The organism is Methylobacterium sp. 275MFSha3.1, from assembly GCF_900108435.1.
Taxonomy (GTDB): domain Bacteria; phylum Pseudomonadota; class Alphaproteobacteria; order Rhizobiales; family Beijerinckiaceae; genus Methylobacterium.
Genome location: NZ_FNWP01000008.1, coordinates 168914 through 224854 on the forward strand (window position 1 = coordinate 168914; position 55941 = coordinate 224854).

The following is a 55941-nucleotide window of genomic DNA, read 5'->3' on the forward strand; positions in this document are numbered from 1 at the left end:
GAAGGCCTGGACGTCCTCGCCGATCATGCCGGTGAGCACGACCCGCAGGCCCTCGGACTTGGCCAGGACCTCCTTCAGCTCGGCCTCGACCTCGACGTACTTCTTCTTGCCGATGGTGAGGTTGCAGACCATCGACACCAGGGCCGCGCCCATGGCGCCGGAGATCGCCGCCGCGCCGCCCCCCCCGGGGGTGGGGGCAGCGCTCGCCAGCTCCGTCAGGAATTTCTCGATGCTGTCGGTCTCGGGGCGATGCGTCTCGGTCACCGGCGCCTCCTCAGGCCATCGTCTTGGCGAGGGCGTAGATCTCCTCGGCGTCGAGCACCTTGTCGGTGCTCTCGAAGAGCTGGCCGACGCAGGCCCGGTGCAGCTTGAGCTTCAGGCCGCCGATGCCCAGCGCCCCGAAGGCCTGCTTGCCGTTGCGCTCCTTGCCCTTGTCCATCACGTCGATGCCGCCGATGCCCGTCGGGGGCTGGGCGTTGTAGTCGGCGACGAACTCGATCGACGATTCCTGCGCCCAGGCGGCTTCCGGCAGCAGCTCGACGCCGATGGCGCCGGCCGTGAACACGAGGTTCGTGCCCTTCACCAGGGCGACGCGGGAGGCCTCGTCGGGGGTGGCGGCGGCCTTCACGTTGACCTTGAAGCGCGTGTTGATCTGGTCCGCGGCGGCCTGGGTCTTGTCGAGGGCGCGGCCCGCGATGGTGACCTCGGCGCCCTCGCCGGCGAGCAGAGCGGCCGAGCGCATGCCGACCGGGCCGGTGCCCGCCAGCACGACGGCCTTCTTGCCCTGGAGCGAGCCCGCGGCCTTGGCCACCAGCGCGACGCCCGCGGCGGCCGTGGTGTTGGAGCCGTTGGAATCGAGCATCACCGAGACCCGGAACGGGCCGAAGAACCGCTTCTTGACGGCGGTGAACAGCGCCTCGCCCGCCGCCATGCTGCCGCCGCCGACGAAGATCGCCGTCGACTTCTTCTCGGAGCCGCCGCGGGTGTAGATCGTGCCGTCGACCAGGGCGCCGACATTGTCGGGATTCACGCCGCCGTAGCCGGTGATGTGGTCGGCGCCGCCGTCGTAGCCGACGACCGTGTCGAACACGTTCGGCACGGCATCGGTGTCGAACAGGAACAGCAGCTTCTTCGTCACGTTTCGGACCTTTCTGTCGCGCCCTGCGGCGCTATCGTCTTGCTTTCATAGGGCGGTCGCACCGAGCGACCCATTCGCGTCGTCGTCCGCCCGAGCTGTCAGTTCGCTTATTCGGCGCGGCGCGCCCTCTCTCCCGTGCGGGAGAAGAGGCCTGTCGCGCCTACTCGACCACGTTCTGCGGCTTGCCCGCCACGAAGGCCTCGACGTTGTCGACGAGCTGGTCGGCCAGGATCTGCATCGCCTCCTTGCTCGCCCAGGCGACGTGCGGCGTGACGATCAGGTTCGGCAGGTCGGCCTCGCACAGGATGTTGCCGTCCTTGGGCGGTTCCTGCGCCACCACGTCGAAGCCGGCGCCCGCGATGGTGCCGTCCTTGAGCGCTTCGAGAAGGGCCGCCTCGTCCACGAGGCCGCCGCGGGCCGTGTTGATGAGGATGGCACTCTTCTTCATCTTCTTGAGCTCGGCGGCGCCGATCATCCCCTTGGTGTCGGGGGTCAGCGGCACGTGCAGCGTGATCACGTCGGACTGCGTCAGGATCGTCTCGAAATCGACCAGCCCGTCCTGCGGGAACACGTCGTAGGCGATGACCTTCATGCCCAGCGCCTCGGCGCGCTTGGCGATCGACTTGCCCAGCGCCCCGTAGCCGACGATGCCGAGCGTCGAGCCGGCGATGTCGTAGATCGGGTAGTCGAAGTAGCAGAACTGCTTGGACTTCGCCCAGTCGCCGCGCCGCACCGAGTTGGCGTAGGGCACGATCGCCCGGCGCAGGGCGAACATCAGCCCGACCACGTGCTCCGGCACGGTGTTGAACGCGTAGTTGCGGATGTTGACGACCGTGACCCCCTGGGCCTTGGCCTGGGCCTTGTCGACCACGTCGGTGCCGGTGGCGGCGACCGCGATCAGCTTCAGGTCGGGGAGCTGCTTCAGCGTCTCGGCCCGCATCGGGACCTTGTTGATCAGCGCGATCTCCGCGCCCTGGAGGCGGGAGACGATCTCCTCCGGCGTCCAGGTCGACTCGTGCTCGACGTATTCGTGGGGGAAATTGAACGGTCGGACCCTGGCATCGAGGGATTCACGATCCAGGAACACGATCTTCTTGGTCATAGGACCCCTCTCGTACGACGGGCGGTTTCCTCGATAGTCTTGTTCTTACTTGCGCGTCGGGGCGGGCCCGGCAACCCGGTCCCGCCCCGATCGCGGGCGCAGATCACGCCTTATGCAGCGGATTCTCGCGCAGGTAGCTGGAGGCGGCGGCGACGCCCGAGCCCGGCGTGACCTTGATGCCGCAATCGAGCATGGCCATCTCGGCGCCCGCGATGGCACCCAGCAGCGACAGCTCGTTCAGGTCGCCCAGGTGGCCGATGCGGAACACCTTGCCGGCGACTTTCGACAGGCCGGCGCCGAGCGAGAGGTTGTAGCGCTCGTAGGCGTGGGTGATCACCTTGGCGGCGTCGGCGCCCTCCGGCACCACGATCGCCGTGACCGTGTCGGAGTTCCACTTCGGCTCCTTGGCGCAGGGCTTGAGGCCCCAGGCCGCGACCGCCTGGCGGGTCGCCTCACCGAGCACGTGATGGCGGTGGTAGACGTTCTCCAGCCCCTCCTCCTTCACGATCTCCAGGGCCTCGCGGAGGCCGTAGAGCAGCGGCAGGACGGGGGTGTAGGGGAAGTAGCCGGTGGCGTTGGCGGCCAGCTGGTCCTTCCAGGCGAAGTAGGCGTGGCCGAGCCGGTCGTTGCGGCCGGTGCCGCCCTCGGCGATCTTGAGCGCCTTCGGGCTGATGCAGATCAGGCCGAGGCCGGCCGGCAGCATGAAGCCCTTCTGGGAGCCCGCGATGGCGCAGTCGACCTTCCAGTCGTCCATGTAGAACGGCAGCGAGCCGATCGACGAGATGCCGTCCACGAACAGCAGGGCCGGGTGGCCGGCGGCGTCGATCGCCTTGCGCACCGCGCCGATGTCGCTGGTGACGCCCGTGGCGGTCTCGTTGTGGACGACCATCACGGCCTTGATCTTATGGTCCTTGTCGGCGCGCAGGGCCTCCTCGATCTTCTGCGGATCGGCGCCGGTGCCCCACTCCTCCTCCTGGACGACCACGTCGAGGCCGAGGCGCTGGGCCATGTCGACCCAGAGGTGGCTGAACTGGCCGTAGCGCGAGGTCAGCACCGTGTCGCCGCGGCAGAGGGTGTTGGACAGGGCCGATTCCCAGATGCCGGTGCCCGAGGACGGGAACAGGATGACCGTCCCGGCGGTCGAGCCGAACACCATCTTGGAGTCCTGCAGGAGCGGCTTCACCAGCTCGGGGAAGCTCGGCGAGCGGTGATCCTCCGACGGCACGTGCATGGCGCGCAGGACGCGCTCCGGGATGTTGGTGGGGCCCGGGATGAAGAGGTGGTTGCGACCGGGGCGCCGGGTTGCGGCCATGATGTTTCCTCCGAAAAGTCCATTGCGCGCGGGCGTGAACCCGCGCCGGGTTGTCCAAGCGTCCTCAGGGAGTCGGTCCGGCGCCGTCGAGAGCGGCTCGCGCCGCACCCCCTCGAACGCCATCCTCTGCCGTGATCGGGGGGTCTCCGCGGAGCGGCAGGCGGCCTCACGCCGCTCGCGTCGCGGCGCGCCCCCGCGCGCCGGTCGCCTCCGAATTGCCGTCCCGTCCAACGGCTCCAGGGCCGTCCTCGCCGCCTTCCTGTCAAGGTCCGGCCGTGCTCGTGCCGAGCGGCCGGTTCTTGGTATTATGAGGCGGTGAAGCTCGAAAGGAAAACCGGAAAAACTTCCGGAACTTGCCAAAAAAATTTTTTGTGCGCCGCAACGAAGTCGTGCTCCGGTTGAGAGGCTTCGCGGCACCGCACACCGAAGTCTTTCCGCCCCGGCGGAACCCGCGTCATCAAACTGAGATCGGATCGCGCTCTGGATCCCGGCACCGTTCAGCCGCCGGGAGAGGATGCCGTGGCCGAGGTTGAGGAGATGCCGGTCCGCGTGCGGACGCTGTTCCTGTCCGACCTGCATCTCGGCACGCGCGGCTGCCAGGCCGGCCTGCTGCTGTCGTTCCTGAAGGACTACGACGCCGACACGATCTACCTCGTCGGCGACATCGTGGACGGCTGGCAGCTCCGCTCGGGCTGGTACTGGCCGCAGGAGCACAACGACGTGGTGCAGAAGCTCCTGCGCAAGGTCCGCAAGGGCGCGCGGATCGTCTACCTGCCCGGCAACCACGACGAGTTCCTGCGCGACTACGTGGGCACGAGCTTCGGCGGCATCGAGCTGGCCGAGACCGCGATCCACGAGGCGGCGGACGGCAAGCGCTACCTCGTCATCCACGGCGACCAGTTCGACATGGTCGTGCGCCACTCGCCGTGGCTCGCCCATCTGGGCGACGGCGCCTACACGCTGGCGCTCTCCCTCAACACGCTGATCAACAAGGTGCGGCGGCGTCTGGGCCTGTCCTACTGGTCGCTGTCGGCCTGGGCGAAGCTGCGCGTGAAGAACGCCGTGAGCTTCATCGGCCGCTTCGAGACGATCCTGGCCGAGGAGGCCCGCCGCCAGGGCGCCGACGGGGTGATCTGCGGCCACATCCACCACGCCGCGGACCGGCCGATCGGTGACCTGCGCTACCTCAACACCGGCGACTGGGTGGAATCCTGCACCGGGCTCGTGGAGCACTACGACGGCCGCATCGAGGTGCTGCACTACCCGAGCCTCCTGCGGGCGCGGGAGGCCGAGGTCGTGCCGCAGCCCCTGCCGGGCCGGCGCGCGGTGGCTTGAGGGCGCCGCCGTGAAGCTCCTGATCGCCAGCGACGCGTGGCACCCCCAGGTGAACGGCGTCGTGCGCTCCCTCGAGCAGATGGTCCGGCGCGCGCCGGAGCACGGCTTCGCCACGACGCTGCTGTCCGTGGCGGATTTCCGCTCGCTGCCGCTGCCGGGCTACCCGGAGATCCGCCTCGCCTATGCCGGGCGCGAGCGGGTGGCGGCGCGCTGGCGGGCCGAGCGGCCGAGCCACGTGCACATCGCCACGGAGGGGCCGGTCGGCCTCGCGGCGCGCCGGCACTGCCTCGCCCACGACCTGCCCTTCACGACGAGCTACCACACGCGCTTCCCGGAATACCTCGCCGCCCGCGCGCCGGTGCCGGAGGCGTGGTCCTACGCGTACCTGCGCCGGTTCCACGGCGCCGCCCGCGGGACGATGGTCAGCACCGCCTCGCTCCAGGGCGAGCTCGCGGCGCGGGGCTTCGGCCGGCTGATGCGCTGGACCCGGGGCGTGGACACGGAACGATTCCGGCCGGCCGAGCCCGGGACGCCCCGGCCGGCGGAACTCGCCGGCCTGCCGGGGCCGCTGTTCCTCTACGTCGGGCGACTGGCGGTGGAGAAGAACGTCGCGGCCTTCCTCGCCCTCGACCTGCCCGGCACCAAGGTGGTGGTCGGCGACGGTCCGGACCGCGCGCGGCTGCAGGCCCTCGCGCCGGCGGCGCACTTCCTCGGCACCCGCACCGGCGCGGACCTCTCGGCGGTCTACGCGGCCTGCGACGTCTTCGTCTTCCCGAGCCTCACCGACACGTTCGGCATCGTGCTCCTGGAGGCGCTGGCCAGCGGGCTCCCGGTGGCGGCCTTCCCGGTGCCGGGTCCGAACGACGTCGTCGGCGGCACGCGGGTCGGCGTGCTCGACCCGGATCTGCGGGTCGCCGCGCTGGCGGCCCTGCGCCTGTCGCGCGCCGAGTGCCGGGCCGAGGCCCTGCGCCGCGGCTGGGACGTGAGCGCTCGGCAGTTCTTCGGCAACATCGTCGAGGCGCATGGCGGCGCCCGGAGCACCCGCGACGCCGCCTGACGCGTGACGGCGTCCGCGCGGAATGGCAGGAGGGCGCGATGCCGCCCGCCAAGCCGCCAGTCAGATCGCCAGTCAGATCGCCCGCCGGACCGGCCGGGTCCGCCAGAGCCCGCCCCCCAGTCGCCGGACCGTTCGACCCCGCCCGGGCCGCCGCGTATCCGGCGGCGATCGGCTGCGACGAGGTCGGGCGCGGCGCGCTCTGCGGACCCGTGGTGGTGGCCGCGGTCTGGTTCGATCCGGCGGTGATCCCGGCCGACCTGCTCGCGGCCCTCGACGACAGCAAGCGCGTCCCCGAGCCCGTGCGCGACCGGCTGGCCCCCCTGATCCGCGCCCACGCGCGGGTCGCGGTGGCGGCGGGGTCGCGCGCCCTGATCGACCGGATCAACATCCGCGGCGCGACCCTCGACGCCATGGCGCGGGCGGTGGCGCGGCTCGGCCTCGCCGCGCCCGTGCTGGTCGACGGGCGCGACGCCCTGCCGGGCTTGCCCGGCCGCGCCGTCGTCGGCGGCGACCACTTGGTGCCCCAGATCGCCGCCGCGTCGATCGTCGCCAAGGTGCTCCGGGACCAGCTGATGCGGCGGCTCGCCCGGCGCCATCCCGGCTACGGCTGGGAGCGCAATGTCGGCTACGGGACGGCCGTCCACCGCGCCGGCCTGACGCAGCTCGGGCGCAGCCCCCACCACCGGCTCAGCTTCACCCGCGGCTTCGACTGAGCCGGGCGACGGGTCACGCGGCCCGGACGCCGGTGAGGAAGCGCTCGACCTCCGCGGCGAGCTCCTCCGACTGACGCGTGAGCGCGGTGGCGGCCGTCAGCACGTGGTCGGCCGCGTGGCCAGTCCGGTCGGCCGCCTGCGCCACGCCGGCGATGTTGCCGGTGACCTCCTGCGTGCCGGCATTGGCCTGGGCGACGTTGCGGACGATCTCCTGCGTCGCCGCCCCCTGCTGCTCCACCGCGGCCGCGATGGCGGCGGCCACGGCGTCGATCTCCCCGATCCGGCCGGTGATCGTCCCGATCGCCCGCACCGCCTGACCGGTCACGGTCCGGATCTCGCCGATCTGCCGGCCGACCTCGTCGGTGGCCCGACCGGTCTGGGCGGCCAGTTCCTTGACCTCGGTTGCGACGACCGCGAAGCCGCGCCCGGCCTCGCCGGCCCGCGCCGCCTCGATCGTGGCGTTGAGCGCCAGCAGGTTCGTCTGCGCGGCGATGCGGGCGATCAGCTCGACGACGGCGTCGACCCGGGCGACGGACGCGTTCAGCGCCGCCACCAGGGCGGCCGTCTGGTCGGCCTCGCCGACCGCGCTCCGGGCCAGCTCGGACGAGCCCTGGACCTGCCGCCCGATCTCCTGGACGGAGGTGCCGAGTTCCTCCACCGCGGCGGCCACCGTCCTGACGCCGGCGGACGCCTCCTCGGCGGCCGCGGCCACGGTATCGGACTGGCTGGCCGTCTCCTGGGCTGTGGTGGTCATCTCCCAGGCCGTGGTCTGCAGTTCGGCCGCGGCGGCGGAGACCTGCCCGACGATGCCGGCCACCGCCGCCTCGAAGGTCTGCGCCATCGTGTGCGTCATGGTCCGGCGCTGCGCCTCCGCGGCGCGCGCCGCCTCGTCCGCCTCTGCCTCCAGGGCGCGGGTGCGGACGAGGTTGTCCCGGAAGACCTCCACGGCCGCCGCCATCGCGCCGATCTCGTCCCGCCGCCCGCGGGCCGGGATCTCCACGGCGACGTCGCCGGAGGCGAGCGCCCGCATCGCCTGGATCATGGCCCGGAGCGGCCCGAGCACGCGGCGGACGACGACGACGGCGCCGGCACCGGCGAGCAGCACCGATGCGGCCAGGAACAGGCCGGTGTGCAGCAGCGTCGCCCCCGCCTCAGCGAAGAGTGCCTGCGCGCGGGCGACCATCGCGTTCAGCGCCGCCTCGGCGAGGTCGGCGATGGTGTTGACCTCCCGCGTGTTGCGGTCGCGCAGGTCCTGGATCGCGACGCCCGGCGGCTGACCCCGGCTCAGGGCCGCCCGCAAGGCCTGCCGCCGCGCCGCGACCTCGCCCTCGAAGTTGCTGCTGCCCGCCCTGACGAAGGCGTCCTGGACCGCCCGCGGCAGCGTGTCGTCCATGTGATCGACGAGATTCGCCCAGCTCGCCGCGACGCGGCCGCGCTCCTCGGCCTCGGCGAGGCGCTCCTCCTCGGACCAGCCCGTGCCCCGCGTCACGGCCGTCTCGGCCCGCGCCACGTTGCCGCCGATCGCGACCCGCGTGATCCAGGCGGCGCGCTTGATGTCCAGGGCGCGGGCCAGCGCCGCGTCCCGGCGCGGGATCGTGACGTCGACGGCCCCGCTGGTCGCCGTGAGCGCGTCGAGCAGATCCCGGAAGGCGGTCGCGGCGACCCCCTCGGTCGCGGCCTCGCGCTCCGCGACCGGGACCGCGAGGGCCGCGTCGATCCGCGACGTCAGGCCGATGACGGCCTCGTGCGCCCGTCGGAGCGGATCGACCGTCTTCGCCACCGCGGCGGTGTCGACCGCGCGCACCAGGCTCAGGAGCGCTTCCAGACGATCGATCCGGGTCGCGCGCTGTCGGGCGATCAGGGCCGCGTCGGCGGGCGGGATCCTGTCCGCGGCGATCAGCGCCTGCAGGGTCCGTCCCCGCTCGAGGCGCACGGCGAGCAGGATCTCGAGGAGGATACGACTGCCTTCCGTGAGCGCGACGACGCGGCGGCTCTCCCGCTCCTGCGCCCCGGCCTCCAGCGCCGTCCGGGCACCCGCGGCCAGCAGCATGGCGCTGAGTGAGAACAGGATCGCGCACAGGATCGTGCCGATGGACGGACGCGGAAGGCGCAGCATGAGGGTCGGGATCTCTCTTCGCGGTGCGTCGAGGCGTGCGGCCCGCCGCCGGGCTGCCCGGTTCGAGCAGGGCGGCCGGTCGGCCTCGGTCGACGGAAAGGCTGAGCGACGCGACAGGCACCCCGACGCGGCGGCGGCCCGGTTCGCTCGAAGGGCGCGGCGAGGGCGCGGCGAGTCCGGGGGCTCACCGGCGAACTCCCGGTCCGGTCATCGGACCGGGAGTTCGCCCGGTCGGCATCGGAGGTCGAAACCCCGACACTCTACCGTCTCAAGGAAGGCCGGCAGTCGCGACCGGCAGAACCGAGCAGGGCCGCGGCGCGCGGCTCGCCCGCGACCGGATCACGGCGCACAGCGTCCATTGGCGGGATCTGCGGACACGGACACCGGACAAAATCGCGCTCTTACGCACAGAACGACCCTCAATATAGAAATGAAATTCGATAACTCAATCAAACTTGGTCAAAATCTCGCAGTAAAACTCGCGATCTCAGGCATTTGAACCACAATGACACAGATGTCAATCTTACGTTCTGCGATCTTCCTCACAACTTAGACATCAGATAATCGACTTTGGGGGCAACATTTGAGCCGCTTTCAATCTTTGGAATTATCTTCTTACGCCGTTTCCGGCCAAAATGACTGGAATTTTCGCTGAACCGTACTGTGGGACAGGTCCGCCGCCTCGCGCGCGCCGCCGCGTCGGTCGCGTGTCAGAACAGCGCCAGCTGCGCGCCGGGCTTCCGGAAGGCGTCGCGATTCAGCGCGATGCGCCCGAAGGCGAAACCGAGACGCGTGCCGGCGAGCCGGACCCGCTGGCCGATCATCGTCGCGTAGGCGCCCTCCCCGCGGAAGCGGTGGCCGAAGCGCGGGTCGTTCTCGCGCCCGCCCCGGGCTTCCCGCAGGAGTGCGAAGGCCCGCGCCCTGCGTTCGGGATAGTGCTCGGTGAACCAGTCCGCCACGAGGTCGGCGACTTCGCCCGGGAGGCGCAGCAGCGCGTGGCCGATCCGGCTCGCCCCGTGCGCGCGCGCCTCGGCCAGGATCGATTCGATCTCGTGGTCCGTCAGGCCGGGGATGATCGGCGAGACGTTGACCATGACGGGCACGCCCGCCGCGCTCAGGCCCCGCATCGCCGCGAGCCGCTTGCCCGGCCGCGGCGCCCGCGGGTCGAGGCGGCGGGCGAGGTCCGGATCCAGCGTCGGCAGCGAGATCGCCGCCAGCACGAGGTTCTCCGCCGCCATCTCGGTCAGGAGATCGAGGTCGCGCAGCACGAGGTCCGACTTGGTGGTGATGCTGACGGGGTGGCGGGCCTCCCGCAGCACCTCCAGAACCGCGCGGGTCAGCCGGTGCTCCCGCTCGACCGGCTGGTAGGGATCCGTGGCGGTGCCGAGGGCGATCGTGTCGGGCCGGTAGCCCGGCGCGGCGATCTCGCGGGCGAGGAGCCGGGCGGCGTCCGGCTTGGTGAAGATCCGCGACTCGAAGTCGAGCCCCGGCGACAGGCCGAGCCAGGCATGGGTCGGGCGCGCGTAGCAGTAGATGCAGCCGTGCTCGCAGCCCCGGTACGGGTTGATCGACCGGTCGAACGGGATGTCGGGCGAGCTGTTGCGCGCGATGATCCGGGCGGACCGCTCCGGCGTGACCTCCGTGCGCAGGGGTGCCGGAGCGTCCGCCGTCCAAGTCTCGTCGTGGAACGCCTCGCGCCGGGCGGATTCGTATCGGCCCGTCGGGTTGGCCGTCGCGCCGCGCCCGCGCCGGGCGGCCGGTTCCGCGACGCTCGGCCCGAGTCGCGGCGCGGCCCCGTTTGCGGTCCCGGATGCGGTCCCGTCGCGCGTGTCCCCCATGACGACTCGCCTCCCTCACGGATCCACATAAGAACATAGAGCGAACACGACGGTGAAGGGCGCCTTTTTTTCAGGCAAATGCGGCTCTGCAGCCCGTCCGGGCGACGGCGCGTCACCGCGCGGGCCGCGGGGCAGTTTACGGCGCCGCAGAATCGTCTATGCGCGCGCTCATGCTCTCCGCCGTGACCTATCTGGCCGAACCGGCCGATCCGGACGCGATCGATCGCCTGGCCGACACGCTCAGCGTGCTCGTCTCCGGCGTGGCCGGCGGCCTCGTCGGCGACGCGGTGATCGTCGCGGGCCGCGAGAGCGAGGCCGTGGCGGCCGTCGCGGAGGCCACGGGCGCGACCCTCGTGCTGCACCGGGGCGGCAATCCCTACGCGGCCGGCGCCGCCGCGGCCCGGCGGGACTGGATCCTGTGCCTGGAGGCCGGCGACGTCCCGGCCGAGGGCTGGATCCGCACCCTCGACCGCTTCGTCGGGACCGCGCGGCCGGAGACGGCGCTCGGCCGCCTGCACCGCCCGGCCGGGCGCTGGCTCGGCCGGCTCGTCAGACGGGCGGAGACCGTCGTCGGCGCCCGGCAGGCCCGGGCCGGCGACGTCGTCCGGCGCGAGGCCCTGCGTGCCGAGGGCGCGTTCACGGGTCGCCTCAAGGTCAGGCCGCTGATCGCTCGGATCGAGCGCGCCTGACCGGAAAGATCTTGCTCGGGAGAATCTTGCTCGGAAGAATCTTGCGCCCGCTCACGTTGTTGTCGGTCGATCCGCCTCTACAACTCTGAAAGCGCGGCAGGATCGTCGCCGTCTCCGGACATGATGACGCGCGCTGAGCCACCCCGATCTGGAAGGATGGTGCAATGGATTCGTCGGGCCTGATGGGGCGCAAGTCGGTCGAGGACATCGTCGAGAGCGGCGAGGGCGAGCAGCAGCTCTCGAAGTCGCTGGGCGCCCTCTCGATCACCGCGATGGGCATCGGGGCGATCATCGGCGCCGGCATCTTCGTCCTGACCGGCACGGCCGCGGCCCAGTATGCCGGGCCGGGGATCATGCTGTCCTTCGTGCTCGGCGGCATCGCCTGCGCCTTCGTCGGCCTCTGTTACTCGGAGATGGCCGCGCTGATCCCGGTCGCCGGATCGAGCTACACCTACACCTACGCGACGCTCGGCGAGTTCTTCGCGTGGCTGATCGGCTGGGACCTGATCCTCGAATACGCCATGGGCGCCGCCACCGTGGCGGTCGGCTGGTCGGGCTACGTGACCAGCATCCTGAAGAGCGTCGGCATCGTGATCCCGGCGCAGTTCGCCAACGCGCCGGGCACGCCGATCGAGGGCGGCGGGACCGCGCTGCTGAACCTGCCGGCGGTCCTGATCGTGGCGCTGATCACGATCCTGCTGATGCGGGGCACGAAGGAATCGGCGCTCTTCAACAACATCATGGTCGCGGTGAAGCTCACCGTCGTGGTCGCCTTCATCGCCCTGGGCTGGGGCCACGTGAATGCCGCGAACTGGAGCCCGCTCATCCCGGACAACGACGGGACCTTCGGCCATTTCGGCTACAGCGGCGTCCTGCGCGGCGCGGGCGTGGTGTTCTTCGCCTTCATCGGCTTCGACGCGGTCTCGACCGCCGCCCAGGAGGCGCGCAGACCCCAGAAGGACATGCCCATCGGCATCCTGGGCTCGCTCGCGGTCTGCACGATCCTGTACGTGCTCGTCGCCGCCGTGCTGACCGGGCTCGTGCCCTACAAGGACCTGAACGTCCCGGACCCAATCGCCAAGGGCGTCGACGTGATCGGCATCGGCTGGTTCGCGCTCCTGATCAAGCTCGGGGCGCTGACCGGGCTGACGACGGTGATCCTCGTCCTGCTCTACGGCCAGAGCCGGATCTTCTTCACCATGGCGCAGGACGGCCTGCTGCCGAAGATGTTCTCCCACGTCCACCCGACCTACCAGACGCCGTATCGCAGCCAGGCGATGATCGGCGCCGCGGTCGCCGTGGTGGCGGCCCTGGTGCCGATCCACATCCTCGGCGAGATGGTGAGCATCGGCACGCTGGCCGCCTTCATCCTCGTCTGCGGCTCGGTGCTCTACCTCCGGCGGGCCGAGCGCACCATGAAGCGGCCGTTCCGGGCGCCCGCCGTGCCGGTCGTGCCGATCCTCGGCATCCTGTCCTGCCTGCTCCTGATGATCGGCCTGCCCCTCGACACGTGGCTCCGGCTGGTGATCTGGATGGCGATCGGCCTCGTCGTGTACTTCTTCTACGGCCGCAAGCACTCGGTCCTGCGCCGCAAGGAGGGGAACCTCGCGTAGCGCGCGGCCTCACACCGTGAGGCTCGCGCCGCGCCGCAGGTGCTCGTCGAGGCGCGGCATGATCTCCACGAAGTTGCAGGGCCGGTGCCGGTAGTCGAGCTGCTGGGCCAGGATCCCGTCCCAGGCGTCGCGGCAAGCGCCGGGCGAGCCCGGCAGCACGAACACGTAGGTCGCCCGCGCGACCCCCGCGGTGGCGCGGGACTGCAGGGTCGAGGTCCCGATCTTGTCGTACGAGATCCGGTGGAACACGGCCGAGAAGCCGTCCATGCGCTTCTCGAACAGCGGCTCCAGCGCCTCGGGGGTGACGTCGCGGCCGGTGAAGCCGGTCCCGCCGGTGGTGATCACCACGTCGACGCCGGGGTCGCGCAGCCACGCCTCCACCCGCGCGCGGATCGCCGGGACCTCGTCCGGGACGATCGACCGGGCCGCCAGGATGTGCCCCGCCGCGGTGAGGCGCTGGGTCAGGGTGTCGCCCGACCGGTCGTCCTCCGGGCGGCGGGTGTCGGAGACGGTCAGGACCGCGATGTTCAGGGGGATGAAGCGGCGGGCGTCGGTCTGATCGGCCATCGTGCGGGCTCTCCGGGGCGGGAGACCGATATGGGCCCGACGGGACCGCTTGTCGCCCCCGGGCCGCCGCGCGCGCAGCCCCCTTGCGGGCCGCAGCGAAGTCGGCTGTGCTCGCTCGACCCCGTCGGAGATCGCTGACCCATGCACATGTACGGCAACTGGCGCTCGGCCGCGGCCTTCCGGGTGCGGATCGCCCTGAAGCTGAAGGGCATCGCCTACGAGGAGACCTTCATCGATCTCGACGCCGGCGACCAGCACGAGCCGGCGTTCCGGAAGATCAACCCGCAGGGCGCGGTGCCGGCGCTGTTCGACGGCGACGGGCCGCCGCTCACCCAGTCGCTGGCGATCCTCGACTACCTGGAGGAGACCCGGGGCGGCGTCCGCCTCCTGCCCGAGGAGCCCCGGGCGCGGGCCAGGGCCCGCTCGCTGGCGCAGGTGGTCGCGTGCGACACCCACCCGCTCTACGTGCCCCGGGTGCGCACCTTCCTGATGGAGCATTACGGCCTGCCCCGGGAGCGCATGCTGGATTTCCTGCGCAACGCCTTCGAGACCGGCCTCCGGACCCTGGAGACGCGCCTCGCCACCGAGCCGGGGACGGGCCGGTTCTGCCAGGGCGATTCGGTGAGCCACGCCGACCTCTGCCTCGTCAGCCTCTGGGTCGGGACGGGCATCTTCGGCATCGACACGGCGGCCTACCCGACGGTCGCGCGAATCGCCGAGGCCTGCCTCGCCCTGCCGGCGGTCGCGGAGGCACACCCGCTGCGCCAGCCAGGCGCCCCGCCGGCGTGACCGGGCTCCGCGCGCCGCCCGTCCGGTGCGCGACGTCGCACTCGTGACCGGGGGTCGCGGCCGGCGATGTGGTATTCGGCAACCCAGGCCGTGTAAGGAGGCCGGCGACTGATCCCGGTCCGGGAGGAGAAAGAGTGTCGATGGCATCCGTCGAGAACGAGTCGGGCCTTCATCGCGTCGTGGTGGTCGGCGGCGGCGCCGCCGGACTGCAGCTGGTCACGAAGCTCGGCGACAAGCTCGGGCGCGGCAAGCGCGCGCACGTCACCCTCGTGGACCGCGCCCGGACGCATATCTGGAAGCCGCTGCTCCACGAGGTGGCGGCCGGCAGCCTCGACGTCGGCCACCACGCGGTGGATTACCTGCACCACGCCCACATGCACGGCTTCCGCTACCGGATCGGGCGGATGACCGGGCTCGACCGGGAGGCGCGCACGATCCAGCTCGCCGCGAGCTACGACGCGGAAGGGCGCGAGGTCACGCCCGAGCGCGCCGTCCCCTACGACACGCTGGTGATGGCGGTGGGCTCCACCACCAACGATTTCGGCACGCCGGGCGTCGCCGAGCACGCCATCGCTCTCGACACCCAGGACCAGGCGGTGCGCTTCCACCAGCGCCTCGTGAACGCCTCGCTGCGGGCGCACACGCAGGCCGGCCCGGTCCGGCCCGGCCAGCTCCACGTCACGGTGATCGGCGCGGGCGCGACCGGGACGGAACTCGCCGCCGAGCTCCACCGGACCCTGCGCCACGTCGTCTCGACCGGGCTCGACAAGATCGACCCGGGCAAGGACATCCGCATCACCCTGGTCGAGGCCGCCGACCGGATCCTGCCGGCGGTGCCGCAGCGCCTCTCGGCCGAGGTGATGCAGCTCCTCAGCAAGATCGGCGTCGACGTGCGCGTGAAGGCGCGGGTCACCGAGGTGCGCGCCGACGGCGTGCAGCTCGCCGACGGCACCTTCATCCCGTCCGAGCTGGTCGTCTGGGCGGCGGGCGTGAAGGCGCCGCCCTTCCTGCAGGGCATCGGCGGCCTGGAGACGACGCGGACCAACCAGCTGGTGGTGACGCCGACGCTGCAGACCACCCGCGACCCCGACATCTTCGCCATCGGCGACTGCGCCTACCTGGTCGAGGCCGGCTCCGACACGCCGGTGCCGCCGCGCGCGCAGGCGGCCCACCAGCAGGCGAGCCACCTGATCGCCCAGATCCCGGCCAAGATCGACGGCAAGCCGCTGAAGCCGTTCCGGTACAAGGATTTCGGCTCGCTGGTCTCGCTGGGCGAGTACTCGACCGTGGGCAGCCTGATGGGGTTCGTGCGCGGCAAGAACATGCTCATCGCCGGTCTGTTCGCCCGGATGATGTACCGCTCGCTCTACAAGATGCACGAGCGGGCGCTGCACGGCACGGCCAAGACCGCCCTCGACACCCTGGCCCGCGCGCTGACCCGGCGCACCGAGCCGCGGGTGAAGCTGCACTGACCGTCGCCGTACGACCCGAGGACGGGCGCCCGGATCGACCGGGCGCGACACAGGAAGGAACCGCCATGATCCTGGTAAGCGTGATGTACCCGGCCGGCCCGAGCTTCGACATGGGCTACTACCTCGGCCACCACATGCCGCTGGTGCGCGAGCGCTGGTCGTCCCTCGGCCTCCACGACGCGAAGGTCGTCAAGGGCGCCGGCACGCCGGACGGCGGCGCCGCCCCGTTCCAGGTGATGGCCCTCCTGACCTTCGAGTCGGTCGACGCCTTCAAGAAGGCCGTCGCCGCCCACGGCGAGGAGATCTTCGCCGACATCCCGAACTTCACCGCGGCGCAGGCCCAGGTGCAGATCAACGACTTCGCAGAAAACCCGTGATCGACATCGTCAAGGCGGTGCAGGAGGCCGATCCGAGCCTCGGCACCTACGTGGTCGTGCTGCGGACCGACGCCCGGGCCCTCGACGGCCCGGAGCGGTTCACGCCGGAGGCGCAGGCCTGGATCGCCGAGAAGGCGCCGAGCGGCCGGCTCGCCCGGGTGCGCGTCCTGCTCGCCCCCTATCCGGGGGCGGAGCCGGCCGCGCGCGAGGTCACCGTGGCGGCCTTCGCCGACGCGCGGGAGCTCGCCGCCTTCGCGACGACCTGGACCGGCGACCCGCTGCCGGAGGAGCCGGGGGACTCTCTTCCCGACTGACGGCTCCGGAGCCGCCGTCTCTGCGAGCGGAGTAGGCGATCCAGGGCAGCGCGGCGCTCACCGGCGGCGCGCCGACCCTGGGTCACTTCGCTCCGCCCGCGACGACGGAAAGGGTCCTCGATACCGCGCGCGGACTCACGCCGCGCGCAGCTGCCGGATGGCTCGCAGCGCGGTCGCCCGCTGGATCTCCAGGCGCCGGATCAGCGGCATCAGGTCGGCGCCCGCGTGGGCGGCGGCCTCGACCTCCCGGCACAGGCTCGACAGGCCGACGAAGCCCAGCAGCCCGGCCGCTGCCACCAGGGCGTGCGCGTCGTGGGCGATCTGCAGGCGGTCGGTCTCGCTCGGCCGGAACCGCTCGGACAGCTCGTTCGCCAGGAGATCGAGCAGCGCCCCGACGCGATCGGTGCCGAAGCTCGCCTCCATCTCGGTCAGGACCGCCGCGTCGAGCACGGCCGAATCGACCTGCGGCAGGCGGCGCGGCACCTCGGCCCGCGCCGGCCGCCGCGCCCCCGGCGCCGTCCAGCGGCTGATCGTGGCGAAGAGGTCGGCCCGCCGGAACGGCTTGCCCACATGGTCGTCCATCCCGGCCTCGCGCAGCTCCTCGATCTGCGACGGCAGGACGTTGGCGGTCATGGCGACGATCGGGATGTCGCAGGCGGGCGGCGCGAGGGCGCGGATGCGGCGCGTGGCCGTGAGCCCGTCGACGCGGGGCATCTGGACGTCCATCAGCACGAGATCGTAGGCCCGGCCGGCCGCGACGGACGACCCGACCGCCGTGATCGCCTCGGCGCCGTCCCCGGCCACGTCCACCGCGTAGCCCTGGGATTCGAGCACCGCGCAGGCGAGTTCCTGGTTGAGCGGCACGTCCTCGACGAGGAGCAGCCGCAGCGGCGCGCCCGGGACCTCGCCGGCCGCCGGAGCCGCGGCCGGGGGCGGCCGCGACGGCCCACCCGCGTCGGCCGCGGCGCCCGGGGCCGCGGTGTCCCGCTCGCCGCGGGGCAGCACCAGCCGGAACCAGAAGGTCGAGCCCGCCCCCTCGCGGCTCTCGACCCCGATCTCGCCGCCCATCAGCGACACGAGGTGCCGGGAGATCGCCAGCCCGAGGCCGGTGCCGCCGAAGCGCCGGCTGATCGAGCCGTCGACCTGGCTGAACCGCTTGAACAGCCGGTCCTGCTGCGCCGGCGCGATGCCGATGCCGGTATCGACCACGGAGAACCGGACCGCGTCGCCGGGGCGCCCGTCGGGGGCGACGCCGTCGCCCTCCCGCTCCGCGGTCACCGTGACCGAGCCCTCGGGCGTGAACTTCACGGCGTTGTTCAGCAGGTTGAGCAGCACCTGTCGCAGGCGCCCGGCATCGCCGACCACGAAGGTCGGCAGGGCCGGGTCGATCCGGGCCTCGATGGCGAGTCCGCTGCGGAGCGCGCTGCCCCGCACGATCGACACCGTGCTGTCGACGGTCGAGGCCAGCGGGAAGGTGACCGGATCGAGGGTCAGCTCGCCGGCCTCGATCTTCGAGAAGTCGAGGATGTCGTTGACGACCGTGAGCAGGGCCGCGCCGGAACTCTGGATCAGCTCGAGGCGCCGCCGGTCCTCGTTCTGGATCGCGTCGCCGTCGAGGAGCAGCTCGGCGTAGCCCAGGATGCCGTTCAGCGGGGTGCGGATCTCGTGGCTCATGGCGGCCAGGAACTCGCTCTTGGCCGCGCTCGCCCGCTCCGCCTCGGTGCGGGCCGCCTCGGCGTCGCGCGTGGCGGTGCGCAGGGCCGCCTCGACCGCCTTGCGCTCGGTGATGTCGAGGTGGAGGCCGACCATCCGCTGGGGCTGCCCGTCGGTGCCGCCGAGCGTCCGGCCCCGGGCGTAGAGCCAGCGCGCGCCGACCCGGAACTCGGCCGCGTAGGGGGTGCCGGACTCGACCGCCCGCCGGATCTCGTTCCAGACATCGGAGACGTCGTCCGGATCGATCAGCGCCGTCCACGCGGAGGCCGAGATCGTGTGGGCGCCGCCGGTCTCCGGCAGGCCGTGCATCCGCGCGCTCTCCGGGCTGAGGACGGCGAGCCCCGTGCGCATGTCCCAGTCCCAGGTGCCGGCCTCCGCAGCGTCGAGGGCGATGTCGAGCAGGCCGCTCGCCTCCTCGACGGCGAGCCGCGCCGTGACGATGTCGTCGACGTCGAGGGCGGTCCCGAGCCACTCCGCCACCGCGCCGTCCGCCGGGTCGAGGCGGATCGGGATCAGCGAGAGCTTGTGCCACCGGTAGACGCCGTCCTGGCGCCGGATCCGCCACTGGCCGCTGTAGCCCGTGCCGGTCTCGACCGCCCGGATCCAGGCCGCCTCCATGGCGGCGGCATCCTCGGGGTGGTTCCGGACGAGGCGCTCCGCGCGCTCGGGCCCGATCGGCCCGTAATAGGACTGGAACTGCGCGTTGGCGTAGGTCGCCTGACCGTCCCCGACCCGCATGGTCCAGACCAGGAGCGGCAGCGCCTCGGCGAGGCCCCGGTAGCGCAGCTCGCTGCGGCGAACCTCGTCCTCGGCGCGCCGGCGCTCGGTCACGTCGATCAGGACGCCGAACAGGCCGGCGCCCGCCCCCTCCCCCCGGGCCATGCCGCGCACGACCACGTCGCGCAGCGCGCCGTCCGGCCGCAGCAGCCGGGCCTCGAAATCGAACCGGCCCCCGCGGGCGATCGCGTCGGCGACGATCGCCTCGAGCCGGGCGCGGTCGTCGGGATGGTAGATCTGCGCGAAGGCGTCGAGATGCGGCGGCGGGGTCGCGGGGTCCCGGCCCGCGATCGCGTAGAGGCTCGCCGACCAGACCGGCTGCCCGTCCGCGAGCTCCACGCGCCAGTTCCCGACGCTGGCGAGCTGCTCGGCCATGGTGAGCTGGTGGTTCGCCGCCTCCTGGGCGCGGGCCCGGGCGTTGATCTCCCGGTGCTGCTCGCGGATCAGCGCCTCGCGGATCGCCGCCTGCGCGATCTCCCGGTCGCGCCGCGCGTTGGCCTCCGTGAGGCGCAGATGCGCCACGACGATTTCGGCGAGGTCGCGGAAGGCGGCCGCATCCTCGGGCGAGAAGTCGGAGCGGGGCTCGGGATCGGCGAGGCAGAGTGTTCCGACCGGCAGGCCTGGCTGGAGGCTCAGGGCGATGCCCGCGTAGAACCGGATCCCGTCCGGCGCGGCGGCCACGGGCAGGTCGCGGAAGCGCGCGTCGAGCCGCGCGTCGGGGACGACCACGAGGGCGTCGCTGCGGATCGTGTGCTGGCAGAAGCTCTCGTCCCGCCGCATCGTGGTCGGCACCCCGGCACAGGGCGTCTTCAGCCACTGGTGCGTGTCGCCCAGGAAGGCCACGAACGCGCTGCGCACGCCGAACAGGCGCCGGGCGGTCCGGCAGACGGCCTCGAAATGCGGTTCCGGCGGTGTCCCGAGGATCGCCAGGGCCTCGAGGGCCGCGAGCCGGTCGCGCTCGTTCTCCGGCTGTGTGCTCACGTACCGTCTCCGGGTGCCGATCGGCCGCGACCGAGCGATGCCGCGCCTAGCGCGGCGTTTCAAGCGCGCCCGCCTGCGGCCGCGTGCCCATGCGCAACCGCGCGGCCTCCAGCGCCCAGACCATGCCCAGCATCATGTAGACGTGGCGCCACTTCTCGATGTCGATCTGGACGGCCTGCAGGAAGAACATCAGCAGCGCCGGCCAGACGATCTGGGCGTGCGCCCGGACCGGCGACGGCCGCGCCAGGAGCCGGAAGCCGACGAGGCCGGTCGCCACCACGAGGCCGATGAACACGGCCCCGCCGAGCCAGCCGCCGTTGGCGAAGGAGCCGATGTAGGAATTGTGCGGTTCGAGCCCGAAGATCAGCCGCCAGTGCATCGGCCCCATCCCGAACGGCCGCTCCAGCAGCATGGCGAAGCCGCGGATCTGGTTGCCGAAGCGGCCGGTCTCGCCCTGGTCGTAGTCCTGGGTTAGGGCCGCCCGGGTCTCGAACATCTTGTGGACGTGGTCGACCGAGAGCAGCCCGATCACCGCGACGGTGCCGAGAACGATGGTCGCCAGGGTCAGGAGCACGATGCGGCGGCGCAGGCGCGGGGAGTCGCTGCCGGCGTAGACCGATCCCACCATCAGCAGCACCGCGACGGCGCTCCCGCCCCAGGACCCGCGCGAGAACGACAGGAAGATGCCGGCCACGATGATCAGCAGGCCGGCGAGGGACACGAGCGGCCGGCGCGTGGAGCCGGTGAGCAGGCCGTGCATCAGGTAGAGCGCGCCGAGCGTCAGGAACGAGCCGAAGACGTTCGGGTCCTGGAACGTGCCCGAGGCCCGGTCGTACTTGTAGAACAGGTCCTCGATCCCGAGCCATTGCAGGTAGCCGACGATGCCCAGAGCCGCCGAGAACACGCAGCTCGCCGTGTAGGCCTTGAGCGCCAGCTCCATCCGGGCGTGGGTGTCGTCCGCGAAGAACATCGCGAAGAAGATGCAGGTGATCGAGAGATAGACCAGCTGCACCGTCCAGGTGACCGGGAACTCCTCGTTCAGGTAGGGCAGCAGCGCGGTGACGATGCCCGCGAGGTAGAGGAGCAGGAGCGCCACCAGGGGCACCGCCCCGCGGTGCAGCCGGACGCCGAGGCAGAGCCAGAGCAGGATCGTGGGGATCGCGACCGCGTCGTAGGGCGAGGTCTCCGAGAAGGCGAAGCAGGCGAAGAAGACGAACGCCGCGAACAGCGCCTTGCCCAGCCCCTCGACGGCCGCGATGAGCGGGATTCCGCCCGCCGACCCGGACGGGACCGGGCCTGCGGGCGCTGCGGTGTGGGCCATGGATACGCGGGCTCCGCGGGTCGGTTACGCGGGCCCGCGCCGTCCGTGATGCCACGGAAACGTTGAGAATCGCCTTCCCGGCGCGGGGCGCCGGGGAGGCGGCGCCCGTTCAGGCGCGGCAGGCCTCGAAGCCCTCCTTGATCGCCGCCGGATCGAGGTTGCGGCCGATGAACACCACCCGCGAGACCCGCTCCTCGTCCTGGCCCCAGTCGCCCTGCACGTCGCCGTCGAGGATCATGTGCACGCCCTGGAAGACGAAGCGCTTCGGCTCGTCGGGGAAGGCCACGATCCCCTTGCACCGCAGGATATCCGGACCCTGCGACTGGGTCAGGTTCGAGATCCACGGCATGAACTTGTCCGGGTCGACCGCGCCCTCGATCTTGGCCGAGATCGAGCGGATGTCGGAATCGTGATGGTGGTGGTGCCCTGCCTCGAGGAAGTCGGGCTCGACGTCGAGGATGCGGTCGAGGTCGAAGGCGTTGCGCTCGAGGACCGCGTCGAGGGGCACGGCGCAGTTCTGCGTGCGGTGGAGCTTGGCCAGCGGGTTGATCGTGCGGATCTCGGCCTCGACGCGGTCGAGGTCGGCCGGGGAGACGAGGTCGCTCTTGTTGAGCAGGATCACGTCCGCGAAGGCGATCTGGTTCTTCGCCTCCGGCGCGTCCTTCAGGCGGTCGGACAGCCACTTGGCGTCGGCCACCGTCACCACGGCGTCGAGGCGGGCGGCCTCGCCGACATCCTGGTCGACGAAGAAGGTCTGCGCCACAGGGGCCGGGTCGGCGAGGCCGGTCGTCTCGACGATGATCGCGTCGAACTTGCCCCGGCGCTTCACCAGCCCGTCCATGATCCGGATCAGGTCGCCGCGCACCGTGCAGCAGACGCAGCCGTTGTTCATCTCGAACACCTCCTCGTCCGCGCCGACGACGAGGTCGTTGTCGATGCCGATCTCGCCGAACTCGTTGACGATCACGGCGTAGCGCTTGCCGTGGTTCTCGGTGAGGATCCGGTTGAGGAGCGTGGTCTTGCCCGCGCCGAGGTAGCCGGTGAGCACGGTGACCGGGATCTTGCCGGCGGCGGAACCGGGAGCGGCCGGGGCGGAAGCGTTGCTCGTATCGGACATGACGGCTTCTTCGGTGACGGGTGCGGGATCGCGCGGGCCTGGACCCGCGAGCGTTGTCATATTGTAACAAATCCCGTCAAAGGAAGACGGGGCCACACGGTTTCGCGACCGGGGCGCCGGATCGATTGCCTGTCGGACAAGCTTTGCTCTAGGCACGCCGTACCGCCCGAATCTTTCCGCGGCGCGCCATAGAAAAGCACCAGCGACCGCATTGATGTAGGCGTCGTCCGGGCACGTATCGTACTCTCGTCACCCAGCCCGGACTCTCGGTCCGGACCTAGAAGATCATCCGCATGGACGCCCGAAATCCGCTGGACCAGGACGAGGCCGTCGCCGTCCCCGCGCGCGGGCGCCGGTGGCCCGGCCTGCTGATCGCCGCCGTCCTGCTCGCGGCCGCCCTGGGCGCCGCCATCGCGTTTCCCGACCGGACCCGCGAGGCCGCCGCGCACCTCGTCGCGGCCGTGACCGGGCTGTTCGCCCCGGGCAACCCCGACCCGGGCATCGACGTGGAGAAGGCCGGCCCGGTGGAGCGGGTGTTCCGGCCCTCCAAGGAGCAGCGCGCCGCCTTCGAGATCCTGCCGGTCGCCAACCTCGTGTTCCGGCCCGAGGGCTCGGCCGAGGGACGGATCGCCCTCAACGAGGACGACAACGTCCCGGTGGTCTCGCCCTATGCCGGCCGGGTGACGAAGGTCCTGGTCCGCGCCGGCGACGACGTGAAGGCCGGCGACGTGCTGCTGACGCTCGAGGCCACCGACATGGTCCAGGCGCAGAACGACTATCAGGCGGCCGTGAACAACCTCCAGAAGCAGCAGGCGCTCCTGAAGCTCGACCAGACCATCGCGCAGCGCCAGCAGGAGCTGTTCCAGGCCCGCGCGACGGCGCTGAAGGACTACCAGTCGGCCCAGAACGACGTCATCGCCGCCCAGAGCGACCTGAAGACCGCCGAGGGCGCCCTCGACGCGGTGCGAAGCCGCCTGCGCCTGCTGGGCAAGACCGACGCCGAGATCGCCGCCTTCGAGAAGAACGGCACGATGAGCGCCGAGACGCAGATCCGGGCGCCGATCGCCGGCACGATCGTCCAGCGCAAGGTCGGCATCGGGCAGTACCTCTCGGCCTCCAGCGACCCGGTCTTCGTGATCGGCGACCTGTCGACGGTCTGGCTCGTGGCCAACGTCCGCGAGAGCGAGATCCCCAAGATCCGCATCGGCCAGGAGGTCGAGGCGAAGGTGGCGGGCTTCGGCGCGCGGGTGTTCAAGGCCCGGGTGAACTACATGGCCTCCAGCCTCGACCCGGCGACGCGGCGCCTCGCGGTGCGCAGCGAGGTCGACAACCCGGACCGGGTGCTGCGCCCGGAGATGTTCGCCACCTACACGATCATCACCGGCAAGGGTGAGCCGAGCCCGAGCGTGCCGGTGGCCGCCATCGTGTACGAGGGCGACCGCACCCACGTCTGGGTGGCGCGGCCCGACGGCGCCGTGGAGGCGCGCGACATCAAGCTCGGCCTGATCAACGGCGACAACGCCCAGGTCGTCCAAGGCCTGAGCGCGGGCGAGCAGGTCGTCACCCGCGGGGCCCTGTTCATCGACCGGGCGGCCACCGGCGACAAGGCGTCCTGAGCGGGGATCCGATGAACGCCCTGATCGCCTTCTCGCTGCGCCAGCGCGTGCTGGTGGTGCTGCTGTTCGTCGTGATGCTCGGCGTCGGCTACGGCGCCTACACGCAGCTCAACATCGAGGCCTACCCGGATCCGGTCCCGCCGCTCGTCGACGTGATCACCCAGAATCCAGGCCAGTCGGCCGACGAGATCGAGCGCTACATCACCATCCCCCTGGAGGTGGCGCTCGCCGGCATCCCGAACGCCCAGGTGGTGCGGACGATCTCGCTGTTCGGCCTCTCGGACGTGAAGGTCCAGTTCAACTACGAGTACACGTACGAGCAGGCGCTGCAGCGGGTCCTCAACCGCCTTTCGCAGGCCCCGACCCTGCCCAACGGCGCCACACCGCAGATCTCGCCGACGAGCCCGGTGGGCGAGATCATGCGCTACAAGCTCGTCGGCCCGGCGGGCTACTCGCCCATGGACATGAAGACCCTGCAGGACTGGGTGCTGCAGCGCCGGTTCAAGGCGATCCCCGGCGTCGTCGACGTCACGGCCTTCGGCGGCAAGGCCAAGGAGTACGAGGTCGCGGTCGACCTGAACCGCCTCCAGGCCCAGGGCCTGACCCTGGTGCAGCTGACCAACGCGCTGAACAACGCCTCGATCAACGTCGGCGGCCAGACGCTGAACGTCGGGCAGCAATCGGCGGTGGTGCGCGGCATCGGCCTGATCCGCGACATGGACGACATTCGCGACACGATGATCAGCCTCGTCAACGGCACCCCGGTGCTGGTGCGGGACGTGGCGGAGGTGCGCGTGTCGAATGCCCCGCGCCTCGGCATCGTCGGCCACGACAACCAGCCCGACATCGTCGAGGGCATCGTGCTCATGACCCGCGGCGGCAAGAGCCTGCCGACGCTGGAGCGGGTCGAGGCCGAGATCGACAAGATCAACAGCTCCACGATCCTGCCGCCCGACGTGAAGATCGAGCGGATCTACGACCGCTCGGGCCTGATCCACACCACCACCCACACGGTGATGCACAACCTCGTTTTCGGCGTGGTGCTGGTCTTCGTGGTGCAGTGGCTGTTCCTCGGCTCGCTCACCAGCGCGATCATCGTGGCGGCCACGATCCCGTTCGCGCTCGGCTTCGCGATCCTGATCCTGGTGGTGCGCGGCGACTCGGCCAACCTGCTGTCGCTCGGCGCGATCGATTTCGGCCTGATCGTCGACGCGACCGTGATCATGGTGGAGAACGTCTTCCGCCACATCGCCGAGCCCGATCACGTGAAGGGCGAGGATCCGCCCGACGGCCTCACCGGGCGGCTCGGCACCATCGCGATCGCCGGCCGCGAGGTGAACCGGGCGATCTTCTTCTCGGCGACGATCATCATCGTCGGCTTCCTGCCGCTGTTCACGATGACCGGCGTCGAGGGCCACATCTTCGGCCCGATGGCCAAGACCTACGCGTACGCGCTGCTCGGCGGCCTGCTCGCGACCTTCACGGTCTCGCCCGCGCTCTCGGCCCTGATGCTGCCGAAGAAGCTCGAGGAGCGCGACACCCTGATCGTGCGGGTGCTGCGCGTCGGCCACGAGGCGGCTCTGCGCTTCGGCCTGCGCAACCGGGTCCTGGCGATCGCCGTGATGCTGGCGGTGCTGCTGGTCTCGGGCCTCACGGCCCGCAATCTCGGCCTCGAGTTCCTGCCGCGTCTCGAGGAGGGCAACCTCTACGTGCGCGGGACGATGCCGTCCTCGATCTCGCTGGAGGCCGGCAACGGCTACGTCCAGCGCATGCGCAAGATCTTCCAGGAGGTTCCGGAGGTCACCACCGTCCTGTCGCACCAGGGCCGCCCGAACGACGGCACCGACGCCACCGGCTTCTTCAACGTCGAGATCCTGGCGCCGCTCAAGCCGATCGACCAGTGGCGCAAGGGCCTCGACAAGGAGACCCTGATCCAGGACCTCAGCAAGAAGCTGGAGGCAGAATTCCCCGGTATCGAGTTCAACTTCTCACAGTATATCGAGGACAACGTCCAGGAGGCCGCCTCGGGCGTGAAGGGCGAGAACTCGGTCAAGATCTACGGCAACGACCTCGCGCAGCTCACCAAGACCGCCAACGCCGTCAAGGCCGCGCTCGCCACCGTCCCCGGCGTCACCGACCTGTCGGTGTTCGAATCCCTCGGCCAGCCGACGGTGCGGATCGACGTCGACCGCCACAAGGCCGCCCGCTACGGCCTCTCGATCGGCGACGTGAACACCACGATCCAGGCGGCGATCGGCGGCCAGACCGCGGGCGACCTCTACGAGTACGGCTCCGACCGCCACTTCCCGATGCGGGTGCGGCTCGCCAAGGAGTACCGCTCCTCGCTCGCCGGCATCCGCAACATCGCGGTCGGCGCCCAGAACCCCAACGGCGGCGTGATCCAGGTGCCGCTCTCCGAGATCGCCGACGTCGACCTCGTCTCCGGCGCCTCGTTCATCTACCGCGAGGACCAGCAGCGCTACATCCCGGTGAAGTTCTCGGTGCGCGGCCGCGACCTCGGCAGCGCCGTGCTCGAGGCCCAGCGAAAGGTCGCCGACGCGGTCGACCTCCCGCCAGGCTACCGGCTGGAATGGGTCGGCCAGTTCACCAACCTGAAGGAGGCGGCCGCCCGCCTCAGCCTCGTGGTGCCGATCACGCTGCTGCTGATCGCGCTGCTCCTCTACATCAACTTCTCATCGGTGGCCGACATGCTGCTGACCCTGTCGGTCATCCCGATGGCGATGATCGGCGGCATCTTCGCCCTGGCGCTGACCGGCACGCCGTTCTCGATCTCGGCGGCGATCGGCTTCATCGCGCTGTTCGGGATCTCGACCATGGAGGGCGTGATCCTGCTCGCCTACTACAACCAGCTGCTCGACGAGGGCTGGAAGCGGCAGGAGGCGGTCTGGCACGCCGCCGTGGTCCGCATGCGCCCGGTGATGATGACCTGCGTGGCGGCCTGCGTCGGCCTGCTGCCGGCCGCGGTCTCCACCGGCATCGGCTCGCAGGTGCAGAAGCCGCTGGCGCTCGTGGTGGTGGGCGGCATCATCCTGGCGCCGAACCTGATCCTCGTGATCGTCCCGGTGCTGATCTCGCTGTTCTCCCGCCGCCGCCCGAACCCGGACGCCCGGGCGCGGCCCGCGCACCGGGCCGCCGCGTGAGCCGGCTCACGACCCCGCGGGCCGGCGCGCGGCCCGTTGCAGGGGGGCCACAACGGCCACACCGCGCGTGCCGCCCGGGGATGGTCGGATTGACTTGGCAGCGGGTCGCGCCGCTCTACCGAGGTGAGGTTTTCGGGGGCGGGATGGTGAGCTTTGCGCCGAGACGGTGCGGACGGGCGACCGCGTGGCTGGCGGCCTCCCTGGGCCTGTCGGCCTGCGCGGTCGGCCCGAACTTCGTGGCGCCCGAGGCTCCGCCGGTCGGCCGCTACACCAGGGAGCCGCTGCAGAACCCCTCCGCGGCCGACAACATCCGGACCCGGCAGGGCGGCTCGGCCGACCAGAGCTTCGTGTCCGGCGCCGACATCCCGGGCGAGTGGTGGAGGTTGTTCCACTCGAAGGCCCTGAACCGCGTCGTCGAGCAGGCGCTCGCCAACAACCCGACGCTGGAGGCCGCGCAGGCCTCCCTGCGGGTGGCGCAGCAGAACGTGCTGGCCCAGAAGGGCACCCTCTACCCGAGCCTGACGGCGACGCCGCAGGTCCAAGGGGCGCTGGCGCCCGGCCTCGACCTGCAATCGCCCCTCAACAACCAGAGCCGGTACCTCTACAGCCTGTCCACGCCGCAGGCGGTGGTCTCGTACAATCCCGACGTGTTCGGCGGGAATCGCCGGCAGATCGAGTCCCTCGAGGCCACCACCGAGAACCAGCGCTTCCAGCTGGAGGCGGCCTACCTGAGCCTGACCGCCAACGTCGTCGCCGCCGCGATCCAGGAAGCGTCCCTGCGGGCGCAGATCGACGCGACCCGCAAGGTGATCCAGGCGCAGACCGAGGTGCTGCAGCTCTACAACAAGCAGCTCTCGCTGGGTCAGATCGCCGGGGCCGACGTGGTGCAGCAGCAGGCCGCGCTGGCGCTGTCACAGCAGCTCCTGCCGCCGCTGGAGAAGGCGCTCGCCCAGCAGCGCAACCTGCTGACCGCCCTGGCGGGGCGCCTGCCCTCCGACGAAGTTTCCGAGACCTTCGACCTCGCCGCCCTCCGCCTGCCGACCCGGCTCCCGGTGAGCCTGCCCTCGCGGCTCGTGCAGCAGCGCCCCGACGTGAAGGCGGCGGAGGCCCTGGTGCAGCAGGCGAGTGCCAATGTCGGCGTCGCGGTGGCGAACCGCCTGCCGCAGTTCAGCCTGACCGCCACGGGCGGCTCCAGCGCCACGCGGATCGCCCAGATCGCCAACCCGGGCGCGGCGTTCTTCACGATCGTCGGGCAGGCGACGGCGCCGATCTTCGATGCCGGCACCCTGTTCCGGCGCCAGCGGGCCGCCGAGGAATCGCTGACGGAGGCGCAGGCGCAGTACAAGGCGACGGTGATCACCGCCTTCCAGAACGTCGCGGACGCGCTGCGCGCGCTCCAGGCCGACGCGAAGGCCGTGGCCGCCGCCGACGCAGCGGTGAGTGCCACGAACCAGAGCCTCGCGCTGATCCGCAAGCAGTACACGGCCGGGGCGATCACCTCCTCGCAGGTGCTGATCGCCCAGCAGGGCTACCTCTCGGCGCTGGTGACCTCGGCGGCGGCGCGCGCCACCCAGTACGCCGACACCGCCGCGCTGTTCGTGGCCCTCGGCGGCGGCTGGTGGAACCGCGCCGACGTGGCGCCGCCGCCACCCGAGAAGGACCCGCTGAAGTTCCTCTGACGGGGCCGCCTCAGGTGTACATCGCGATGGCGTCCTGCAGCATCTGGTCGGTGGTGCTCATGACCTTGGTGTTGGCCGTGTAGGCCTGCTGGGTCTCGATCATCTTCGAGAACTGATCCGAGATCCCGGCATTGGACTGCTCCACCGAGCCGGCCGTGATGGTCGCGCCGTTGAGGCCGTAGCTCGGCGTCCCGGACTGGCCGGTGGCCACGTAGGTGCCGCCATCGAGCGAGGCGAGGTTGTCCTGCATGCCGAACTGCGCCAGCTGCAGCGTGCCGAGGGCCAGGGTGCTGCCGTCCGCGGCCGTGCCCGTGAGGGTGCCGGCGGGCGAGACCGCGAGACTCGCCAGGGTGCTCGCCCCGGTCGGAACCTGGACGGGGGTCGTCGCCGAGGGGCCGGCGAACAGGTAGTAGCCCGCGCCATTGGAGAGGTAGCCGCTGGCGTCCGGCGCGAAGTCGCCGCGCCGCGTGTAGCCGGTGTCGCCGGCGAAGGCCGGGCTGTCCGGCGTCCCGGTGTTCTTCTTGACGACGAAGTAGCCGTTGCCCGAGATCGCGAGGTTGGTCGCCACACCGGTCGACTGCATCGTGCCCTGGATGTTGAGGCTGTTGCGCGTGCTCGGCAGCACGCCGCCGGTCAGCTGCGTGCCGTCCCGGGTCTCGGCCAGCATGTCGGCGAACCGCGTCTCGGTGGACTTGAAGCCCACCGTCTGGGTGTTGGCGATGTTCCCCGAGATGTTGTTCAGGGCCAGCGACTGCGCCGAGGCGCCGGAAATCGAGTTCGAGAGCGCGGTGTAAAGGCCCATCGGGGTCTCCGTTCGCCGGAGCGGCACGGCCCCCGATCCGACGGAAGCCGATAAGGACCCACTATGGTTAACCGACGGTGTGTGACCGCGTGTTGCTGAGCCGGCCCGCGCCGCCCGCGCGACGCCGGCGGACGCGTCACGCCCCGAGGACGCTCAGCACGATCTCCCGCCGGTGCGGCCGGTCGCGGTGCTCGATCAGGTAGATCCCCTGCCACGTGCCGAGCGCCAGCGCCCCGCCGACCAGCGGGATCGTCAGGGCCGAATCGGTGACCAGGGTGCGGATATGGGCCGGCATGTCGTCCGGCCCCTCGGCGCCGTGGACGTAGCTGGCATTCCGGGGGGCGAACCCGTCCAGCGCGGTCATCAGGTCGGTCTGGACGTCGGGATCGGCATTCTCCTGGATGGTCAGCGAGGCCGAGGTGTGCCGGCAGAACACCGTGACGAGCCCGTCCCGGACGCCGCTGTCGCGCACGAACGCGGCCACCGCGGCGGTGAAGTCCGTGAAGCCCGGTCCCGGGGTCGCGACGGTCAGGCGCGCGCTGGCGTGGCGCTCCACCGGACCGGAGGCCAGCGCCTCGACCGGCCCGATCCTGCCCTCCCGCCCGTGTCCCTGTCTCATGTGATCGTCTCCGATAAGGTCGTGCCCGGCGCGATCTCGCGCTCGCCGCGGGCGAGGATCCGTTCCAGCACGTCGATCCGGTCGGCCTCCGCGGGCGGCTTGTCCCAGCGGATGCGGCTGACCCGGGGGAAGCGCATGGCCACGCCCGACTTGTGCCGGGTCGAGCGCTGCACGCCCTCGAAGGCGATCTCGAGGACGAGCCCGGCCTCGCGGCCGTGGGCGACCTCGCGCACCGGGCCGAAGCGCTTGGTGGTGTTGTTGCGGACGTAGCGGTCGAGCTTGGCGAGCTCGGCGTCGGTGAAGCCGTGATAGGCCTTGCCCACCGGCACCAGCTCGTCGCCGCCCTCGGGGGCCTCCCGCCAGACGCCGAACGTGTAGTCCGAGTAGAAGGACGAGCGCTTCCCGTGCCCGCGCTGGGCGTACATCATCACGGCGTCGACGATGTGCGGCTCACGCTTCCACTTCCACCAGGGTCCCTTGGGGCGTCCCGGCAGGTAGGGGCTGTTGAGGCGCTTGAGCATCACGCCCTCGATGGCGTCGGCATCCGCGCCGGCGCCCACCGAGGCCGGGTCCGCCCGGGCGGCCGCCAGGGCCTCCCAGTCCGCGAAGCGCACGAGCGGCGAGATGTCGATCCGCGCGTGGTCGAGGCGCGTGACCAGCGCCTCCAGCTTCTGCCGCCGCTCCGCGAAGGGCTCTGCCCGCAGGTCGTCGCCCTCCAGGGCGAGGAGGTCGTAGGCCCGCACGTGGGCCGGGAACTCCTCCAGGAGCTTGCCCGTCACGGCCTTCCGGTTCAGGCGCTGCTGCAGCACGTTGAAGCTCTGCACCCGCCGCTCGCGGAGGATCAGCAGCTCGCCGTCGAGGGCGCCCGCGAAGGTGATGGCCTCGGCGAGGTCCGGGAACGCCCCGGTGATGTCCTCGCCGGTGCGCGAATAGACCTTCCCGACCTGCTGGCCGGCCCGGTCGAGACCGCCGACGAGCTGGACGCGGATGCCGTCCCACTTCCACTCGGCCGAGAACGCCCCGGCCTCCAGCTTCTCGAGGTCGGCCTCCTCCTCAATCGGGTGCGACAGCATCGGCGGCCGGAACGGCGCGGGGTTCAGCGTCTCGGGCCGCTCGGCCCGGCCCTCGACCCAGGCGAACAGGGTCTCGAAGGGTGGGGTCAGCCCGTGCCAGACCTCCTCGACGGCGTCGGCGTCGTGGTTGCCCAGCGCGCCCACCGCCGTCTTGGCGAGCCGCGCCGAGACGCCGACCCGCAGGTTGCCGGTGACCAGCTTCAGGAGCGCCCAGCGCCCGGTCTCGTCGAGGGCGTCGAGCCAGTCGGCGAGATGGCGGGGCAGATCGCGCTTGGGGATGGTCGCGAGGGTTTCCACGACCTCGGCCAGGGTCGGGACATGCGGCGGCGGGTTGTTGTGGCCGGGGCCCGGTTCCCGCGGCGCCTCCGCCGGTCCCGGCCAGATCAGCGCCGTCGTCTCCGCGAGGTCGCCCACGTAATTGTGCGACAGCCGGAACAGCACCGGGTCGATCCGCTCCTCGACCAGTCCCCGGATCAGGGCCGGCTTGGCCTCGCGGAAGCTCAGCGTGCCGGTCATGGCGCCGAGCGCGTAGCCGCGCTCGGGATCGAGCGTGCGCGCGAAGTAGTCCTGGAGCATGCGCAGCTTGGCGTTGCGGCGCGGCTCGTAGGCGAGGCGGTCGAGCAGGTGGGCGAAGTCGTTCACGCCGCCGCCTCCGCCTCGGAGCCCGCCTCCGAGGTCCCCTCGACCTCGCCGTCATCGCCGTAGCCGAGCAGGTGGAGCGGCTTCGCCCGGATCCCCTGCGTCCCGCACCAGTGGACCAGCGCGTCCTCCTGGCCGTGGGTCACCCAGACCTCGCCGGCTCCGGTGTCGCGGATGGTGCGGCACAGGTCCGGCCAGTCGGAATGGTCGGAGATCACCAGCGGCAGCTCGACGCCCTTCTGGCGGGCGCGGGCGCGCACCCGCATCCAGCCCGAGGCGAAGCAGGTCACCGGGTCGGGGAACTTGCGGGACCACAGGTCCTGGATCGACGAGGGCGGGCAGAGCACGATCGCCCCGTGCAGGTCCTTCCGCTCGGCGGCCACGACCTTGGGCGTGTCGCCGAGCGGCACGCCCTCCTCCTTGTAGAGCGTCGTCAGCTTCTCCATGGCGCCGTGCAGGTGGATCGGGCGGTCCCAGCCCTCCTCGCGCAGGAGCGCCATCACCCGCTGCGCCTTGCCGAGCGCGTAGGCGCCCACGATGTGGGCGCGCTCCGGGAACAGCTTCACCGATTCGAGGAGCTTGCGGACCTCGCCCCGCGTATCGGGATGGGTGAAGACCGGCAGTCCGAAGGTCGCCTCGGTGATGAACACGTCGCAGGGCACCACCTCGAAGGGCAGGCAGGTCGGGTCCGGCGCGCGCTTGTAGTCGCCCGACACCACGACCCGGACGCCGTCCCGCTCGATGGCGATCTGCGCCGACCCGAGGACGTGGCCGGCCGGGGCGAAGCGCACGGTCACGTCGCCGACGCGGAGCGCCGCGCCGAGCTGCGCCTCCTGCCGCTGGCGGCAGAAATCCGCGCCGTAGCGCACCGCCATGATCCGCAGGGTCTCGGGCGTCGCCAGCACCTGGCCGTGGCCCGCGCGGGCGTGGTCGGCGTGCCCGTGCGTGATCAGCGCGCGCTTCACGGGCCAGGTCGGATCGACGTGGAAGCGCCCGAGGGGGCAGTAGAGACCCTCGCGGGTCAGGGTGAGGAGATCGCTGGCGCGTATCGGCATCGGGTCCGTGCTGCCGGTGGAGTCCGCCGGTGGCCCCGGTATATAGGCGCCCCCGACCCGGCAGACGCATGGCCTCGCAGCTCAGTTCCGGCGACCTTCTCGCCGATCGCCGCTACCGCTACGCCGAGGCCTGCCTCGCCGACGGCGACCACGCGGGCGCCGCCGACCTCGCCGAGCAGGTCTTGGAACGCGCCCCGCGCTACGCGCCGGCCTGGCTCCTGCTGGGCCGGGCGCGCGCGGGTCTGGCCGCCGCCGGCACCGATCCGGCCCTGCGCGACGCGGCGGCGCAGGCCTTTTCCCGCGCCCTCGACATCGATCCCGAGGACCGGCTGGGCGTGCGCGCGCATCTCGTCCGCCTGGGCGGCGGCGACACCCTCCCGGTCCTGTCGCCGGCCTATGTCCGCGCCCTGTTCGACGGCTACGCGCCGCGGTTCGAGCGCCACCTCGTGGACAGCCTCGGCTATGTCGGCCCGCAGCTCGTCCGCGACGCCCTGCCGTGCGTTCCGGAGCGCTTCGCGGTCGGTCTCGATCTCGGCTGCGGCACGGGGCTGATGGGCGAGGTCGTGCGCGACCGGGTCGACCATCTCACCGGAATCGACCTCTCCCCCGGGATGCTGGCGGTGGCGCGGGCCAAGACGGCGCAGGGTCGGCCGCTCTACGAGCGCCTCGTCGAGGGCGACATCGGCGCCGCCCTGGCCGACCTGCCGGAGGCGTCGGCCGACCTCTGCCTCGCCGCGGATGTCCTGATCTACGTCGCGGATCTCGCGACGTTCCTGGCGCGGGTGGGGCGGGTCCTGCGGACGGGCGGGCTCGGCGCCGTCACGGTGCAATCCCACGACGGCCCCGGTTCCGTCCTGGGCGAGGACGGCCGCTACGCCCACGCGGAGGCCCACATCGCGGCGACGGCAGCCGCGTCCAGATTGGAGCTGCTGACGACGAGACCGGCGGAAGTCCGTCGCGAGGGCGGACGGCCGGTGCCGGGGCGCGTCGTTGTGTTGCGGCGCACATCGGCATGAAACCGCTCCGCTATTCGTCCATTGTCAGTCGACCGCGACTAGGCGCGGCGGCTCGATCGGGGGATCAGCATGGCGGAATACGGAAGTCGGACAGGTGGTGCAGCACCGGAGCGGAAACCTGAGCCACCGGCCGACAAGTCGTTTCCCGCCGATCCGCGAACCCGGATTCCCTTCGCGATCGCCCTCGCGGCGCTCGCGGGCTGCGCCGACTCCATCGGCTTCCTGGAATTCTCGCAGCTCTTCATGTCGTTCATGTCGGGCAACACCACCCGCTTCGGCGTGGCGGTGGCCAACGCCGACTGGGAGAACGTCAGCCGCGTCGCCAGCACGATCTGCATGTTCTGCTTCGGCGCCTTCCTGGGAACGCTGATCGCCGCCTGGGTCGGGCGCTGGCGCCTCGCCGTGCTGCTGACGCTCCAGGCCCTGCTGCTCGCCGGCGGCCTGCTGATGCCCTGGGGCACCTTCGCTTACCCGCTCCACGCCTACCCGATCGTGCTGGCGCTGGGCCTCCAGAACGCGACGCTGCAGGACGAGGGCGGCCGCTCCCTGGCGCTCACCTACGTCACGGGCGCCGTGGTGCGTTTCGGCACGGGCTGCGCCAACCTGCTGCTCGGCACGGTGGCGCCATCCTTCTGGATCCAGGCACCGCTCTGGGCCGGGCTCAGCACCGGCGCCGTCGTCGGCGGCCTGCTCGACATGCGCTACGGCGAATCGGCCTTCCTCTTCCCGGCGGCCCTGGCCGCCATCCTGGCGATGATCGCGATCGTCCTGACCATCGCCAAGCCGGGCAGCACCCTGGTGGCGGGTTCCTCCCCGGCGCCCGACGCCAGCCCGAAGGCCGAGGTCATCGACGCGATCCACTGAGACCCGGCCGCGGCGGCGGGATCGGGGTCAGCCGTCCGAATCGCGGACGCTGCCCCGGCCCTGCTTGATCGCGGCGCGGCTCTTCTTCGCGCCGATGCGCCGCTCCTGCGAGCCCCGGGTCGGCTTCGTGGGCCGGCGGATCGGCGGCGGCGGCTTGGCCGCCTCCGCCACCAGATCGACGAGCCGCTGCAGCACGTCGGCCCGGTTGCGCTCCTGCGTCCGGTGCCGCTGCCCGGCGAGGACGAGAACGCCGTCCTTGGTCATCCGCCGTCCGGCGAGCCGCACCAGATTGGCCCGCACCCGCTCGTCGAGGGCGGGCGAGGCCAGCGCCGCCCAGCGCAGCTGGACCGCGGTCTCGACCTTGTTGACGTTCTGTCCGCCGGCGCCCGAGGCGCGCATGAAGGACAGCTCGATCTCGTCCTCGTTGATGGCGATGCGCGGCGTTACCCGCAGGGGCATGGCACCCTCCCCGGCCACGCGCCCGCGTCTGGTGCGCAGCCCACGGGCGGACGGATGCGGATCGGCGGCCCCGTCACCATATCTGTCTCGTGCCTCCCGTCCCGTACACCGCGCCCCGTCGGAGCGATCCCGCCCTCGTCCCGCGCGGAGCCCCGATTCAGGCCGCCTCGGCCGGCGTGCGGGCGCGGAGCGCGAGGGCGTGCAGCCCCCGCTTGAACGCGTCGTCGAGCAGCGCGTTCACCAAGCGGTGCCGCTCGACGCGGCTCTTGCCCTCGAACGCCGACGCGACGATGTCGAGCCGGTAATGGGTCTCGCCCCCCGGCCGCGCTCCGGCGTGGCCGGCATGCAGATGCGACTCGTCGATCACGTCGAGCCGCGCCGGCGCGAGTTGCTCCCGCAGCCGCGCCTCCATCCAGTCCCGCAGGGTGCCGCCCGCGCCCGCACCGTCCGTCATCGTGCCCTCGCGTCGTGTCCGTGGGCGCCGTCAAGCCCGATCCCGCGCATGCGTCATCAGGCCCGGTGCCCTTGTGTCTCAGGTCCGCCCCCTCATAATCGGCCCGTCATGGATCTCAACTCGCGCCTGTTCGACAGCATCCGGATCAAGCCGACCTGCGACGAGCCGAAGCCCGCCGCGGAAGCCGGCTGCGAGAGCCCCGGCTGCACCCATCCGGGCCTGTACCGGGCGCCGAAGGGGCGGAAGGCGGAGGGCCAGTACTGGCGCTTCTGCATCGACCATGTCCGCGCCTACAACGCCACCTACAATTACTTCGATGGCATGAACGACGCCGCCGTTCAGGCCTACCAGAAGGACGCGATCATCGGTCATCGCCCGACCTGGGCGATGGGCGTGAACCGGACCGGCGAGGCCAAGCCGGCGGACGAGCCGGTTCGGGACTGGGCCTACGTCGATCCCCTCGGCATCCTGCGCGGCGAGGGCGTCGGCGACGCGCGCCGGCGCGCCCGCCAGCCCGAGGAGCCGCGCAAGCCCAAGCACTCGGCGACGGTGCGCCGCGCCCTCGACGTGATGGGCCTTGAGGAGGGCGCGGACGCGGCCGCCATCAAGGCGCAGTACAAGGTGCTGGTGAAGCGCTTCCACCCGGACGCCAACGGCGGCGACCGCTCCTTCGAGGAGCGCCTGCGCGACATCATCCGCGCCCACGACGTGCTCCGCGCGGCCGGTCTCTGCTGAGCGGCACGAACGATGCACGCCGGTTCGCACCCAGGATAGGGCAAACCGCGCGGGGCGGCCCTATATGGGATCCATGCCGGTCGGTGGCGCGCGAGCGCGCCGCCGTCTAAGGATGGCTCCGCCCCGCCGCGGAGGCCCGGCTCGACGTCCTTCCGCGCGGATGCTTCACTGTTTGGGAGTGGAGCGCCCGCGCCTCACGAGGTTCCGAATGCTCTCTGACGCTACGCCCGCCGCGCTGCCCGACCGCACCGTCTCCGTCCGCGATGTCTTCGGCATCGACCTCGACCTCAAGGTGCCGGCCTTCGCCGAGCCCGAGGAGCACGTGCCGGATGTCGACCCGGACTACATCTTCGACCGGGAGACGACGCTCGCGATCCTGGCCGGCTTCGCCCGCAACCGCCGCGTGATGGTCACCGGCTATCACGGCACCGGCAAGTCGACCCATATCGAGCAGGTCGCCGCCCGGCTGAACTGGCCGTGCATCCGGATCAACCTCGACAGCCACGTCTCGCGCATCGACCTCGTCGGCAAGGACGCCATCGTCCTGCAGGACGGCAAGCAGGTCACCGCCTTCCAGGACGGGATCCTGCCCTGGGCGCTGCAGAACAACGTCGCGCTCGTGTTCGACGAGTACGACGCCGGCCGCCCGGACGTGATGTTCGTGATCCAGCGCGTGCTGGAGCTCTCGGGCCGGCTGACGCTCCTCGACCAGAAGCGCGTGATCCGCCCGCACCCGGCCTTCCGGCTGTTCGCCACCGCCAACACGGTGGGCCTCGGCGACACGTCGGGCCTCTATCACGGCACGCAGCAGATCAATCAGGGTCAGATGGACCGCTGGTCGATCGTCACCACGCTGAACTACCTGCCGCACGACCGCGAGGTCGACATCGTGCTCTCGAAGGCGACGCATTACCGGGGCGACCAGGGCCGCGACATCGTCAACCGGATGGTGCGCGTGGCGGATCTCACCCGCAACGCCTTCATGAACGGCGACCTCTCCACCGTCATGAGCCCGCGCACGGTGATCACCTGGGCCGAGAACGCCGACATCTTCAAGGATATCGGCTTCGCCTTCCGGGTGACGTTCCTCAACAAGTGCGACGAGCTGGAGCGGACGCTGGTGGCCGAGTTCTACCAGCGCGCCTTCGGCAAGGAGCTGCCCGAGAGCGCGGTGAACGTCGCGCTGAGCTGACCCGCATGGAGGACGCGATGGCGCATCCGGCCCCGACGCGCGAGGACGCCCCGGCGACTGCGCACGCGCGGGGACGGACCCGCCACGCGGACGATCTCTACACCTGGGTTCAGGAGCAGGTGGCACTGCTCCGCGCCGGCCGGGTGGACGCGCTCGACCTCGACAACATCGCCGAGGAGCTGAGCGACGTGGGTTCGGAGCAGTACGATAAGCTCGAGAGCGCGATCGAGGTGCTTCTCGCCCACGCCCTCAAATGGGATCACCAGCCCGAGCGGCGCAGCCGAAGCTGGTCGCTGACGATTGCGGAACAGCGCGTGCGGATCGACAGGCAGGTGCGCAAAAATCCAGGTCTCAAGCCGCGCATCGCCGAAGCCGCCAGCGAAGGCTACCGGGTCGGTCGGATCCGAGCCGCTCGCGAGATGAAGCGATCGCCCGAAACCCTGCCCGCGGACTGTCCCTACAGCTGGGACGAGATCCTGAACCGCCCCTTCGCGTTCGAGGACGACCGGTAGCGCTGATGTCCATCTCCAACCGCAAGCCCGGTGAGCGCCGCGAACCTGTGGCCGAGCCCCTGAAGCGCTCGGTGGCCGGGTGCCTGCGCGCCATCGCCCGGCGCACCGAGGTCGAGGTCACCTACGCGACCGACCGGCCGGCGCTCACCGGCGACAAGGCCCGCCTCCCCGAACCCCCGCGCAAGCTCTCGGCGCAGGACGTCGCGGTGCTGCGCGGCAACGCCGACGCCATGGCGCTGCGGCTGGGCTGCCACGACGTGGCCGTCCACCGCCGTCTCGCCCCCGAGAACGCACCCGCGCGCGCCGTGTACGACGCGGTCGAGCAGGCCCGGGTGGAGGCGATCGGGTCGCGCCGGATGGCGGGCGTGGCCAGCAACATCTCGGCGATGCTGGAGGACCGCTACCATCGCGGCGGCAAGTACGAGTCCATCACCGACCGGGCCGACGCTCCGATGGAGGATGCCGTCGCCCTGATGGTGCGCGAGCGCCTGACCGGCCAGAAGCCGCCCGAGGCCGCCACCAAGATCGTCGAGCTGTGGCGCGAGCATATCGAGGCCAAGGCCGGCCCGAACCTCGACGGGCTGCTCGGCTCGATCGAGGATCAGCGCAAGTTCGCCCGCTCGGTGCGCGACCTCCTCACCTCCCTCGACATGTCGGACGAGACGCCGTTCGACGCTGAGGACGACGAGAACGACGACGAGAACGACGCCCAGGACGACGAGCAGAACCCCAGCGAGGGCGATTCGGAGGAGAAGAGCCAGGGCGAGCGCGCCGAGATCGAGACCTCCGAGGAGGCCTCCGACGAGATCGAGGAGGGCGCCCAGGAATCCGCCGACGCACCGTCCGGTGAGTTGCCCGAGGAGGCCGAGGACGCGGAGTCGGAGGAGGCCTCGGAGGCCTCTCGCCCGCCGCAGCGGCAGGGCAACGAGGCGCGCGGGCCCGAGTACAAGGTGTTCAATCCGCGGTTCGACGAGGTCATCCACGCCGAGGAGCTGTGCGACGCCGACGAGCTGTCGCGCCTGCGCTCCTACCTCGACAAGCAGCTCTCGCACCTGCAGGGCGTGGTCGGCCGCCTCGCCAACCGGCTCCAACGCCGCCTTCTCGCCCAGCAGAACCGCGCCTGGGAGTTCGACCTGGAGGAGGGTCAGCTCGACCCGGCGCGGCTCGTGCGCGTGGTCATCGACCCGTACCAGCCGCTCTCCTTCAAGCAGGAGAAGGACACCAATTTCCGCGACACGGTGGTCACGCTGCTCCTCGACAATTCGGGCTCGATGCGCGGCCGGCCGATCACCGTGGCGGCGACCTGCGCCGACATCCTGGCGCGGACGCTGGAGCGCTGCGGCGTGAAGGTGGAGATCCTGGGCTTCACCACCCGGGCCTGGAAGGGCGGCCAGAGCCGCGAGGCGTGGCTCGCCGCCGGCAAGCCGCCGAATCCCGGTCGCCTGAACGACCTGCGCCACATCGTCTACAAGTCGGCCGACGCGCCCTGGCGGCGCGCGCGGAAGAACCTCGGGCTGATGATGCGCGAGGGGCTGCTCAAGGAGAACATCGACGGCGAGGCCCTGGACTGGGCGCACAAGCGCCTGCTCGGACGGCCGGAGCAGCGCAAGATCCTGATGGTAATCTCCGACGGTGCGCCGGTGGACGATTCGACCCTGTCGGTGAATGCCGGCAACTACCTGGAGCGGCACCTGCGCTGGATGATCGAGGAGATCGAGACGCGCTCGCCGGTGGAACTGCTGGCCATCGGCATCGGCCACGACGTGACCCGGTACTATCGCCGCGCCGTGACGATCATCGACGCCGAGGAGCTCGGCGGGGCGATGACCGAGAAGCTCGCCGAGCTGTTCGAGGAGGACGGCGCGGCGCCGACGGGGCGGATGCTGCGCGCAGCGGGCGGGCGGCGGTAATCACGCCCCGCGCTGCCGCGCGCAACAGACGATCCGCGTCGAGGAAGCTGGCAGATCCGGACCGAACCTCGACACGGTTCATGTTCGCAACTTGGACGGCGAAGCCCCCTCCGTCATCACGAGCGCAGCGAAGTGACCTAGGGCGACGCGGGGCTTGTCCACGTGGCGTCGCCTGGATTGCTTCGCTCCGCTCGCAAAGACGGCGCAGGGGCATCGGCCGGACATTGACGGCAGCCTGCGGCCGAGCTCTGGCTTGTGTGGAGTGGCATGTCAGCCGCAAACAAGCGGAAACCGCCGCGGCCTCGACGGCCACGGCGGTTCAAACCGTCCGATAGGGGCGTGAAGCCCGACGACTCAGGCCGCGGCGGCCGGGGTCTCGGCGAGCTTCTTATGGATCTCGCGCTTCAGGAGGCGGGCAGTCTGCGACAGGTCACCCTCGCCGGCCTTGATCAGGAAGGCGTCGAGGCCGCCGCGGTGCTCCACCGAGCGCAGGGCGTGCGCCGTGACCCGCAGGCGGACGCGCTTGCCCAGCGCGTCGGACTGGAGGGTGACGTTGCACAAGTTCGGCAGGAACCGGCACTTGGTCTTGCGGTTCGAGTGGCTCACGAGGTGGCCGACCTGAACGGCCTTGCCGGTGAGTTCGCAGCGGCGCGCCATGATAAAAAACGATCCCGTCTCGTTCCGCCCGGTGAAGACCCGATCGCGGCCGGCGCGATCATCGTCGCAGCGGGCGGCGCCCATTGCGTGTTCCAGGTCCGGCGGAGTCCTGTTGAAGGCGCGAGCCTATAGGCGACGAAGGCGCGGTGCGTCAAGGTGCCGGCGGGGGCAGGCGGGGTTCAGCGTCGCGCCGGACGACCAACGGTCTGTTAACCACGATGCCGGGATATAGCCTTCTTCCACCTGCAGGAAGGCGCCTCTCCCCGCTCCGTGCGTCGCAGAGGACGTCGGCGAGCGGGTGTGTTCGAGAGGGTGCGTTCGAGCGAGTGTCTTGGCCCGCCCGCCCTGGGATACGATCCGGATCATGAGCGCCACGCCAATCCGTCGAATGATCAAGCCGTCGAAGAAGCACGCTGCCGGGCGCCTCGCGGGCAGCCTCCTCGCGGTCGCGGTCCTCGCGGCTCCGACCGATGCCGGCGCGCGGACGTCGCGGGCCAAGCGAGCCGCGCCCGCCGCCGCGACCGTGGCGGTCGATTACGGTATCAACCTCGCCGGTCTCCCGATCGGCACGGCGCGCCTCGCCGGCTCCTTCGACCGCGACCGCTACATGATGGACGTGTCGGCCGTGCTCACCGGCCTCGTCGGCGCGATCACCGGCGGCAAGGGCTCCGCCCGGGCCTCGGGAAGCTTCTCGGCCGCGCCGCAGCCCGGCGCCTTCGCCATCGCCACCCAGACGGCGAGTTCCGGCATCGCGGTGCGCATGGCCCTGGCGCGCGGCAACGTCGTCCAGGCCGAGATCACGCCGCCGCTCGTCGACATGCAGGACCGCGTGCCGGTCACCCCGGCCAACAAGCGCGGCATCATCGACCCGGTGAGCGCGCTGCTGATGCCGACCCAGGGGCGCGGCGAGCCGCTCGACCCGGAGAACTGCAACCGGACCCTGCCGGTCTTCGACGGCGCCACCCGCTTCAACGTGGTGCTGAGCTACGCCGAGACCCGCCCGGTGCAGAAGCCCGGCTATGCGGGGCAAGTCCTCGTATGCAACGCCCGCTACCAAGCGGTCGCCGGCCACCGGCCGGACCGGCCGGGCGTCAAGTTCATGGAGGAGAACCGCGAGATGTCGGTCTGGCTCGCCCCCGTCGAGGGGACGCGCGTCCTGATTCCGCTGCGCATCTCGGTGCTCACCACGATCGGCACCAACATCATCGAGGCCACCCGCTGGAGCCAGAGCGGCACGCCGACGACCACCGGCACGGCCGGCGCCGCCGGCAACAGTGTCGCGCAGGCGAGCCTGCCCGGGCAGTAGCGGCTGCGCGGGCAGCTGCCGCAGGGAGCGTTTGACCGGCGGCCGGTTTCCCGGCACCTCGGCGCGGCGCGGCAGCCGCGCGGGGAGGTCAGCAGTGCCCAAGGGCTACATCATCGTCCGGATGACGGTCACCGACCCAGACACCTACAAGGACTACGCCGCCATGGCCTCCGAGGCGATGCGCAAGTACGGCTGCAAGCCGCTGGTGCGCGGCGGCCGCTGCGAGGCGCTGGAGGGCGAGGGCCGTCCGCGCAACGTCGTGCTGGAATTCGAATCCTACGAGGCGGCGCGCACCTACTACTTCTCGCCCGAGTACCAGGCTGCCGTAGCCAAGCGCCGGCCCGCGGGCATCGGCGAGGTGGTGCTCGTCGAGGGTGTCGACTGATCGCCGGCCCGGTCACAACCGGACCTGACGCGGCCCGCGCCTTCCGCGCCCAAGCCGCGAAATGACCCGGCAAGGGCGCGGGGACGGACAGAGTCGCGCGCCCGCGGTGCCCCGCATTCCGTGCCGGCGGACGCGATCGCGGCGTGGTCCGCGGTTGCGCGGGTGGAGGGAATCTTCACGTTCCCGGCGATAATGCCCGGATGTGCTCGCCTGCCCTCCGAATCGCCCTCGCCCTGGCCGCGCTCGCGGGGCCGGCCGCGGCGCAGTCCCTCAGTGCCGGATCCGCCGATCCGGGGTGCGGCGGTGACGCCTTCTCGTCGGCCGAGGTCGTCGAGAACAGGCCGCCCCGCCGCGGTCCCCTCGTCGCGACCCCCGACACGCTCTGCGCCGACCTCGCGCCGCAGCCGGGCACGCCGACGACGCAGATCGACGTCTACCCGATGATCACGCCGCAGATTGGACCTGGCGGCGGCGGCATCCCATATGGGGGAGGACGGTACCGGCCCTAGCGTCCCTGACGCGGTCGGCCGGTCGAACCCGCCTCCCCGCCCGCGCCGCGACGGCGCCGCGACGGCCTTCCCGCTCGAAGGAACCGCCGACCATCGACGCGCTGCTCCGCCCCACGCCCAGCCGCTCGCTGTCCCGCGAGGCCCGCGCCCGCGGCGTCACCGCGGTCCTCGGGCCGACCAACACCGGCAAGACGCATCTCGCCATCGAGCGGATGCTCGCCCACCCGACCGGCATGATCGGGCTGCCCCTGCGGCTGCTCGCCCGCGAGGTCTATCTGCGCGTCGTCGCGAAGGTCGGCCCCGAGAAGGTCGCCCTCGTCACCGGCGAGGAGAAGATCAAGCCGGACCGGCCGCGCTACTGGATCTGCACCATCGAGGCGATGCCCAGGGACCTCGACGTGGCGTACGTCGCCATCGACGAGATCCAACTCGCCGCCGACATGGATCGCGGCCACGTCTTCACCGACCGCCTGCTCTACGTGCGCGGTCGGGAGGAGACCCTGCTGATCGGCTCCTCGACCATGCTGCCGCTGGTCCAGGACCTCATTCCCAACGTCCACACGACGACCCGGCCGCGGCTCTCGCAACTCACCTTCGCGGGGGAGAAGCGGCTGTCGCGCCTGCCGCGGCGCACCGCCATCGTCGCCTTCTCGGCCGAGGAGGTCTACGCGATCGCCGAGCTGATCCGCCGCCAGCGCGGCGGCGCCGCGGTGGTGCTGGGCGCGCTCTCGCCGCGGACCCGCAACGCCCAGGTAGAGATGTACCAAGCGGGCGACGTCGACTACCTCGTGGCCACCGACGCGGTCGGGATGGGCCTCAACCTCGACGTCGATCACGTCGCGTTCGCGGCCAACTGGAAGTACGACGGCACCCGCTTCCGCAAGCTCACCCCCGCCGAGATGGGCCAGATCGCGGGGCGCGCCGGCCGCCACCTCTCGGACGGCACCTTCGGCTCAACCGGGCGCTGCCCGCCCTTCGAGGCCGAGCTGGTGGAGCGGCTGGAGAGCCACGACTTCGATCCCCTGCGCATCCTGCAGTGGCGCAATCCGGATCTCAGCTTCGGCAGCCTCGAAGGCCTGCAGGCGAGCCTCGACGAGCACCCGCGCGAATCGGGCCTGACCCGCGCCCCGATGGGCGAGGACCAGCAGGCCCTCGAGATCCTCATGAAGGAGGACGACATCCGCGACATGGCGCGCAGCGCCGCCGCGGTGCGCCGCCTCTGGGACACCTGCGGCGTCCCGGATTACCGCAAGGTCCACCCGCAGGTGCACGCCGACTTGGTCGCGCAGCTCTACCGGTTCCTGATGAAGGGCATGGCGGGCCGGATCCCCGACACGTGGTTCGCCGAGCAGGTCGCGATGATCGACCGGACCGACGGCGACATCGACACGCTGTCCCGCCGGATTGCCCAGGGACGCACCTGGACCTTCGTGGCGAACCGTCCCGACTGGCTGCGCGACCCAGAACATTGGCAGGGCGAGACGCGTCGGGTAGAGGACAGGCTGTCCGACGCCCTGCACGAACGCCTCGCGAGCCGCTTCGTCGACCGGCGCACAAGCGTCCTGATGCGGCGCCTGAGAGAGAACACGATGCTCGAAGCCCAGATCACCGCCGACGGTGACGTCACCGTCGAGGGTCAGCATGTCGGCCACCTTCACGGATTCCTGTTCGTTCCCGATGCCAGCGCCGAGGGGCACGAGGCCAAAACCCTGAGGAGCGCCGCCGAGAAGGCGCTCGCCGGGGAGATCGAGTCCCGGGCCGAGCGGTTCTCGGCAACGGCCGATTCGACCCTCGTGCTCTCGCACGACGGCACGATCCGCTGGACCGGCGCGCCCGTCGCCAAGCTCACCCCCGGCGAGAAGCTGTTCGCCCCGCAGATCCGTCTGCTGGCGGACGACAGCCTGACCGGCGCGCATCGCGAGAAGGTCGAGGCGCGCCTCGACGCGTGGTTGAAGGCCTACATCGTGCGGCTGCTCGGGCCGTTGATGGAGATCGAGACCGCGGCCGACCTCACCGGCCTCGCCAAGGGGATCGGCTATCAGGTCGTCGAGGCGCTCGGCGTGCTGGAGCGCTCGAAGGTGGCGCACGAGATGCGCAGCCTCGACCAGGAGGGCCGCGGCGCCCTGCGCCGCCACGGCGTCCGGTTCGGCGCCTACCACATCTTCCTGCCGGCGCTGCTGAAGCCGGCGCCCCGCACGCTCGCGGCCCAGCTCTGGGCCCTGCGCAACGGTGGCCTCGACCAGCGCGGCCTCGACGAGATCGCGCATCTCGCCGGCTCCGGCCGCACCTCGATCAAGGTCGACCGCGAGATCGCCAAGGGCCTCTACCGCGCGGCCGGCTTCCGGGTCAGCGGCGAGCGGGCGGTGCGGGTCGACATCCTGGAGCGGCTCGCCGACCTGATCCGCCCGGCGATCGCCTACCGGCCCGGCACCACTCCGGGCGCTCCGCCGGACGGCACCGCCGACGGCGACGGCTTCGTGGCCACCGTCGGCATGACCTCGCTGGTCGGATGCTCGGGCGAGGATTTCGCCTCGATCCTGAAGTCGCTCGGCTACAATTCCGAGGCGCGCCCCGGCCCGGCCATCACGGTGCCGCTCGTCCCCGCTGCCGCCACCGCACCGGCGGCGCCGACCGCCGCCGAGGCGTCCTCCGAGGAGGCTGTCGCCGCGCAGGCTGATGCCGCCGAGCCGGTGGGCGACGAGGCCCCGGCCGCCGAGGGTGTCGAGACCACCGCCGATCACGCTGACGCGGCCGAGGAAGCCCCGGCCGCCCCCGAGGCGGAGCCCGCCGAGGGCGAGACTGCGGACGAGTCGGCCGGCACGCCGGTCGACGCGGCCACCGAGGCGCCCGCGACAGAGGCGCTCGCGACCGAGACATCTGCGACCGAGTCGCCCCACGCCGAGGCGGAGCAGCCGGCCGAGGCGGACGCCGCGCCGGCGGCCGAACCCATCGCCGAGGAGACCGCGCCCGACGCGGCCGAGACGGCCGAGGCCGTTGGTGCCGAAGGCGAGGGCGCAGCCGAGATCCCGCAGATCGAGGTCTGGCGCCTGCAGCGCCACCAGCGCCCGGCCCACCAGCGCCCGCAGAACCGTCCCCGCGGGGCTGGTCGGGGGCGCGACGGCGGCCAGCAGGGCCAGCATTCGGGACAGGGGCGTCCCGACGGTGGCCGGCCGGAGCAGCGCCGGGCCGAGGGCGACGGTGGCCCGCGCCCCGGCCGGGACCGCGGCCCGCGCCGCGACCGCTTCGAGGGCGGCCGTCCGGAACGCCGCGACGACCAGCGCGGCGCCGAGCAGCGCCATTCCGGCCCGCGGCCCGACCAGCGGCCGCCGCGGCGCGAGCGGGCGCCCGATCCGGACTCGCCCTTCGCCAAGCTCGCGGCCCTGAAGGCGCAACTTGAGGCCGGCGACGGCGGGAAGCGCTGACCCGCGGCGGATGCGCGAGGACCGGCAGCGCCTCGACAAGTGGCTGTGGTTTGCGCGCTTCGCGCGGACCCGGTCGCTCGCGGCGCGGCTGGCCTCCGACGGCTTCGTGCGGGTGAACGGCAGCCGGGCCGAGAACCCCGCGAAGGCCATCGGCATCGGTGACGTGGTCACGGTGGCGGCGCCCCACGCGACCCTGGCCGTGCGGGTCCTCGGTCTCGGCCTGCGCCGCGGCCCGGCGTCGGAGGCGCGGCTCCTCTACGACGACCTGTCGGGCGGCACCCTGTCGGTCGAGGACGGTCCGGACGGGCCGTCCGAGTGATGAGGTCGCGCCACAGCGGCCGTGCGAGCGACCCGACGCGAACCCTTGCGGCGCCCGCACGCTTGTCAGTCCGGGAGGCAGCGTCTAGAGCCGTGGGCCTCCGAGATCCGTCCCCGTGTCGGGTCTCACCGGCGTTCCCCTCGCAGCACCCTCCGGGCGCGCGGGCCGTCTCCAGGCTCCGCCCGGGCCAAGTCGAGTTTTAGGACGAAGACATCCGATGACCTACGTCGTCACCGACAATTGCATCAAGTGCAAGTACACGGACTGCGTCGAGGTCTGTCCGGTGGACTGCTTCTACGAAGGCGAGAACATGCTCGTCATCCATCCGGACGAGTGCATCGATTGCGGCGTCTGCGAGCCGGAATGCCCCGCCGAGGCGATCAAGCCCGACACCGAGTCGAATCTCGACACGTGGCTGAAGCTGAACGCCGACTACGCCAAGTCCTGGCCCAACATCACGCAGAAGAAGGAAGCCCCGGCCGACGCCAAGGATTGGGACGGCAAGAGCGGGAAGCTCGAGGCGCATTTCTCGCCCAACCCCGGCTCGGGCGACTGACCCCGCGCCGGCCCCGCAGGTTCTGACGCCGGCCCGCGGCCCGCTTCCCAGATTGCGGGAAGATCTGTCGGGCCCGTGCCGCCGCTGAACCCCGCGGCGGGGCTGCGTCATACGAGGGCCTGATACGCGGCCAGGTCATTCCTGTCCCGCCGCACCAGTGTAAAACTCTTTGGCGCCGCGCTTGGTCCGCGCGTGCGTCTTCAGGGATGCTTTGATCTGCGCGCCGGATTGTGGTAGACAATCCGCCTGCCGTCGCTCGCGCCTGACGTGCTCCCTCCGGCTGAAACGCCTTCGCTTTTCGTGGGTTAGGAGTAGTACGCGCTCGACCGCTGGAGGCGACTTCGGCGGGCGGGCCAGGCGTTCGCACGGCCGCGCCGGGGAACGCCCGGATTCGTGCGCTCGGCGCCGGGTCCGGGAGCGGCGAGGCAGACCGGGTGTCCCGCCCGGAAGAACACGGTTTCGCGCGGCGCCGAACGCTGCGCGCCAGTGGAGGCCCTTCTCGCATGACCACAGCCAAGAAGACGACGACCGCAGGCCGGCAGGGCTTCAAGACCGGCGAGGCTGTCGTGTATCCGGCCCACGGCGTCGGTCGCATCACCGCGATCGAGGAGCAGGAGATCGCCGGCTACAAGCTTGAGCTGTTCGTCGTATCGTTCGAGAAGGACAAGATGGTCCTGCGCGTCCCCACCGCGAAGGCCAACAGCGTGGGCATGCGCAAGCTGGCCGAGCCGGAGCTGGTCAAGAAGGCGCTCGACCTGCTGACCGGTCGTGCCCGGATCAAGCGCACCATGTGGTCGCGCCGCGCGCAGGAATACGAGGCGAAGATCAACTCGGGCGACCTGCTCGCCGTCACCGAGGTCGTGCGCGACCTCTTCCGGTCCGAGGCCCAGCCGGAGCAGTCCTACTCCGAGCGCCAGCTCTACGAGGCCGCCCTGGACCGGATCGTGCGCGAGATCTCGTCGGTGAACCGCATCACCGAGACCGAGGCCCTGAAGCTGATCGAGCAGAGCCTCGCCAAGTCGCCCCGCCGGGCGAAGAGCGAGGCGGAGCCCGAGGCCGAGGCCGATGGTGACAGCGAGGGCGACGACATCCAGGAGGAGGCCGCCTGAGGCGCGCCTACCTCCGCGGACGACATCGAACCCGGCCCCTGAGGCCGGGTTTTTTGTGGCCGGACCGGTCCGGACCCGCGCGCCGCCACGGTCGTTTCGGGACATCCGGGCTGGACGGCGCGCGGTCGGATCCCATCTGATCGGGACGGAACACGATTTCGTGGCCGCCCGGTTGTCGCATTGTGGGGCATCGGGACGGAACTTTCGCGTTTTGCCTTCCGTTGTCGGTTGCCTGGCGTCGCCTCCCGGTGGCGCCTGCGCGTCGGGCTATCGGTTCGACGCCGCAACAGCACTCGACAACAAGAGGCAGGCGGATGGCTGAGATCGCGGGAATTCGACGGCAGTTCATACGGACTGCCATGGAGGCACCCTTCCTGGCCCGGGAAGAAGAGCGCGGCCTCGCCGTCCGCTGGAAGGACGAGCGTGACGAGCGGGCCCTCCACCGACTGATCTCCGCCCATATGCGCCTCGTCATCGCCCTGGCGGGGCGTTTTCGTCACTATGGCCTGCCCATGGCCGATCTCGTCCAGGAGGGGCACGTCGGCCTGATGGAGGCCGCGGCCCGGTTCGAACCCGAGCGGGACGTCCGCTTCTCGACCTACGCGACGTGGTGGATCCGCGCGTCGATTCAGGACTACATCCTGCGCAACTGGTCGATCGTGCGCGGCGGCACCTCCTCCGCGCAGAAGGCCCTGTTCTTCAACCTGCGGCGGCTGCGCGCCCGGCTGATGCAATCCACCGAGGAGCATGTCGGCGACGAGATCCACCGCCGCATCGCCAGCGCCATCGGCGTGTCGCGGGACGACGTCGCTCTGATGGACGCGCGCCTGTCCGGTCCCGACATGTCGCTCAACGCCCCGGTGGGCGAGGACAGCGACGCCTCCTCGGAGCGGATGGACTTCCTCGTCGACGGCGCCGACCTGCCGGACGAGACCGTGAGCGCCACGGTCGACGGCGAGCGTCGCTTGAGCTGGCTCCAGCAGGCCCTGACCGTGCTGTCGGAGCGCGAGCTGCGCATCCTGCGCGAGCGCCGCCTCGCCGAGGATCAGGCAACCCTGGAGGCCCTGGGCCAGCGGCTCGGCATCTCCAAGGAGCGCGTCCGCCAGATCGAGAACCGGGCCCTGGAGAAGCTGCGCCGCGCCCTGGCCGACCGCTTCCCCGCCGCGACCGGCAGCCCGCATATCGGCTGAGCCCACACGGTAGCGACACCGACGCGAAGCCCGGCCCCGAGGCCGGGTTTTCGCGTTTCAGAGGGCCCCGCGTCCGGCGGCACCGCAACGCGCGGGGGCGGCCCCGATCGGGTCCTATAGCGGGTCGACGCGGGCTTCAGTCGCGCGGCCGGTTCAGGCTCCCTGAGCGGCGGTGCTCCGCCGCTCCCGCCGGCGACTGCGCCGGCCGGGCTCCGGCGTCGCGTCGAGCCAGATCACCAGCGCGAGGGCGATGAGCGCCGGCAGGCCGAGGGCCAGGAAGGCGCCGGTCCAGCCGAACATCCCGTAGGACAGACCGCCGTACCAGCCCGACAGGGCGCCGCCGACGCCCTGCACGGCGTTGACGCTGCCGATGGCCGTCTGGGTCCGGCCGGATCCCCAGGTCAGGTCGGCGACGATGACCGGCACCGCCACCCCGACGATGCCAGAGGCGACGCCGTCCAGCACCTCGGCGGCGATCAGCCAGACCGGATCGTCGATGAGGCCGGACAGGAGCGCCCGCACCGGCAGGACCGCGAAAGCGACCATCAGGAGTTGGCGGCGGCCGCGCTTGTCGGCGAGCGATCCGGCGAACAGCGCCACCGGGACCATCACCAGCTGGGCCACCATGACGTAGCGGGCCGTCCAGGTCGTGGCGTCGGCCGCGGTCGCGACCAGCTTCTGGCCGAGCAGCGAGAGCATGCCGCCGTTCCCGAGATTGAACAGGGTCAGCGCCACGGTCAGCACCAGCAGGCGACGGTTCCCCAGGACCTGGCGGAGGCCGCTGCGCTCCGGCTCGTCCGAGTCGTCCTCCTTCCAGCCGACGGCGCGGCGGCGGCTCCACGCCTTGGCCGGCATCGTCGCCGTCGCGACGATCGCCGCCAGCGCCATGCCGCCCAACACCCAGAAGGCGATCGCCGGGCCGAAATAACCGGTGCCGAGGCTGATGGCGCCCGCGGCGATCAGGATGCCAACGTGATTGAAGGCCTGGTTGCGCCCCTGCTGCGCGGGGAACCGGTCCTTGCCGACGATACCCAGGGTCAGCGCCGCGACGGCCGGCAGCAGCAGGGTGCCGCCGGCCGCCGCGAACAGCTGCGCGCACAGCACCGCCGGGAAGCTGCGGGCCGGCAGGAGCAGCAGCGTTCCCACCAGGATCGCCCCGCAGGCTAGCGCGATCAGCAGGCGCGGGCGCGGGAACCGATCGACCAGGGCACCGAACGGTCCGCTCAGGAACAGCGTGCCGATGCCGACCAGCGTGATGACGAACCCGACCCGCGCGGGGCTCCACGAGGCCGATTCTGCCAGCCAAGTCCCGAGAAAGGGTCCGAGGCCGCCCTGGATGTCCCCGATGAACAGGTTGATCAGGGCGAGGTTTGCGGTGGGGGCCATGCGATCCTGGAGCCGTTTCGGGACCCGGACCTGTACTCAGCCCCCGGAACGGTCAAGCCCGGATCGCCGCCATCATCGCCGCACCGCGCCCGCCGCGGCCTCGCGGCCCCGGCCTCACGGCTCCGACGGCCCGTACTGCATCAGTCCCTCCCCGAACGACCAGTTCTCCGGGTTGACCTCGACGAGGTTGATGAAGACGTCCCCCGGCGCCACGCCGGGATCGCGGCCGAGGTTGCGGGTCACGGCGGCGTAGAGGGCGCGCTTCTGCGCGGTGCCGCGCGTCGCGTTGGCGGTGATCTGGACGATCACGAGGCGGTCGCTGCGCCGGATCCCGAGATAGTCGGGACCGTAGACGAAGTCCGACGCGTCGTGCTGGTGCACCAGGGCGAACAGGTCGCCCTCCGGCACCGCGAAGGTCTCGCGCATGGCGTCGTAGACACCCGCGACGAGGGCGGCCCGGTAGGTCTCGGTCGTCCCGGCACGCAGGGAGATGCGGGTCAGAGGCATGATCTGGCTCCTCGATGGGTGGGAAATCAGCGGCCGCGCGCCGCGGCGAGGCCGGGCGCGGCGAGATGGGCGATCGCGGTTCCGGACAGTCCGGCGGCCGCCTCGGCGCGGAGGGTGAAGCGGGTGAGGCGCCATCCGTCGGGATCGAGCCCGGCCACGGTGGCGAGGACGTCGCGCCCGGCAGCAATGTCGCGCCCGCGTCCCCGCTCGTCGTCGCACAGGGCGGCGAGATCCTCCGCGGGCCCGACGAGACGCGTCTCCTCCGAGAGGGCGCCCGCCGCGTCCCCCGGCCCGAACGCGGCGGCGACCGCCAGCCACGTCTCGATGCGCGGCCGGCCGAAGCTCGCGATCACGGCGCCGAACCCGGCCCCGGCCAGGAACGCGGCGGCGGCGCCGGCATCCTGCCACAGATAGAGAGAGCTGTAGGCGTTGGCGGCGGCCCCGCGAGCCCGGTCCTCGACCGTGAAGGCCTTGAAGACGAGGCCTGGCACCGCGTCCCAGGCCGGTGCGCGGGTGGCGACGCGCGCGCGGATCCTGTCCATGGCGTAGTCGGCCGGCAGACGATGCCGGTAGCGGGTGATCAGCATGGGGCACTCCCGAAGAGGCCCACAGGCTTGCACGCCGCCTCGATAACGGCGACATATCCACACCGATATCTACGATAAGAGTGCGTTATGGTCGCCGATCGTCCCCTCGACCTCGAAGGCGTCCTGGCCTTCGTGCGTGTGGTCGATCTCGGCAGCTTCACCCGTGCCGCGGAAGCGCTCGCCACGTCGCAGGCGGCGATCAGCTTGCGGCTGAAGCGGCTCGAGGACCGGCTCGGCACGCGCCTCCTGGACCGGACCCCGCGGCACGTGGACCTGACGCGCCAGGGCGCCCTGTTCCTGCCGGCCGCTCGGCGCCTCCTGGACGCCCATGACAGCGCCGTGGCCGACGCGGCGACGGCGCAGCCCGCCCGGCTCAGCCTCGGGATCAGCGACCACGTCGCCGGCCCCGACCTGCCGGTGCTGCTGCGGCGCCTGGGCCTGGATCGGGCCGGGCTGATCACGGAGGTGCGGATCGTCCCGTCGCGCGACCTCGCGGCCGCGTTCGGATCCTCCGGCGAGGGCGGCTACGACGCGGTGATCTTCCGGACGGAGGACGAGGCCGGCCACGGCGGCGCGGTCCTGGCGGAGGAGCGGCTGGGCTGGTTCGCCGCACCGGATTTCCCGGCGCCCCGGCCGGGCGAGACGCTGCGGCTGGCGGGACTCGCGGGTCCCTGCACGGTCCGGGGCGCGGCGATGCGGGTTCTCGACGCGGCCGGGCTCCCCTGGACCGAGGTTTTCGTCGGCGGCGGCGTGCTGGCGGTGGGGGCGGCGGTGATGGCGGGGCTGGCGGTGGCGGCCCTGGCGCCGAGCACGGCACCGGCCGGCGCCGTGGAGGTCGGCGGCCGGTTCGGGCTGCCCGAACTGCCGCGCACCTTCGTGGTCCTGCGCGCCCGCCGCCTGGCCGGGCGCCCCGCCGAGGCGCTGCGCGCGCTGGCGGCGGCCTATCGCGGTCCCGGCGGCCGCTGACCGACCGCCGGCTCGTCCGGTCCTCAGGAGGCGAGCGGGCCCTGGGCGCCCTGCTGCTCCATCACCTTCTGCCGGTAGAGGCCGACGAAGTCGATCGGGTCGATGTACAGCGGCGGGAAGCCGCCGTTGCGCACCGCCTCGGCCACGATCTGGCGGGCGAAGGGGAAGAGCAGGCGCGGGCACTCGATCATCACCGCCGGATGGATCTGGTCGGCCGGGATGTTGAGGAGCCGGAACACGCCGGCATAGGTCACCTCGAAGGCGAACAGCACCTCGTTCTGGATCTTGGCGTCGCCCTCGAGCTTCAGCTCGACCTCGAAATCGGTCTCCGAGAGCTGCTGCGCGTTGACGTTCACCTGGATGTTGATCTGCGGCCCCTGGCCCTCCTTGGGCTGGAGCGAGCGCGGTGCGTTCGGATTCTCGAAGGACAGGTCCTTCGTGTACTGCGCCAGGGCGTTGATGGTCGGCGCATCGCCCTGCGGCATGCCGCCGCCGTTGCCGTTCGCTGCCGGGGAATCGGCCATGCGGATCATCCTTCTCGATCGACCGGCAGGGCCGGCGCGGGTTGTTGTCGCGGCGGGAGCGGCTGGATCACGCCGCGGAACTGCCCAAACGGCAGGGCCGCTAACACGCGGGCCGGGCCTGGACAAGCGAGCGGGCGCGGCGCTGGCGCCGGCGGCCCCCACGACCCATATCGACCGGATCGCAATTGACGCGTGGGTTCGATCGTCCGGCCGACACAACCGGCTCGCTCCCGACGCGTTGGTCGGATATGAGTCGGCCAGACCTCTGCGCGCTTAGCCGGCGCCGCACCGCGCGCGACCTGAGCAAGGGGCACAGGGTCTCGCCGCGGCCACCATCGGATCGGTGATGCAGGACAGTTTCGACGTTACGACGATCATCTTCCTCGCGCTGGCCGTCTTCGTGATCTGGCGTCTGCGCTCGGTGCTCGGTCAGAAGACGGGGGCCGAGCGCTCGCCGTTCAAGCCGGTCGACCGCAGCCGGACTGAGCCCCAGGCGCGCTCCGACGGCGACAACGTCGTTCGCCTGCCCGGCGCCGACCGGGTCCAGGCCGCGCCGCAGCCCGCCGCCGCCCCGCGGGATTGGCGCGGGATCGCCGAGCCGGGATCCGAGGTCGCGCGCGGCCTGGAGGCCTGCATCCAGGCGGAGCCAAGCTTCGACCCCCGCGCTTTCATCGAGGGCGCCAAGTCGGCCTACGAAGCCATCATGATCGCCTTCGCCAAGGGTGACCGGAAGACCCTGCGCGGCCTCCTCTCGAAAGAGGTCGGCGAGGCGTTCGAGCGGGCGATCGCCGAGCGCGAGCGCAACCGGCAGACGCTCGAGACTACCTTCGTGTCGATCGACAAGGCCGAGATCGTCGCCGTCGAGGTGCGCAACCGCGTGGCGCACGTCACCGTCCGCTTCCTGTCGAACCTGATCACCGCCACCCGCGACGCCGACGGCAAGGTGGTGGACGGCAGCGCCGAGACGGTGGTCGAGGTGCCGGATGTCTGGACCTTCGCCCGCACGCTCGGCTCGCGGGACCCGAACTGGCAGCTCGTGGCCACCGAGGCCGGCGCCTGAGTCCGTGACCGGCGTTCCGTGACGATCTTGCCGTGCCGATGTCCCGCGCCCGGTCCGGAGCAGTCCCGGCCGCCCTCCTCGCGTCCCTCCTGAGTCAGGCCGTGTCCGCCGCGCCGACGGCAGTCGGCGGCGCGGTGCTGACCCCCGTGGCCGTGGCGGACCTGCCGGGCTTCCCCGGCGCGGGGGCTGAGGCGGCGCTCGACGCCTTCCGCCGCGTCTGCGCGGCCCCGCCGCCCGCCCTGCCCCAGCCCGACGGCGTCGCGGGAGATCCGGCCGCCCTCGCCGAGGCCTGCGCGGCCGCCGCCGGCCCCGTGCCCGACGCCGCCGCCTTCTTCCGCGAGCGGTTCGAGGCGTTCCGCGTCGCGCGGCCCGGCGCGGACCGGCCCGGCTTCCTGACCGGCTATTTCGAGCCGGAACTCACCGGCTCCCTGGAGCCCGGCCCGGATTTCCCGACGCCGGTCCTGGCCCGCCCCGACGACCTGATCTCCCTCGGCCCCGGCGAGAGCCGTCCGGGGCTCGACCCGGGCCTGCGCGCCGCCCGCGCCACCGCGGACGGCTTCGCCCCCTACCCCGACCGCGCCGCGATCGACGACGGCGCCCTCGGCGCGCGGGCGAAGCCGATCCTGTGGCTGCGCGACGCGGTCGACCTGCTGGTCCTGCAGGTCCAGGGTTCCGGGCGCGTCCGGCTGCCGGACGGGCGCGCGGTGCGGGTGCTCTACGACGGCCGCAACGGCCGCCCCTACACGGCGGTGGCCAAGCTGATCGTCCAGGAGGGCCACCTGCCCCTGGAGGGCCTGACGCTCGCCCGCTGGACCGGCTGGCTGCGCGCCCATCCCGAGACCGCCAAGCGCCTGATCCGCGCCAACGCCTCCTACATCTTCTTCCGCCTCGCTCCGGTCGCGGATCCGACCCTCGGGCCGCCGGGCGCCGCGAACGCCCCGCTCAGCCCGGGCCGGAGCCTAGCGGTGGATTCGACCCTCTGGCGCTACGGGCTGCCGTTCTGGCTCGCCGGCCCCCTCCCCGGCGCGACTCCAGGTGAGGCCGGGCGCCTCGTCATCGCCGCCGATACCGGCTCGGCGATCGTCGGCCCCGCCCGCGGCGACCTCTTCGTCGGTACCGGTGCGGAGTCCGGCGTGGCCGCCGGCAACCTCCGCGACGCGATCGGCTTCGTGGTCCTGCTGCCGCGCCGCGCGGCGGTGCCCGGAGCCGCGCCGTGAGGGCCCCGCGCCGCGGGCGCCGCCTCACCGCGGGAGAGACCCGCCTCTGGGACGCGATCGCCAAGCTGGTCACGCCGCTGCCGGGCCGCGCCGCCCCGGTGCCCGAGACACCTC

Annotated in this window: 51 protein-coding genes (2 of these 51 only partly in view); 30 read left to right on the forward strand and 21 right to left on the reverse strand. The window is 71.7% G+C overall.

Going from position 1 to position 55941, the window contains the following annotated elements; translation table 11 throughout:
- The 4 genes from fchA to BLW78_RS11575 form a co-directional block, all read right to left on the reverse strand.
- Window positions 1–264, reverse strand: the 5' portion of a protein-coding gene (gene fchA / locus BLW78_RS11560) for a methenyltetrahydrofolate cyclohydrolase (RefSeq protein ID WP_020092654.1). The gene continues 378 nt to the left of window position 1, outside the view; the window shows 264 of its 642 coding nt (coding positions 1–264); it begins with the start codon at window positions 262–264; its stop codon lies beyond the left edge, outside the window.
- Window positions 265–274: 10 nt separating this feature from the next.
- Window positions 275–1138: an NADP-dependent methylenetetrahydromethanopterin/methylenetetrahydrofolate dehydrogenase gene (locus tag BLW78_RS11565; protein WP_042673897.1), complete on the reverse strand. Its 864-nt coding sequence runs from the start codon at window positions 1136–1138 to the stop codon at window positions 275–277.
- Window positions 1139–1298: 160 nt separating this feature from the next.
- Complete coding sequence (locus BLW78_RS11570) at window positions 1299–2240, reverse strand: D-2-hydroxyacid dehydrogenase (protein WP_091679618.1); 942 nt, start codon at window positions 2238–2240, stop codon at window positions 1299–1301.
- 103 nt (window positions 2241–2343) lie between these two features.
- Window positions 2344–3552 carry an aminotransferase class V-fold PLP-dependent enzyme gene (locus tag BLW78_RS11575; protein ID WP_091679620.1) on the reverse strand — a complete coding sequence of 403 codons (1209 nt, stop codon included), beginning with the start codon at window positions 3550–3552 and terminating at the stop codon, window positions 2344–2346.
- 519 nt (window positions 3553–4071) lie between these two features.
- On the opposite strand from BLW78_RS11575, the gene BLW78_RS11580 reads away from it, so the two are divergent.
- From BLW78_RS11580 to BLW78_RS11590, 3 genes are read left to right on the forward strand one after another with little or no spacing between them, the layout of a single operon-like run.
- The gene (locus BLW78_RS11580; RefSeq protein WP_020092658.1) at window positions 4072–4887 is read left to right on the forward strand and encodes a UDP-2,3-diacylglucosamine diphosphatase; all 816 of its coding nucleotides are present in this window, start codon (window positions 4072–4074) and stop codon (window positions 4885–4887) included.
- Between the two features lie 10 nt (window positions 4888–4897).
- Window positions 4898–5944, forward strand: coding sequence for a glycosyltransferase family 4 protein (locus BLW78_RS11585; protein ID WP_091679623.1), 1047 nt, complete (start codon window positions 4898–4900; stop codon window positions 5942–5944).
- A gap of 38 nt (window positions 5945–5982) precedes the next feature.
- Entirely contained in the window at window positions 5983–6657 is a 675-nt protein-coding gene (locus BLW78_RS11590; RefSeq protein ID WP_091679626.1) for a ribonuclease HII, read from the forward strand.
- A 13-nt stretch (window positions 6658–6670) separates the two neighbouring features.
- Here BLW78_RS11590 and BLW78_RS11595 read toward each other — a convergent pair whose 3' ends face one another.
- Both BLW78_RS11595 and BLW78_RS11600 read right to left on the reverse strand, forming a co-directional pair.
- Window positions 6671–8773: a methyl-accepting chemotaxis protein gene (locus BLW78_RS11595; RefSeq protein WP_091679629.1), complete on the reverse strand. Its 2103-nt coding sequence runs from the start codon at window positions 8771–8773 to the stop codon at window positions 6671–6673.
- Window positions 8774–9483: 710 nt separating this feature from the next.
- Window positions 9484–10611, reverse strand: a complete 1128-nt coding sequence (locus tag BLW78_RS11600; protein WP_091679631.1) for a PA0069 family radical SAM protein — start codon at window positions 10609–10611, stop codon at window positions 9484–9486.
- A gap of 158 nt (window positions 10612–10769) precedes the next feature.
- Between BLW78_RS11600 and BLW78_RS11605 the strand changes: the two genes are divergently transcribed.
- Both BLW78_RS11605 and BLW78_RS11610 read left to right on the forward strand, forming a co-directional pair.
- Window positions 10770–11300 carry a hypothetical protein gene (locus BLW78_RS11605; RefSeq protein WP_020092663.1) on the forward strand — a complete coding sequence of 177 codons (531 nt, stop codon included), beginning with the start codon at window positions 10770–10772 and terminating at the stop codon, window positions 11298–11300.
- Window positions 11301–11464: 164 nt separating this feature from the next.
- Window positions 11465–12913 (forward strand): amino acid permease, encoded by a 1449-nt coding sequence (locus BLW78_RS11610; RefSeq protein WP_091679634.1) that lies wholly within the window; start codon window positions 11465–11467, stop codon window positions 12911–12913.
- 9 nt (window positions 12914–12922) lie between these two features.
- Here BLW78_RS11610 and moaB read toward each other — a convergent pair whose 3' ends face one another.
- Window positions 12923–13480, reverse strand: a complete 558-nt coding sequence (gene moaB, locus BLW78_RS11615) for a molybdenum cofactor biosynthesis protein B (RefSeq protein ID WP_091679637.1) — start codon at window positions 13478–13480, stop codon at window positions 12923–12925.
- A gap of 141 nt (window positions 13481–13621) precedes the next feature.
- On the opposite strand from moaB, the gene maiA reads away from it, so the two are divergent.
- The 4 genes from maiA to BLW78_RS11635 all read left to right on the forward strand — a co-directional run bounded on the left by maiA (window position 13622) and on the right by BLW78_RS11635 (window position 16432).
- On the forward strand, window positions 13622–14269 hold the full coding sequence (gene maiA, locus BLW78_RS11620; RefSeq protein WP_091679640.1) for a maleylacetoacetate isomerase: 648 nt from the start codon (window positions 13622–13624) through the stop codon (window positions 14267–14269).
- Window positions 14270–14409: 140 nt separating this feature from the next.
- Complete coding sequence (locus tag BLW78_RS11625; protein WP_091679643.1) at window positions 14410–15741, forward strand: NAD(P)/FAD-dependent oxidoreductase; 1332 nt, start codon at window positions 14410–14412, stop codon at window positions 15739–15741.
- 65 nt (window positions 15742–15806) lie between these two features.
- Window positions 15807–16118, forward strand: a complete 312-nt coding sequence (locus tag BLW78_RS11630; protein ID WP_020092668.1) for an EthD family reductase — start codon at window positions 15807–15809, stop codon at window positions 16116–16118.
- Entirely contained in the window at window positions 16115–16432 is a 318-nt protein-coding gene (locus BLW78_RS11635) for a hypothetical protein (protein WP_020092669.1), read from the forward strand. The genes BLW78_RS11630 and BLW78_RS11635 overlap by 4 nt, the downstream gene beginning before the upstream one ends.
- A 135-nt stretch (window positions 16433–16567) precedes the next feature.
- Here BLW78_RS11635 and BLW78_RS11640 read toward each other — a convergent pair whose 3' ends face one another.
- From BLW78_RS11640 to BLW78_RS11650, 3 genes are all read right to left on the reverse strand, one after another.
- A complete protein-coding gene (locus BLW78_RS11640) occupies window positions 16568–19903 on the reverse strand; it encodes a GAF domain-containing hybrid sensor histidine kinase/response regulator (protein ID WP_091679645.1) in 3336 nt (1111 codons plus the stop codon).
- A 46-nt stretch (window positions 19904–19949) separates the two neighbouring features.
- Window positions 19950–21224 (reverse strand): O-antigen ligase family protein, encoded by a 1275-nt coding sequence (locus BLW78_RS11645; protein ID WP_091679648.1) that lies wholly within the window; start codon window positions 21222–21224, stop codon window positions 19950–19952.
- A gap of 109 nt (window positions 21225–21333) precedes the next feature.
- On the reverse strand, window positions 21334–22341 hold the full coding sequence (locus BLW78_RS11650; RefSeq protein ID WP_091679649.1) for a CobW family GTP-binding protein: 1008 nt from the start codon (window positions 22339–22341) through the stop codon (window positions 21334–21336).
- Between the two features lie 293 nt (window positions 22342–22634).
- On the opposite strand from BLW78_RS11650, the gene BLW78_RS11655 reads away from it, so the two are divergent.
- The 3 genes from BLW78_RS11655 to BLW78_RS11665 all read left to right on the forward strand — a co-directional run bounded on the left by BLW78_RS11655 (window position 22635) and on the right by BLW78_RS11665 (window position 28797).
- Window positions 22635–23957, forward strand: coding sequence for an efflux RND transporter periplasmic adaptor subunit (locus tag BLW78_RS11655; RefSeq protein ID WP_091679652.1), 1323 nt, complete (start codon window positions 22635–22637; stop codon window positions 23955–23957).
- Between the two features lie 11 nt (window positions 23958–23968).
- Window positions 23969–27118, forward strand: a complete 3150-nt coding sequence (locus BLW78_RS11660) for an efflux RND transporter permease subunit (RefSeq protein ID WP_091679655.1) — start codon at window positions 23969–23971, stop codon at window positions 27116–27118.
- A 143-nt stretch (window positions 27119–27261) separates the two neighbouring features.
- Window positions 27262–28797 (forward strand): efflux transporter outer membrane subunit, encoded by a 1536-nt coding sequence (locus BLW78_RS11665; protein WP_091679658.1) that lies wholly within the window; start codon window positions 27262–27264, stop codon window positions 28795–28797.
- A 10-nt stretch (window positions 28798–28807) separates the two neighbouring features.
- Here the strand turns inward: BLW78_RS11665 and BLW78_RS11670 are convergent, their stop codons facing one another.
- The 4 genes from BLW78_RS11670 to BLW78_RS11685 form a co-directional block, all read right to left on the reverse strand.
- Window positions 28808–29599 carry a flagellar hook basal-body protein gene (locus BLW78_RS11670; RefSeq protein ID WP_056525841.1) on the reverse strand — a complete coding sequence of 264 codons (792 nt, stop codon included), beginning with the start codon at window positions 29597–29599 and terminating at the stop codon, window positions 28808–28810.
- Between the two features lie 136 nt (window positions 29600–29735).
- Window positions 29736–30218: a secondary thiamine-phosphate synthase enzyme YjbQ gene (locus BLW78_RS11675; protein WP_091679661.1), complete on the reverse strand. Its 483-nt coding sequence runs from the start codon at window positions 30216–30218 to the stop codon at window positions 29736–29738.
- Window positions 30215–31933 carry a cisplatin damage response ATP-dependent DNA ligase gene (locus BLW78_RS11680; RefSeq protein WP_091679663.1) on the reverse strand — a complete coding sequence of 573 codons (1719 nt, stop codon included), beginning with the start codon at window positions 31931–31933 and terminating at the stop codon, window positions 30215–30217. Before BLW78_RS11680 ends, BLW78_RS11675 begins: the two co-directional genes overlap by 4 nt.
- Window positions 31930–32985: a ligase-associated DNA damage response exonuclease gene (locus tag BLW78_RS11685; protein WP_091679666.1), complete on the reverse strand. Its 1056-nt coding sequence runs from the start codon at window positions 32983–32985 to the stop codon at window positions 31930–31932. The genes BLW78_RS11680 and BLW78_RS11685 overlap by 4 nt, the downstream gene beginning before the upstream one ends.
- 68 nt (window positions 32986–33053) lie before the next feature.
- Between BLW78_RS11685 and BLW78_RS11690 the strand changes: the two genes are divergently transcribed.
- Together BLW78_RS11690 and BLW78_RS11695 are read left to right on the forward strand one after the other, a co-directional pair.
- Entirely contained in the window at window positions 33054–34001 is a 948-nt protein-coding gene (locus BLW78_RS11690) for a class I SAM-dependent DNA methyltransferase (protein WP_091679669.1), read from the forward strand.
- Between the two features lie 69 nt (window positions 34002–34070).
- Window positions 34071–34865 (forward strand): YoaK family protein, encoded by a 795-nt coding sequence (locus BLW78_RS11695; protein ID WP_056525824.1) that lies wholly within the window; start codon window positions 34071–34073, stop codon window positions 34863–34865.
- A gap of 27 nt (window positions 34866–34892) precedes the next feature.
- Here BLW78_RS11695 and arfB read toward each other — a convergent pair whose 3' ends face one another.
- Window positions 34893–35324, reverse strand: coding sequence for an alternative ribosome rescue aminoacyl-tRNA hydrolase ArfB (gene arfB / locus BLW78_RS11700; RefSeq protein WP_091679672.1), 432 nt, complete (start codon window positions 35322–35324; stop codon window positions 34893–34895).
- 157 nt (window positions 35325–35481) lie between these two features.
- Window positions 35482–35778 carry a BolA family protein gene (locus tag BLW78_RS11705; protein WP_020092683.1) on the reverse strand — a complete coding sequence of 99 codons (297 nt, stop codon included), beginning with the start codon at window positions 35776–35778 and terminating at the stop codon, window positions 35482–35484.
- 108 nt (window positions 35779–35886) lie between these two features.
- Between BLW78_RS11705 and BLW78_RS11710 the strand changes: the two genes are divergently transcribed.
- From BLW78_RS11710 to cobT, 4 genes are all read left to right on the forward strand, one after another.
- A complete protein-coding gene (locus tag BLW78_RS11710) occupies window positions 35887–36513 on the forward strand; it encodes a J domain-containing protein (RefSeq protein WP_020092684.1) in 627 nt (208 codons plus the stop codon).
- A gap of 208 nt (window positions 36514–36721) precedes the next feature.
- Complete coding sequence (gene cobS, locus BLW78_RS11715; protein ID WP_012320633.1) at window positions 36722–37705, forward strand: cobaltochelatase subunit CobS; 984 nt, start codon at window positions 36722–36724, stop codon at window positions 37703–37705.
- Between the two features lie 5 nt (window positions 37706–37710).
- Window positions 37711–38217, forward strand: coding sequence for a DUF29 domain-containing protein (locus BLW78_RS11720; RefSeq protein ID WP_082557830.1), 507 nt, complete (start codon window positions 37711–37713; stop codon window positions 38215–38217).
- Window positions 38218–38222: 5 nt separating this feature from the next.
- A complete protein-coding gene (gene cobT, locus BLW78_RS11725) occupies window positions 38223–40127 on the forward strand; it encodes a cobaltochelatase subunit CobT (RefSeq protein ID WP_091679675.1) in 1905 nt (634 codons plus the stop codon).
- Between the two features lie 354 nt (window positions 40128–40481).
- Here cobT and rpmB read toward each other — a convergent pair whose 3' ends face one another.
- Entirely contained in the window at window positions 40482–40784 is a 303-nt protein-coding gene (rpmB, locus tag BLW78_RS11730) for a 50S ribosomal protein L28 (protein ID WP_012320636.1), read from the reverse strand.
- Between the two features lie 364 nt (window positions 40785–41148).
- On the opposite strand from rpmB, the gene BLW78_RS11735 reads away from it, so the two are divergent.
- The 8 genes from BLW78_RS11735 to BLW78_RS11770 all read left to right on the forward strand — a co-directional run bounded on the left by BLW78_RS11735 (window position 41149) and on the right by BLW78_RS11770 (window position 49580).
- Window positions 41149–42090 (forward strand): DUF3108 domain-containing protein, encoded by a 942-nt coding sequence (locus tag BLW78_RS11735; protein WP_244526918.1) that lies wholly within the window; start codon window positions 41149–41151, stop codon window positions 42088–42090.
- Window positions 42091–42184: 94 nt separating this feature from the next.
- Window positions 42185–42475, forward strand: a complete 291-nt coding sequence (locus BLW78_RS11740; protein ID WP_020092689.1) for a DUF1330 domain-containing protein — start codon at window positions 42185–42187, stop codon at window positions 42473–42475.
- Between the two features lie 200 nt (window positions 42476–42675).
- Window positions 42676–42984, forward strand: a complete 309-nt coding sequence (locus BLW78_RS11745; protein WP_091679681.1) for a hypothetical protein — start codon at window positions 42676–42678, stop codon at window positions 42982–42984.
- A gap of 212 nt (window positions 42985–43196) precedes the next feature.
- Window positions 43197–46406 carry a helicase-related protein gene (locus tag BLW78_RS11750; RefSeq protein WP_091679683.1) on the forward strand — a complete coding sequence of 1070 codons (3210 nt, stop codon included), beginning with the start codon at window positions 43197–43199 and terminating at the stop codon, window positions 46404–46406.
- A gap of 10 nt (window positions 46407–46416) precedes the next feature.
- On the forward strand, window positions 46417–46725 hold the full coding sequence (locus tag BLW78_RS11755) for an RNA-binding S4 domain-containing protein (RefSeq protein ID WP_020092692.1): 309 nt from the start codon (window positions 46417–46419) through the stop codon (window positions 46723–46725).
- Between the two features lie 217 nt (window positions 46726–46942).
- Window positions 46943–47281 (forward strand): ferredoxin FdxA, encoded by a 339-nt coding sequence (gene fdxA / locus BLW78_RS11760; protein ID WP_020092693.1) that lies wholly within the window; start codon window positions 46943–46945, stop codon window positions 47279–47281.
- A 503-nt stretch (window positions 47282–47784) separates the two neighbouring features.
- Complete coding sequence (locus tag BLW78_RS11765; RefSeq protein WP_012320643.1) at window positions 47785–48390, forward strand: CarD family transcriptional regulator; 606 nt, start codon at window positions 47785–47787, stop codon at window positions 48388–48390.
- A gap of 314 nt (window positions 48391–48704) precedes the next feature.
- Window positions 48705–49580: an RNA polymerase factor sigma-32 gene (locus BLW78_RS11770; RefSeq protein WP_012320644.1), complete on the forward strand. Its 876-nt coding sequence runs from the start codon at window positions 48705–48707 to the stop codon at window positions 49578–49580.
- A gap of 153 nt (window positions 49581–49733) precedes the next feature.
- Here the strand turns inward: BLW78_RS11770 and BLW78_RS11775 are convergent, their stop codons facing one another.
- From BLW78_RS11775 to BLW78_RS11785, 3 genes are all read right to left on the reverse strand, one after another.
- On the reverse strand, window positions 49734–50966 hold the full coding sequence (locus tag BLW78_RS11775; protein WP_056525810.1) for an MFS transporter: 1233 nt from the start codon (window positions 50964–50966) through the stop codon (window positions 49734–49736).
- 114 nt (window positions 50967–51080) lie between these two features.
- Window positions 51081–51473: a tautomerase family protein gene (locus tag BLW78_RS11780; RefSeq protein ID WP_091679685.1), complete on the reverse strand. Its 393-nt coding sequence runs from the start codon at window positions 51471–51473 to the stop codon at window positions 51081–51083.
- Window positions 51474–51499: 26 nt separating this feature from the next.
- The gene (locus BLW78_RS11785; RefSeq protein ID WP_091679689.1) at window positions 51500–52060 is read right to left on the reverse strand and encodes a DUF4865 family protein; all 561 of its coding nucleotides are present in this window, start codon (window positions 52058–52060) and stop codon (window positions 51500–51502) included.
- Between the two features lie 87 nt (window positions 52061–52147).
- Between BLW78_RS11785 and BLW78_RS11790 the strand changes: the two genes are divergently transcribed.
- Window positions 52148–53026, forward strand: coding sequence for a LysR family transcriptional regulator (locus tag BLW78_RS11790; RefSeq protein WP_091679692.1), 879 nt, complete (start codon window positions 52148–52150; stop codon window positions 53024–53026).
- Between the two features lie 23 nt (window positions 53027–53049).
- Here BLW78_RS11790 and secB read toward each other — a convergent pair whose 3' ends face one another.
- Window positions 53050–53550 (reverse strand): protein-export chaperone SecB, encoded by a 501-nt coding sequence (gene secB, locus BLW78_RS11795; protein ID WP_026604852.1) that lies wholly within the window; start codon window positions 53548–53550, stop codon window positions 53050–53052.
- Between the two features lie 346 nt (window positions 53551–53896).
- Between secB and BLW78_RS11800 the strand changes: the two genes are divergently transcribed.
- The 3 genes in view from BLW78_RS11800 to BLW78_RS11810 are tightly spaced (at most 38 nt apart) and all read left to right on the forward strand, a layout consistent with a single transcriptional unit that may run on beyond the window.
- Window positions 53897–54610 carry a Tim44/TimA family putative adaptor protein gene (locus BLW78_RS11800; protein ID WP_020092701.1) on the forward strand — a complete coding sequence of 238 codons (714 nt, stop codon included), beginning with the start codon at window positions 53897–53899 and terminating at the stop codon, window positions 54608–54610.
- Window positions 54611–54648: 38 nt separating this feature from the next.
- Window positions 54649–55827, forward strand: a complete 1179-nt coding sequence (locus BLW78_RS11805; RefSeq protein ID WP_170855144.1) for a murein transglycosylase A — start codon at window positions 54649–54651, stop codon at window positions 55825–55827.
- Window positions 55824–55941, forward strand: the start of a protein-coding gene (locus BLW78_RS11810; protein ID WP_091679695.1) for a Smr/MutS family protein. 515 nt of this gene lie beyond the right edge of the window; 118 of the gene's 633 nt are visible here — the first part of the coding sequence; its start codon is at window positions 55824–55826; its stop codon lies beyond the right edge, outside the window. Before BLW78_RS11805 ends, BLW78_RS11810 begins: the two co-directional genes overlap by 4 nt.

Excerpts from the sequence above, each read along its gene's own strand:
- BLW78_RS11570 (WP_091679618.1), bottom strand. The coding sequence starts at position 2,240 with ATGACCAAGAAGATCGTGTTCCTGGATCGTGAATCCCTCGATGCCAGG.
- BLW78_RS11575 (WP_091679620.1), bottom strand. The coding sequence starts at position 3,552 with ATGGCCGCAACCCGGCGCCCCGGTCGCAACCACCTCTTCATCCCGGGC.
- BLW78_RS11590 (WP_091679626.1), top strand. The coding sequence starts at position 5,983 with ATGCCGCCCGCCAAGCCGCCAGTCAGATCGCCAGTCAGATCGCCCGCC.
- BLW78_RS11595 (WP_091679629.1), bottom strand. The coding sequence starts at position 8,773 with ATGCTGCGCCTTCCGCGTCCGTCCATCGGCACGATCCTGTGCGCGATC.
- BLW78_RS11600 (WP_091679631.1), bottom strand. The coding sequence starts at position 10,611 with ATGGGGGACACGCGCGACGGGACCGCATCCGGGACCGCAAACGGGGCC.
- BLW78_RS11605 (WP_020092663.1), top strand. The coding sequence starts at position 10,770 with ATGCGCGCGCTCATGCTCTCCGCCGTGACCTATCTGGCCGAACCGGCC.
- BLW78_RS11610 (WP_091679634.1), top strand. The coding sequence starts at position 11,465 with ATGGATTCGTCGGGCCTGATGGGGCGCAAGTCGGTCGAGGACATCGTC.
- moaB (WP_091679637.1), bottom strand. The coding sequence starts at position 13,480 with ATGGCCGATCAGACCGACGCCCGCCGCTTCATCCCCCTGAACATCGCG.
- maiA (WP_091679640.1), top strand. The coding sequence starts at position 13,622 with ATGCACATGTACGGCAACTGGCGCTCGGCCGCGGCCTTCCGGGTGCGG.
- BLW78_RS11625 (WP_091679643.1), top strand. The coding sequence starts at position 14,410 with ATGGCATCCGTCGAGAACGAGTCGGGCCTTCATCGCGTCGTGGTGGTC.
- BLW78_RS11630 (WP_020092668.1), top strand. The coding sequence starts at position 15,807 with ATGATCCTGGTAAGCGTGATGTACCCGGCCGGCCCGAGCTTCGACATG.
- BLW78_RS11645 (WP_091679648.1), bottom strand. The coding sequence starts at position 21,224 with ATGGCCCACACCGCAGCGCCCGCAGGCCCGGTCCCGTCCGGGTCGGCG.
- BLW78_RS11650 (WP_091679649.1), bottom strand. The coding sequence starts at position 22,341 with ATGTCCGATACGAGCAACGCTTCCGCCCCGGCCGCTCCCGGTTCCGCC.
- BLW78_RS11655 (WP_091679652.1), top strand. The coding sequence starts at position 22,635 with ATGGACGCCCGAAATCCGCTGGACCAGGACGAGGCCGTCGCCGTCCCC.
- BLW78_RS11660 (WP_091679655.1), top strand. The coding sequence starts at position 23,969 with ATGAACGCCCTGATCGCCTTCTCGCTGCGCCAGCGCGTGCTGGTGGTG.
- BLW78_RS11665 (WP_091679658.1), top strand. The coding sequence starts at position 27,262 with ATGGTGAGCTTTGCGCCGAGACGGTGCGGACGGGCGACCGCGTGGCTG.
- BLW78_RS11670 (WP_056525841.1), bottom strand. The coding sequence starts at position 29,599 with ATGGGCCTTTACACCGCGCTCTCGAACTCGATTTCCGGCGCCTCGGCG.
- BLW78_RS11675 (WP_091679661.1), bottom strand. The coding sequence starts at position 30,218 with ATGAGACAGGGACACGGGCGGGAGGGCAGGATCGGGCCGGTCGAGGCG.
- BLW78_RS11685 (WP_091679666.1), bottom strand. The coding sequence starts at position 32,985 with ATGCCGATACGCGCCAGCGATCTCCTCACCCTGACCCGCGAGGGTCTC.
- BLW78_RS11690 (WP_091679669.1), top strand. The coding sequence starts at position 33,054 with ATGGCCTCGCAGCTCAGTTCCGGCGACCTTCTCGCCGATCGCCGCTAC.
- BLW78_RS11695 (WP_056525824.1), top strand. The coding sequence starts at position 34,071 with ATGGCGGAATACGGAAGTCGGACAGGTGGTGCAGCACCGGAGCGGAAA.
- arfB (WP_091679672.1), bottom strand. The coding sequence starts at position 35,324 with ATGCCCCTGCGGGTAACGCCGCGCATCGCCATCAACGAGGACGAGATC.
- BLW78_RS11705 (WP_020092683.1), bottom strand. The coding sequence starts at position 35,778 with ATGACGGACGGTGCGGGCGCGGGCGGCACCCTGCGGGACTGGATGGAG.
- BLW78_RS11710 (WP_020092684.1), top strand. The coding sequence starts at position 35,887 with ATGGATCTCAACTCGCGCCTGTTCGACAGCATCCGGATCAAGCCGACC.
- cobS (WP_012320633.1), top strand. The coding sequence starts at position 36,722 with ATGCTCTCTGACGCTACGCCCGCCGCGCTGCCCGACCGCACCGTCTCC.
- BLW78_RS11720 (WP_082557830.1), top strand. The coding sequence starts at position 37,711 with ATGGAGGACGCGATGGCGCATCCGGCCCCGACGCGCGAGGACGCCCCG.
- cobT (WP_091679675.1), top strand. The coding sequence starts at position 38,223 with ATGTCCATCTCCAACCGCAAGCCCGGTGAGCGCCGCGAACCTGTGGCC.
- rpmB (WP_012320636.1), bottom strand. The coding sequence starts at position 40,784 with ATGGCGCGCCGCTGCGAACTCACCGGCAAGGCCGTTCAGGTCGGCCAC.
- BLW78_RS11735 (WP_244526918.1), top strand. The coding sequence starts at position 41,149 with ATGAGCGCCACGCCAATCCGTCGAATGATCAAGCCGTCGAAGAAGCAC.
- BLW78_RS11745 (WP_091679681.1), top strand. The coding sequence starts at position 42,676 with ATGTGCTCGCCTGCCCTCCGAATCGCCCTCGCCCTGGCCGCGCTCGCG.
- BLW78_RS11750 (WP_091679683.1), top strand. The coding sequence starts at position 43,197 with ATGCTCGCCCACCCGACCGGCATGATCGGGCTGCCCCTGCGGCTGCTC.
- BLW78_RS11755 (WP_020092692.1), top strand. The coding sequence starts at position 46,417 with ATGCGCGAGGACCGGCAGCGCCTCGACAAGTGGCTGTGGTTTGCGCGC.
- fdxA (WP_020092693.1), top strand. The coding sequence starts at position 46,943 with ATGACCTACGTCGTCACCGACAATTGCATCAAGTGCAAGTACACGGAC.
- BLW78_RS11765 (WP_012320643.1), top strand. The coding sequence starts at position 47,785 with ATGACCACAGCCAAGAAGACGACGACCGCAGGCCGGCAGGGCTTCAAG.
- BLW78_RS11770 (WP_012320644.1), top strand. The coding sequence starts at position 48,705 with ATGGCTGAGATCGCGGGAATTCGACGGCAGTTCATACGGACTGCCATG.
- BLW78_RS11775 (WP_056525810.1), bottom strand. The coding sequence starts at position 50,966 with ATGGCCCCCACCGCAAACCTCGCCCTGATCAACCTGTTCATCGGGGAC.
- BLW78_RS11780 (WP_091679685.1), bottom strand. The coding sequence starts at position 51,473 with ATGCCTCTGACCCGCATCTCCCTGCGTGCCGGGACGACCGAGACCTAC.
- BLW78_RS11785 (WP_091679689.1), bottom strand. The coding sequence starts at position 52,060 with ATGCTGATCACCCGCTACCGGCATCGTCTGCCGGCCGACTACGCCATG.
- BLW78_RS11790 (WP_091679692.1), top strand. The coding sequence starts at position 52,148 with ATGGTCGCCGATCGTCCCCTCGACCTCGAAGGCGTCCTGGCCTTCGTG.
- secB (WP_026604852.1), bottom strand. The coding sequence starts at position 53,550 with ATGGCCGATTCCCCGGCAGCGAACGGCAACGGCGGCGGCATGCCGCAG.
- BLW78_RS11800 (WP_020092701.1), top strand. The coding sequence starts at position 53,897 with ATGCAGGACAGTTTCGACGTTACGACGATCATCTTCCTCGCGCTGGCC.
- BLW78_RS11805 (WP_170855144.1), top strand. The coding sequence starts at position 54,649 with ATGTCCCGCGCCCGGTCCGGAGCAGTCCCGGCCGCCCTCCTCGCGTCC.